The sequence below is a fragment of the Parafrankia sp. Ea1.12 genome (assembly GCF_900465275.1).
Classification (GTDB): Bacteria; Actinomycetota; Actinomycetes; order Frankiales; family Frankiaceae; genus Parafrankia; species Parafrankia soli.
The window spans coordinates 1-44,449 of the sequence record NZ_UBIZ01000234.1 but is presented as its reverse complement, the minus strand read 5'-3'; the positions used below and the strand labels follow the sequence as shown (position 1 = coordinate 44,449).

General features: G+C 71.2%; 34 protein-coding genes. 12 read left to right on the top strand and 22 right to left on the bottom strand.

Annotated features, from left to right (window positions below; translation table 11 throughout):
• Positions 1-537, top strand: a 537-nt coding sequence (locus FMEAI12_RS09520) for a transposase (RefSeq protein ID WP_146776659.1), incomplete at its 5' end; no start/stop codon positions are given.
• 184 nt (positions 538-721) lie between these two features.
• On the opposite strand, the gene FMEAI12_RS09515 is transcribed toward FMEAI12_RS09520, so the two are convergent.
• From FMEAI12_RS09515 to FMEAI12_RS09480, 8 genes are all read right to left on the bottom strand, one after another.
• A complete protein-coding gene (locus FMEAI12_RS09515; RefSeq protein WP_112105734.1) occupies positions 722-1,993 on the bottom strand; it encodes an acyl-CoA dehydrogenase family protein in 1,272 nt (423 codons plus the stop codon).
• On the bottom strand, positions 1,990-3,129 hold the full coding sequence (locus tag FMEAI12_RS09510) for an acyl-CoA dehydrogenase family protein (protein WP_112105733.1): 1,140 nt from the start codon (positions 3,127-3,129) through the stop codon (positions 1,990-1,992). Before FMEAI12_RS09510 ends, FMEAI12_RS09515 begins: the two co-directional genes overlap by 4 nt.
• 101 nt (positions 3,130-3,230) lie before the next feature.
• The gene (locus tag FMEAI12_RS09505; protein WP_112105732.1) at positions 3,231-4,055 is read right to left on the bottom strand and encodes an SDR family oxidoreductase; all 825 of its coding nucleotides are present in this window, start codon (positions 4,053-4,055) and stop codon (positions 3,231-3,233) included.
• Between the two features lie 58 nt (positions 4,056-4,113).
• Positions 4,114-5,328, bottom strand: coding sequence for a CaiB/BaiF CoA-transferase family protein (locus FMEAI12_RS09500; RefSeq protein WP_112105731.1), 1,215 nt, complete (start codon positions 5,326-5,328; stop codon positions 4,114-4,116).
• Positions 5,325-6,626, bottom strand: coding sequence for an amidohydrolase family protein (locus tag FMEAI12_RS09495; RefSeq protein WP_112105730.1), 1,302 nt, complete (start codon positions 6,624-6,626; stop codon positions 5,325-5,327). Before FMEAI12_RS09495 ends, FMEAI12_RS09500 begins: the two co-directional genes overlap by 4 nt.
• Positions 6,627-6,688: 62 nt before the next feature.
• Positions 6,689-7,918 (bottom strand): cytochrome P450, encoded by a 1,230-nt coding sequence (locus FMEAI12_RS09490; protein ID WP_165938620.1) that lies wholly within the window; start codon positions 7,916-7,918, stop codon positions 6,689-6,691.
• A gap of 238 nt (positions 7,919-8,156) precedes the next feature.
• Complete coding sequence (locus FMEAI12_RS09485) at positions 8,157-9,599, bottom strand: aldehyde dehydrogenase family protein (RefSeq protein WP_200835237.1); 1,443 nt, start codon at positions 9,597-9,599, stop codon at positions 8,157-8,159.
• 479 nt (positions 9,600-10,078) lie between these two features.
• Positions 10,079-10,807 (bottom strand): TetR/AcrR family transcriptional regulator, encoded by a 729-nt coding sequence (locus tag FMEAI12_RS09480; RefSeq protein WP_112105727.1) that lies wholly within the window; start codon positions 10,805-10,807, stop codon positions 10,079-10,081.
• Positions 10,808-12,002: 1,195 nt separating this feature from the next.
• Between FMEAI12_RS09480 and FMEAI12_RS09475 the strand changes: the two genes are divergently transcribed.
• The 7 genes from FMEAI12_RS09475 (at position 12,003) to FMEAI12_RS09445 (ending at position 21,418) form a co-directional block, all read left to right on the top strand.
• The gene (locus FMEAI12_RS09475) at positions 12,003-13,355 is read left to right on the top strand and encodes an ABC transporter substrate-binding protein (RefSeq protein ID WP_112105726.1); all 1,353 of its coding nucleotides are present in this window, start codon (positions 12,003-12,005) and stop codon (positions 13,353-13,355) included.
• Positions 13,356-13,486: 131 nt separating this feature from the next.
• Positions 13,487-14,293: an ABC transporter ATP-binding protein gene (locus FMEAI12_RS09470; RefSeq protein WP_112105725.1), complete on the top strand. Its 807-nt coding sequence runs from the start codon at positions 13,487-13,489 to the stop codon at positions 14,291-14,293.
• Positions 14,294-14,327: 34 nt separating this feature from the next.
• Entirely contained in the window at positions 14,328-17,135 is a 2,808-nt protein-coding gene (locus tag FMEAI12_RS09465) for an ATP-binding cassette domain-containing protein (protein ID WP_112105724.1), read from the top strand.
• The gene (locus tag FMEAI12_RS09460) at positions 17,132-18,067 is read left to right on the top strand and encodes a zinc-binding dehydrogenase (RefSeq protein ID WP_112105723.1); all 936 of its coding nucleotides are present in this window, start codon (positions 17,132-17,134) and stop codon (positions 18,065-18,067) included. The genes FMEAI12_RS09465 and FMEAI12_RS09460 overlap by 4 nt, the downstream gene beginning before the upstream one ends.
• 73 nt (positions 18,068-18,140) lie before the next feature.
• Positions 18,141-18,692 (top strand): VOC family protein, encoded by a 552-nt coding sequence (locus FMEAI12_RS09455; protein WP_112105722.1) that lies wholly within the window; start codon positions 18,141-18,143, stop codon positions 18,690-18,692.
• 114 nt (positions 18,693-18,806) lie between these two features.
• Complete coding sequence (locus tag FMEAI12_RS09450) at positions 18,807-19,664, top strand: SDR family oxidoreductase (protein ID WP_255565673.1); 858 nt, start codon at positions 18,807-18,809, stop codon at positions 19,662-19,664.
• Positions 19,665-19,966: 302 nt separating this feature from the next.
• Positions 19,967-21,418 (top strand): DEAD/DEAH box helicase, encoded by a 1,452-nt coding sequence (locus FMEAI12_RS09445; RefSeq protein WP_112105720.1) that lies wholly within the window; start codon positions 19,967-19,969, stop codon positions 21,416-21,418.
• Positions 21,419-21,564: 146 nt separating this feature from the next.
• Here FMEAI12_RS09445 and FMEAI12_RS09440 read toward each other — a convergent pair whose 3' ends face one another.
• The 12 genes from FMEAI12_RS09440 to FMEAI12_RS09385 form a co-directional block, all read right to left on the bottom strand.
• Positions 21,565-22,758, bottom strand: coding sequence for an amidohydrolase family protein (locus FMEAI12_RS09440; protein ID WP_112105737.1), 1,194 nt, complete (start codon positions 22,756-22,758; stop codon positions 21,565-21,567).
• Between the two features lie 115 nt (positions 22,759-22,873).
• Positions 22,874-23,884 (bottom strand): 4-hydroxy-2-oxovalerate aldolase, encoded by a 1,011-nt coding sequence (dmpG, locus tag FMEAI12_RS09435; protein ID WP_112105719.1) that lies wholly within the window; start codon positions 23,882-23,884, stop codon positions 22,874-22,876.
• Entirely contained in the window at positions 23,881-24,807 is a 927-nt protein-coding gene (locus tag FMEAI12_RS09430) for an acetaldehyde dehydrogenase (acetylating) (RefSeq protein ID WP_200835236.1), read from the bottom strand. Before FMEAI12_RS09430 ends, dmpG begins: the two co-directional genes overlap by 4 nt.
• A 4-nt stretch (positions 24,808-24,811) precedes the next feature.
• A complete protein-coding gene (locus FMEAI12_RS09425; protein ID WP_235013853.1) occupies positions 24,812-25,597 on the bottom strand; it encodes a 2-keto-4-pentenoate hydratase in 786 nt (261 codons plus the stop codon).
• 94 nt (positions 25,598-25,691) lie between these two features.
• The gene (locus FMEAI12_RS09420; protein WP_112105717.1) at positions 25,692-26,627 is read right to left on the bottom strand and encodes a 3-carboxyethylcatechol 2,3-dioxygenase; all 936 of its coding nucleotides are present in this window, start codon (positions 26,625-26,627) and stop codon (positions 25,692-25,694) included.
• Positions 26,551-28,281, bottom strand: coding sequence for a bifunctional 3-(3-hydroxy-phenyl)propionate/3-hydroxycinnamic acid hydroxylase (locus tag FMEAI12_RS09415; protein ID WP_112105716.1), 1,731 nt, complete (start codon positions 28,279-28,281; stop codon positions 26,551-26,553). The genes FMEAI12_RS09420 and FMEAI12_RS09415 overlap by 77 nt, the downstream gene beginning before the upstream one ends.
• A 2-nt stretch (positions 28,282-28,283) precedes the next feature.
• Complete coding sequence (locus FMEAI12_RS09410) at positions 28,284-29,147, bottom strand: alpha/beta fold hydrolase (RefSeq protein ID WP_112105715.1); 864 nt, start codon at positions 29,145-29,147, stop codon at positions 28,284-28,286.
• An 827-nt stretch (positions 29,148-29,974) separates the two neighbouring features.
• Complete coding sequence (locus FMEAI12_RS09405) at positions 29,975-30,727, bottom strand: IclR family transcriptional regulator (RefSeq protein WP_112105714.1); 753 nt, start codon at positions 30,725-30,727, stop codon at positions 29,975-29,977.
• A 50-nt stretch (positions 30,728-30,777) separates the two neighbouring features.
• Positions 30,778-31,323: a nuclear transport factor 2 family protein gene (locus FMEAI12_RS09400; RefSeq protein ID WP_112105713.1), complete on the bottom strand. Its 546-nt coding sequence runs from the start codon at positions 31,321-31,323 to the stop codon at positions 30,778-30,780.
• Entirely contained in the window at positions 31,323-32,321 is a 999-nt protein-coding gene (locus FMEAI12_RS09395) for an alpha/beta hydrolase (RefSeq protein ID WP_112105712.1), read from the bottom strand. The genes FMEAI12_RS09400 and FMEAI12_RS09395 overlap by 1 nt, the downstream gene beginning before the upstream one ends.
• Complete coding sequence (locus FMEAI12_RS09390; RefSeq protein ID WP_112105711.1) at positions 32,321-34,114, bottom strand: NAD(P)/FAD-dependent oxidoreductase; 1,794 nt, start codon at positions 34,112-34,114, stop codon at positions 32,321-32,323. The genes FMEAI12_RS09395 and FMEAI12_RS09390 overlap by 1 nt, the downstream gene beginning before the upstream one ends.
• Before the next feature lie 45 nt (positions 34,115-34,159).
• Positions 34,160-35,824, bottom strand: a complete 1,665-nt coding sequence (locus FMEAI12_RS09385; protein ID WP_112105710.1) for an FAD-dependent oxidoreductase — start codon at positions 35,822-35,824, stop codon at positions 34,160-34,162.
• Positions 35,825-36,077: 253 nt separating this feature from the next.
• Here FMEAI12_RS09385 and FMEAI12_RS09380 point away from each other — a divergent pair, with 253 nt between their 5' ends.
• Positions 36,078-37,799 carry a class I adenylate-forming enzyme family protein gene (locus FMEAI12_RS09380; protein WP_112105709.1) on the top strand — a complete coding sequence of 574 codons (1,722 nt, stop codon included), beginning with the start codon at positions 36,078-36,080 and terminating at the stop codon, positions 37,797-37,799.
• 83 nt (positions 37,800-37,882) lie between these two features.
• Here the strand turns inward: FMEAI12_RS09380 and FMEAI12_RS09375 are convergent, their stop codons facing one another.
• Both FMEAI12_RS09375 and FMEAI12_RS39210 read right to left on the bottom strand, forming a co-directional pair.
• Positions 37,883-38,764, bottom strand: a complete 882-nt coding sequence (locus FMEAI12_RS09375; protein WP_112105708.1) for an LLM class F420-dependent oxidoreductase — start codon at positions 38,762-38,764, stop codon at positions 37,883-37,885.
• A 140-nt stretch (positions 38,765-38,904) separates the two neighbouring features.
• Positions 38,905-39,033, bottom strand: a complete 129-nt coding sequence (locus FMEAI12_RS39210) for a hypothetical protein (RefSeq protein ID WP_255565672.1) — start codon at positions 39,031-39,033, stop codon at positions 38,905-38,907.
• 317 nt (positions 39,034-39,350) lie between these two features.
• Here FMEAI12_RS39210 and FMEAI12_RS09370 point away from each other — a divergent pair, with 317 nt between their 5' ends.
• The 3 genes from FMEAI12_RS09370 (at position 39,351) to FMEAI12_RS09360 (ending at position 44,044) form a co-directional block, all read left to right on the top strand.
• Positions 39,351-40,034 (top strand): TetR/AcrR family transcriptional regulator, encoded by a 684-nt coding sequence (locus tag FMEAI12_RS09370; RefSeq protein WP_112105707.1) that lies wholly within the window; start codon positions 39,351-39,353, stop codon positions 40,032-40,034.
• Between the two features lie 216 nt (positions 40,035-40,250).
• Complete coding sequence (shc, locus tag FMEAI12_RS09365; RefSeq protein ID WP_235013851.1) at positions 40,251-42,284, top strand: squalene--hopene cyclase; 2,034 nt, start codon at positions 40,251-40,253, stop codon at positions 42,282-42,284.
• Positions 42,285-42,367: 83 nt separating this feature from the next.
• Positions 42,368-44,044, top strand: coding sequence for a GGDEF domain-containing protein (locus tag FMEAI12_RS09360; RefSeq protein WP_112105735.1), 1,677 nt, complete (start codon positions 42,368-42,370; stop codon positions 44,042-44,044).
• Positions 44,045-44,449: the final 405 nt, after the last annotated feature.

Below are 44,449 nucleotides of genomic sequence, written 5' to 3'. Positions count from 1 at the left end.
CCCCCACCCGCCGACGGGCCACCCGTGCCGCGGACGGCAGCGGACCTCGTCGACCTGCTCGACGCGATCCCCGGGATCGGCAGGGACTCCGCGCAGCTGATCCTCGCGGAGATCGGGACGGACATGAGCCCGTTCGCGGCCTCGGGGCACCTGGCGTCGTGGGCGAAGCTGACCTCGCGCACGATCCAGACCGGAGCATCCCTGCGGATGGGCCGGACCGGACGCGGTAACCGCTACGTGCGCCGCACGCTCGGCACGGCCGCGGTCTCCGCCGGGCGCACCAACACCTTCCTCGGGGTACGCCACCGGCGGTTACGCGCCCGCCGCGGCGGGCTGAAGGCCCTCGTCGCCACCAGCCGCTCCATCCTCGAGATCATCTGGCGGATGGTGCACGACCAGGTGCCGTTCCGGGAGCTCGGCGCCGACTACCACACCCCCCAGCAGGACCCAGAAAGGCGCAAGCGCGTGCTGGCCCGGCAGATGAAGAATCTCGGGGTCTCGCCCGAGGAGGCCGCCTCGATGCTCGCCGCGGCCTGACCCCCCGGCCCCCGCGGCCTGACGGCCGCGCACCAGGGCCGCGCGAGCCCGGGCACGCACCCGCGTACCGCTCGCCTACAGAAGGGCCGACTGACAGCCACACCCGAACCGCCGCCTTCCCACGCGCCAGCGGCCAAGTGCCCTGGTGGGCGCGAGCCTGCCCACGTTACGTTGAGTTTTCCAGTCAGGCGCGGTTCGATGCGCTCCGTGGTACGTCTCGGAAGGGTCGGTCACGGTCGGGTGTGCGCTCGCGGGGCATGCCAAGCACCCGCTCACTGATCACGTTACGGGCCATCTCCGTGGTGCCGCCGCCGATGCAGGACGTCTGCCGCATCAGGAAGTCATCGCCGCAGTTCGCAGCCGCGCCGTCGTCCGCCGTCCAGGCCGCCCCCGCGGGGCCCGCGATCTCGAACGCGATGGTGGCCTTCCGCGCGGAGGAGACACCCGCGAACAGGCGGGTGATCGCGGCGGACTGTTCGGATATCCGGCCCGCGGCGACACCGCGGCCGATCCGGCGCCGGAGTGTCTGGCCGACGAGCTCGAGCATGTGGGCCTCGCCGAGGAGGTCCCGGACGCAGCGATCGTCGAATCGTCCGGTGTCCCGGGCGACGTTGACGATGGAGGCGGCACCGACCTCGCCGGGCGAGGTTCCCACCGGGATGCTGACGAACGGCGAGTTGAAGAGCATCCGCTCGTGGAACATCCAGCGGGTGCCCACCGTCCAGCCGCCGTCGACGTCACCGATGCGGTCGCTGTCGGGGACCCGGACGTCGGTCAGGAACTCCTGGCAGAACTCGGTCGAGCCGTTCAGCATCTCGATGCGGTGCACCTCGATGCCCGGCTGGTGGATCGGCAGGATGAACACGGTCAGGCCGCGGTGCTTCGGGACGTCCCAGTTCGTCCGGGCCAGACACAGGCCCCAGTCGGCGGTCGAGGCGCCGGTCGTCCAGACCTTCGAGCCGTTCAGGATCCAGTCGTCGCCGTCGCGGACGGCGCTGGTGAGGGCGGCCGCGACGTCCGACCCGCCGCTGGGCTCGGACAGCAGCTGCATCCAGATCTCCTCGCCTTTGAGAATGGCGGGGATGTGCCGGCGCTTCTGCTCCTCGGTGCCGAAGTCCAGCAGCACGGCACCGCAGGGCGAGAACGTCGGCGCCTGCAGCCGCGCCGGGTATTCGTAACCCACGATCTCGGCGTTGAACGCGCGCTGATGGTCCGTCGTCAGGCCCTGCCCGCCATACTCCCGGGGGAAGCCGATCCCGGCGAGGCCGGCGTCGAAGATCATGCGCTGGAGCTCACGCTCCCGGGCGAGCGCGGCGAGTTCCTCCTCCTCGGTCTGGACCGGTAGCGCGAGGGTGGGCGCGAGTGTCTCGTGCGGCTCCAGCGGGCGGAGGTTCGCGCGGATCCAGGTGCGGGCACGCAGCCGGAAACTCTCGACGTCCTCGATGGCGTCGGTCATACCCGCTCCTTCCGGTTCTCGAGCACGGTGCTGATGCGTTGGCGATGGTCGGCCGGCGTGCCGTACAGGGCCCGGTTCACGGTGACCCGGCGCAGGTAGAGATGCAGGTCGTGCTCGAAGGTCACGCCGATCCCACCGTGGATCTGCACGCAGTCCTGGACCAGCTCGGAACCGTAGTCACCGATGAACGCCTTGGCGGCGCTGACCAGCTCCTTCGCGTCGGCCGACCGGTCGTCGACTGCCGCCGCGGCGGCGTCGTTGACGGCGTGGCAGGCTTCCAGCCACGTCTTCTGGTCCGCGAACCGGTGCTTGAGCTCCTGGTAGGAGGCCAGCGGGCGCCCGAACGAGTAACGGTCGAACGCCCATTGCAGCGTCATGTCGAAGGCGGTCTGCAGGGCGCCCACCGCCTCGGCGTTGCCTATCACCACGGCGAGCTGGAGCTGGTACTCGAGGAGCTCGTCGGCGTCGCCCGGCTCTCCCACGAGGGCCTCGACCGGGAGCCGGACGCCGTCGAACGTCACCGCCGCGAAACGGCGGGTCAGGTCCGCCGTGCGCATCGGCTCGATCGACACCCCGGCGGTGTCGGTCGGGACGAGGATCTGCGTGAGCCCACCCTCGGCCCGGGCCGTGACCAGGATGTGGTGCGCCTGGCCCGCCGCCTCGACGGGACGCTGGACGCCGTCGAGGACGACCTCGCCGTCGGCGATCCGGCAGCGCGGGCCCGCGGGGCCGCGGCCGTCGGTGTCGACGGCCGGGCCGAAGCACCACGCCGCGACCGATGTGCCGGCCAGCAGCGACTCGAGGACGGGACGGTGCGCCTCGCCACCGAAGGTGCTCAGCGTCCCGGCGACCACGTTGGTCGGGACCAGCGGTCCCGGCGCGGCGTGCACGCCGAACTCATGGGCGATCGTGGTGAGGTCCACCAGCCCCCCGCCGCTGACCGAGCCTCCGCCGTGTTCCTCGCTGACCAGCAGCGACGTCCACCCGAGCTCGGCGCCCTCGCGCCAGTAGTCGGGCTCGAAGCCGGCGGGGTGGTTCCGGAGACTCCGGACCTCGCTGATCGGCACCCGACTGGTCAGGAATCTCGCGGTGGTATCCCGAAAGATCTCCTGGTCGGAGCTCAGTTCCAACAGCATGTCGGGTTTTCCTCCAGGTCGCTGGCGGCACCGGCGGGGCCGGGTCGGCCGCAGGCCGGTCCGTACGGACCGGCCGAACCCACCGATCCGGCCGGCAGGTCCTACCGGCCGAAGAAGAAGCGCACGTTCTCCGCCGCGGCCGGGTAGCTCCCCGTGATGCCGGAGCTGCAGTAGCCCGCGTCGGTGATGACGGTGATCCCGCTGACGGCCGCGGCGGCGTCGCTGCAGAGGAACAGCAGCGGGTAGGCCTGCTCCAGCGGCGTCGCCGCCTCGATGCCGACCTCGGCCCGGTAGTCGGCGCCGAAGCCGAGCCACATCTCCTTGTTGGCCTGGGCCAGGGGCGTGTCGGTCGGGCCGGGGCAGATGGCGTTGACGCGGATGCCCTGCTTCTGCAGCGCGAACGACTCCCGAGCCACGTAGGCGCAGACCGCCTGCTTGCTCCACATGTAGTCGGCCTTGCCATGCTCGTGGACCCACAGCGTCGCCGCGTCGAAGTCGGTGATGTCGAGGAACTCCTTGAGCAGCGGGAGGTTGCCCTCCCAGCCGAGGCCGGCCGCCGACGAGATGAAGCCGATGGCCGAACCCCGGGGCAGCAGGCCCCCGGCCAGCAGTCGGTCGATCAGATACCGGTGGCCGATGAAGTTGATCCGCTCGATGCCGGGCGTGCCGTCGGCGACACCGGCGGCGGAGAACAGCGCGTGCACCGGCCCGCCGCACTGCTCGACGGCCGCGTCGATCGACGCCGCGTCCGCGAGATTGACGTGGATGGCCTTGGCGCCGGGCAGCGTGACCTCGGCGTAGTCCATGACCACGACCTCGGCGCCGGCGCTCTGCGCCAACTCGGCGGCGGCCGCACCCATGCCGGTCGCCCCGCCGACGACGAGGACCCGCTTCCCGTCGTACCGGAAGGCGTCGAACAAGGTCATGTCACTTTCTCCTACCTGTCGAGTCGGATGGTTGGTGTGCGGACGGCCCGGGTGGTCGCTACGCGACGACGCCGCGGACCTTGAGGTCCACGACCGTGTCCCAGTCGAGTCCGAGCTCCGCGAGGATCTCGTCACCGTGCTCGTTGAACTGCGGCGCCCGGCGGGTGGCCGGCGGCCGCTCGTCGAACTGCACCGGCGCGGCGGCCAGCTGGAACGGCACGCCGGCCGCCGTCTCGAGGTCCTGGATGTAGCCGTTCGCGACGGACTGGGGGTCGACCGCGACCTCCTGCGTGTCCTGCACGACCGCCCACTGGCCGACGAAGTCGGCCAGCCGCGACCGCCACTCCTCGAGCGTGCGCTCCGCGAAGGCCTCGCGCAGCAGGGCGATCGCCTCGGTGCTGTTGTCCCGCAGCGCCGTGTGGTCGGCGAACCGGGGGTCGACCGCCAGCTCCGGGCGCCCGATCACCTCGCACATCGGCGGCCAGTACCGGCCCGCCTGCAGGCAGGAGAACGCCAGCCAGCGCCCGTCCTTGGTGAGGTAGTTGCCGACGAGCGGGTTGGCCATCGCGTTCAGCGGCAGCGGCTCCCACGGCATGTTCAGCACCAGCGAGAGCCCGAGCGCCTGGCCCATGGCCCACAGGCCGGTGCCGAGCAGGGACACGTCCACGATGCTGGCGACACCGGTCCGCTCCCGGTGGAACAGAGCGCCCATGATGCCGCCGGCGATCGTCATCGCGCCGATCGAGTCCCCGAAGCCCGGGGCCGGCGGGCTCGGCACGTGCCCGTACTCCGGACGGGTCAGGCCCGACGCGATCCCGGCGCGGGCCCAGAACGCGAGCGAGTCGTAGGACCCCCGGTCGGCGTCGGGGCCACGCTCGCCCTGGCCGGTGCCGCGCACGTAGATGATGCGCGGGTTGTGCTCGCGGATCGACTCGACGTCGATCCGCAGCTTCGCCCGCACCTTCGGCAGCTTGTTGGTGAGGAACACGTCGGACGTCGCGGCCAGCCGGTAGAGCAGATCGCGACCCTCGGCGGAGGTCAGGTCGAGGCCCAGGCTGCGCTTCCCGCGGTTGGAGTGCTCCAGCAGCACGTGGACGTCCGCCGGCACGGCAGCCACCCCGGCCGAGGCGAGCCCGCGCATGGCGTCGCCGCGCTCGACATGCTCGATCTTGATGACCTCCGCGCCCCAGTCGGCCAGCAGGGCCGAGGCCGCCGGCACGAAGGTGTGCTCGGCGACCTCGAGGATGCGGACACCCTCCATGACACCGGTCATCGAGCCCCGCCCACGTCCTGGAGCCCGTCGGCCTCCACCCGGCCCACTCCGGCGGCCTCGTTGCGCCGGCGCCATTCCGCGCGCGACATCCGCGTCACGTCCACGTCGGCCGCCTGCGCGCGCAGCGCCCCCACCGTCGCCTGCTCCTTCGGGACGTGACTGAAAGGATCCCAGTTGAAGAAGCGGGCGCTGTTCTCCCAGGTGATCTGGTGAATCTCGGCATCCGGGACGCCGGCGGTCTGCAGCTCGTTCCACACGAACTCCGGCGACTCCGGCCAGGTCGTGTCGGTGTGCGGGTAGTCGCACTCCCAGGCGATCACGTCGACGCCGATGTCGTGCCGCATCTTGAGGCCGGCGGGGTCGGTGATGAAACAGGCCAGGAAATGCTCGCGGAAGACCTCGGAGGGAAGCTTCCCGCCGAAGTCACCGTCGATCCACGTCTGGTTCTGGAAATGCCGGTCGATACGGTCGAGATAGAACGGGATCCAGCCGATGCCACCCTCGGAGAGAGCGACCCGCAGCTTCGGGAACCGGCGCAGCGTGGGACCGAACAGCAGGTCCTGCGCGGTGAGCATCGTCAGCTGCGACGGTATCACGATGGAATGGTCGACTGGTGCCTCGGGAGCCAGCTTCACGATGTCCCAGGCGCCGCCGATGTGCAGGCAGAGCACCATGTCCTCGTCGACGATCGCCTTCAGCATCGGATCCCAGTAGCCCGACAGGAAGCTCGGCCAGCCCTGCCCGTGCGGCGCCTCCAGGAAACTGATCGCGCGGCACCCCTTCCGAGCGATTCTCCGGACCTCCGCGACCGCCAGGTCGACGTCCCACATGGGGACGATTCCCAGCGGGATGAACCGGCCGGGGTAGGTGGCGCACCACTCGTCGATGTGCCAGTCGTTGTACGCCTGGAGCATGATGTAGGAAATCTGCTTGTCGGCGGCCTCACTGAAGGTCCGGGCGTTGAAGCCGGCCATCGTCGGGAAGCACATCGAGGCCAGCACGCCGTTCACGTTCATGTCACGGACGCGCTCGTGGACGTCGAAGCAGCCCGGCCGCATCTCGGACATCGAGCCGGGATGGAATCCCCACTCCTCCCGGGGCCAGCCGACGGTCGCCGCCATGCCGAACGGCGTCGCGGTCGCCTGGCCCTGGAACACCCAGAGATCCGCGCCTTCCGAACCGCGCACGACCTTCGGCGCCTGGTCCAGCCACTTCGCCGGAACATGCCGCTTGTACATGTCCGGGGGCTCGATCGAATGATCGTCAATGCTGATCAGGATCATGTCCGACTGCTGCATTTTTCCCTCTCCCCTGCTGCGGCGGCGAAACGGTACGAGGACTCTGACGCCGAAACGGTCGGTCAGCCGATGCGGACGGGCATCTTCTCCCAGCCCCGCACGGTCGAGGTGCGAGCCTGGACCGCGTTGTCCCAGTCGACCTCCCAGTCGGGAAAGCGCTGGAGCACCTCGTCCAGCGCCACCCGGCCCTCGAGGCGGGCCAGTGCGGCACCGAGGCAGTGGTGGATGCCGTAGCCGAAGCCGAGATGGCGACCCACGGAGCGGTGAATGTCGAAACGGTCAGGATCGGGGAAACGGCGCTCGTCCCGGTTGGCGGAGCCGTTCAGAAGAAGAACGACACTGCCCGCGGGTATCGTCCGGCCGTGCAGTTCCACCTCGCGCTCGATGTACCGTGCCTGTACCGGGGAGGGCGCTTCGTACCGCAGCACCTCCTCCACCGCGTTGGGAATCAGCGATCGATCCGCGGCGAGTTCGCGGCGCTGGTCCGCGTGTTCACCGAGGAGCTTCCCGACCCAACCGACGAGCCGTGCCGTCGTCTCGTTCCCGGCACCGGCCAGCAGGTTGATGTAGGCGATCACCTCATCGCGGGTCAGCGTGCGGACGGTCCCGGTCTCGTCCTCGAACTCCGCATTCATGAGTTCCGTCATGAGATCGTCCGAAGGATGTTCCGCCCGCCATTCGATGTAGTCGACGAACGCGCCGTCGATGCCGATGTCCGGTGGCCTCGGATTATCCGGGTCCTCGATACGAAGATTGTCGTCGAAGAGGCTTCTGATCGCCTCCTGGTCCTCCTCCGGAATACCCAGGAGATAGCCGATCGTGCGCATCGCCATGTGCGTACCGAGGTCTCCGATGAAATCGAAGCCAGCGGTGCCGACAAACGGGTCGAGGGAACGCCCGCAGAATTCACGGACCTTCGACTCGAGGGCGTTCATCTTCTTCGGCGTGAACACACGGGCCATGACACCGCGGTGGGCGTGGTGCACGGGAGGATCCTCGAAGAGGATGTTCCCGGGTGGTATGGGGACGTTCGCCTTGATGATCTCCAGGAGGGTGCCCCGCCCGGACAGGAAGGTACCCCATTCGCTCAGGGCGCGCTCGACGTCCTCGAAGCGGCTCAGCGCGTAGAAGTCGTGCTTCTCGTTGTAGTAGAGCGGCGCCTCGTCGCGCATCCGCCGCCACACCGGGTAGGGGTCGGCGTCGATCTGGAAGTCGTAAGGGTCATAGTAGACGTCACCTAAATGGCTGGCGAGTGACACGGTTACCCCTTCACTGGGACGTACGGCTTTCATGAATGCCTCGCGCCTCGACGTCATCCGCGGGGGTCGTCGTCACGGTGTCCGTCCGGGCACGCCGCCGGCGGCGGACCGTGCGGTTCCGGCCCTGCCGAGCGTGCCGGTGGGCCGCAGGTCGCGTACCGAAGCGGGAAAGGAGAGTGCGGCGGTTACCGTCGCCGCCGGTGGGTGCCGGTGGTGCCGGCGTCATGACTCCACCAGCAGCACCGGCACCTGCGGGATCCGCGGGCCGCGACTAGGCCTTCGGCCAGGCGAGGGACTTGGTCTCCAGGTACTGCTCGAATCCCAGCGTGCCGTTCTGCCGGCCGATCCCGCTGTGCTTGTAGCCCCCGAAGGGCAGGTCGGCGCCGTAGGGCGTGCCGCCGTTGACGCACATTCCCCCGGTGCGCACCCGGCGGGCCACAGCGAGTGACCGTTCCAGGGATCCGGAGAAGACACCGCCGCTGAGTCCGTACACACTCTCGTTGGCGATCCGGACGGCATCGTCGTCATCGTCGAACGGGATCACCACGAGAACCGGCCCGAAGATCTCTTCCCGGGCGATCGTCATCGAGTTGTCCACATCGGTGAACAAGGTGGGCTCGACGTACCAGCCGGTGGGCAGGTGCTCGGGCCGACCGCCACCGAGCGCGAGCGTGGCGCCCTCCGCCACCCCCTTCTCGATGTAGCCGAGCACGCGAGCCCGCTGCTTGGCCGAGATCAGCGGGCCCATCATCACGTCCGGGCGCTGCGGATCGCCGTAGGGCACTGCCGCGAAGGCGGCCTTCAGCACCTCGACGCCCTCGGCATAGCGCGACCGCGGCAACAGCATCCGGGTCTGGACGGCGCAGCCCTGACCGGCGTGGTAACACACCCCCAGGCCGGCCATGAGCGCGCTCGGGAGATCCGCGTCGTCGAGGACGATCGTCGCGGACTTGCCGCCGAGCTCGAGGAACACCCGCTTCATCGTCGCGGCGCCCTTCGCCATGATGCGCTGCCCGACGGTGGTCGATCCGGTGAAGGAGATGAGGTCGACCTGCGGAGAGAGCGTCAGCTCCTCCCCCACCAGGTGGTCCGAGGAGGTGACGACATTGACCACGCCGGGCGGGATGTCCGTACGCTCGGCCACCAGCCGACCGATGCGGGTGGCGTTCCACGGGGTGTCCGGAGCGGGCTTGAGCACCACCGTGTTCCCGGTGGCGAGGATCTGGCCGAGCTTGTTGAGCGCCACCTCGAAGGGGAAGTTCCACGGCACGATGGCGCCGACCACACCGGCCGGCTCCTTCCGGACCCGCCGCCGGTTGAGCACGCCCATCGCCATGCCGTCCGGGAGATCCGACTCCCAGGGGAACTCGTCGATCAGCTTCGCCGGGTAACGAAGCGCGCTCTCCAAAGGATCATCAAGCTGTGGACCGCCGGTCACCATCCGTGGGCAGCCGACTTCGAGGATGAGCTCCTCGCGCAGCTCCTCCCGCTCGCTTTCCAGCGCGTCCTGCAGCTGTTCGAGGCAACGCTTGCGGAAGGCATGGTTCGTCGACCAGTCGGTGGTGTCGAACGCGCGGCGGGCGGCCGCGATCGCCCGCCGCATCTCCGCCGGGGAGGCGTCCGCCACCTGCCCTAATAACTGTTCGGTCGCGGGGTTGATGTTGTCGAATCGCTTGCCCGAGTCGGCTTCGACGAGCTCGCCGTCCACAAGCATCCTGGACTCGGACCTGACATCGGTCACCGCGGTCACGGTGATCTCCTCTCGCCCGCAGGCAGAAGTACGCCCTGGTGTAGCGGAAGTACGCCGGTAAGTGGTGGTGGGTGGTAGGCGTGACGGTGGAGTCCGCATCCCGCGCCCCGCCTCTCCCACACTCTTCACAACAGGAGCTGGACGACGTTCTGTCCGCCACCGGGAGCAGCGCTCACGCCTGGTCAGACCGCCACGTCAGGTTCTCGGCGACGCCGCCCGAGGAGATACCTGTGCGGGCGTGACGTCGCGGGTGGGTTGTGGTCCGTATCCGCCCGGGGACGCGAGGCGGGTGCCGTCTGGTGGTGCGGGAGAGCGGGTGATCTGGTCTCGACACCGAGTCGCGTGCGGTGTCGACATCGGATCGCGGGAACGGTCCCCCGCTGGTGTCGTTGGTTGGAGTCCGCTGATCAGCCGGGACGCCGGTCGCGCCGGGACAGGGCGTACTAGCCGCTGTCGTCGCGCCGGCGGCGCTTCTTGGGGTCACGAAGTTGCAGCGCATTGATGAAGATCTTGGTGATCTGGTCGACGGCGACATCGAAGTCGTATCTGGAGCCGTCCTGCATGAGTGACTGTTCGGCGAACCGCAGTGTCATCGTGGCGAGTGCGTCGGTCGCGATGACCGGGTCCAGGGTCGCGTCCGCCAGGCCGCGCCGCTGGAGCTGCGTGATCGAGGCGGCCATCTCCTCGCAGTGCCGCTGGTAGAGCTCGGTCCAGAGGGCGCTGATCGGCTCGTTGTACCGCGCCACCTGCTCGATGACGTTCATGATCCGCGCTTCTTTGCGGTGTGCCTCGAAACGGATCCGGATCGCCTTCGTGAGGCGCTCCCGCGGTGTGGCGGTGGAAGAAGGATCAAGGATGACGTCCATCCCCGAATTGAGAGCATGATCTATGGCGGTGACCACCTCCCGGAGGATGTCCTCCTTCGAGTCGAAGTAGTGGTAGAAGGCGCTGTGGGTCAGGCCGGCACGCTCGCCGATGTCGGAGACCCGCGCGTCATGGAAGCCCTTCTCCTCAAAGACGGTCTTCGCGGCCTCCACCAGTCGGGCCCTTGTCTCGGCCCCGCGGCGTGAGCGCGGCAGGTCGTCGTCCCAGCGCTGTGTCCTGAGCTGACTGTCGGCGCCGGAGCTCCAGACCGGTTCCGCCGCCGGCTTCGGCTGGGGAACTGCTGTCATCGGTACTCCTCCAGGGCCATCGGGTTGGTGCACTGCGAGTGCCAGGTCCGGCGACGTAGTCGAACCCCACGCCCGCATCCGCCTCGGGCCAGGGTGTGCGGGCGGGCTTCGGTCGGCGCCCGCCGGCACCCGCTCACCTTCGGCATCTCCATCACCGCTCACCTGTTCACGGGGTCCCGGTCTGCCGCCGCTGCGCGCGGTCGTCGGGCCGGTGCCCCTCGCCGGCCTGCCGACGAGCCCGTTGCACCAAAACTGACATGATCCTGAAAAAAAATCGACGATCATGTCTGGAAAGTTGACGATAATGTAGACGCTCTCCGGGCGGACAGCAAGCACCTTCCGAACGGTCGCAGGCGGTCGACCGATGGCAACCAGCCCGCCTACCAGGCGTGGAACAGCAAGCCTTGCCGACGGACGGGCCGCGGGCGGGACGGACGGACCGGGCCACGGGGCCGCCGATCGATCAACCCCGCACCGGCACGCGGTCGCACACGTCGCACGCGAACACAGGCCACCGGACCCGCCCTCCCCGGACGGGGACCGCGGCCCCGGACGCGGACCCGCGACAGGCGGGCAGCCGACTCGTCCACACCGGCCTGCGCCAGGTCCCGCGCAGCGAGCCCTCCGGTACCCCCTCCTCGCCTGGGGACGGGAATGCGCGGAATAACCAACCGAAAGCGGCATTTCCGGGAGAAACCGGCAAGGCGGGCGACAGGCGGAGACCGGCCGCACACACCTGCGCAAGGCGACCGATCGGCCGCCCAGAGTCACAACCACCGGCCTCTTGACTTCCGGATCGGAAAATGTAAGCCTTCCCACACGTTCCGGCCGAACCGACAGGCAGTCGCGCCGGCGCGGTCCAGTAATTGTTCGCCTGCCGGCTGACGCCGGCAGGTGGAACTGCCGCGTACTGGACCGCAGCCGACCTGTCGCGGCCACTTCAGCCACCACACACCGTCGGCGGCCGTATTCACGGTCGCCCCACGGGACGCTTCGCCGCAGTGCGTTCTATTTGGCGTCCCCGGGATTCCAACCGACCGGCGGGCAGTATCAGCCGCTCGTTCAACTTCACTTCCGCAGGCGCGGTCCGGCGCGCCGCGGATTTCGGCTGCGCCGAAGAGGCCGTCGTCGCGGAAAGCGCCGCGACGGCCGGGCCGCCCGCGCAGCGACTACCCAGAGGAAGGTCGTCCAAGAAATGAATCCGAGGAAAGGCCTCTTACCTGTGCTGGCGGCGGCGCTCGCCCTGGTGGCCGCCTGCGGGAGCGGCGGGGACGGCGGCGACACCAGCGCGACGGCACCAGGCACGGACACCGGGACGACGGCGACACTCTCGCGCTCCTCCGCGACACAGCCGGCCACCTGGAAGACCCTCCCGGTCTCGGGCACCCTGTCCTGCTCCGGCCCCTCGCCCGACCCGACCCGGGGGATCACCCCCACCAGCATCAAGGTCGGCGGGCTCGGCACCCTCAGCGGCGGTGGCACCTCCACCTACCAGGAGACGGACCTCGGCGCCCAGGCCCGGTTCGCCCGGGAGAACGCCGCGGGCGGCGTGTTCGGCCGCACGATCGACTACAGCGGCATGCTCGACGACGCGCAGAACGCCCAGCAGAACGCCGACGCCGGGAAGAAGCTGGCCGAGAACGAGAAGGTCTTCGCCGCGGCGCCGGTGATGACCACGATGGCGGGCTACGTCGACGCGCTGTGCGAGAACGTGGTGCCGGCGTTCGGCTGGTCGATCAACAGCGGGTTCTGCGGCCGGGCGAACACCTTCGGCTTCACCGGCTGCCTGCTGCCGGACAAGTACAACTCGATCCAGGTCGGCCCGTACGTCGAACTGCTGTCCAAGAGCTCGGACAAGAGCGTCGTCATGCTCGGTGTCGACAACGCCTCGGCCAAGCAGGGCGTCGCCGACACCAAGGACGCCCTGGAACGGGCCGGGCTGGACGTCGTCATGACCAACACCACCCTGCAGTACGGGCAGCCGCCCTCGGACCCGTCGAGCCTGGTCCGGCAGATCATGACCGCCAACCACGGCAAGCCTCCGGCGCTCGTCTACCACGTCACCGACTTCGTGAACGTGACCGCGCTGGCCCAGACGCTGACCGCCGCCGGCTACCAGGGCATCCAGACCAGCTCGGTGGGCTACGACCCGCGGCTGACCGGCCTGGAGGCGCTGAACAAGACCTACACGGCCGTCCAGTGGCTGCCGTTCGAGGAGACCGGCAACCCGACGGTGCGCCAGATGACCGACGACATCAACAAGTACGGCAAGGGCGCCAAGCTGTCGCTGACCTCGGCGATGGGGTGGATCTCCGCCGACATGCTGATCTCCGGTCTCAAGGCGACCGGCAAGGATCTCACCGTCGACAAGTTCCTGAGCACAATGAACAGCCCGGACTATCACTACGGTGACGGCATCTTCAGTGGTCAGACGACGTGGCCGGAGAACCATTTCTACGGCGCGCCCTGCAGTGCCTCCACTCAGTTGAAGGACGGCCACTACTCGCTCGCCGTCCCGCTCGTCTGCAACAACCCCTACACCAACTAGACCGGCACCCGTGCGAAGCGGGCGGAGGGCGGAACCACATCCCTCCGCCCGCGGAGGGAGTCCCAGTCCGCACGGGGGCCGGTCTGTCCCCCGCTTCCTGGACCGTAACGGGCCCGCAGGGGCGGAAAGGAGTGGGTGTGGTTGCGACCAGCACCGACAGCAGCGTCGCCGGGGTGACCACGGAACCGGCACTGGAGGTCCGCCACGTCACCAAGCGCTACGGCGGTCTTACCGCCATCAGTGATGTGTCCCTGCGGGTGGACCCCGGCGAGGTCTGTGGCTTCATCGGCCCGAACGGCGCCGGCAAGACCACCCTGTTCGACATCATCTCGGGCCTGACGCCGCCCACGTCGGGCGCCGTGTTCCTCGACGGAGTGGACGTCACCCGGCAGCTCCCGGAACGTCGCGCGCGTTCCGGCGTGCGTCGTACCTTCCAACGCGCGCAGCTGTACAGCCGCCTCTCGGTGGAGGACAACGTCCTGACCGCCATGGAATGGCACGGCGGTGGGGGCGGGTTGCTCGCCGACCTGTTCGCCGCGCCCGGGCGGCGGCGGCGCGAGGCCGAGCGGCGGGAGCACGCGCTGTCGGTGCTCGCCGCCTGCGGGCTGGCCGACCTGCGGCACAAGCCCGCCGGTGCGCTGCCGATCGGCCAGGCCCGGCTGGTGGAGCTGGCGCGGGCGATCGCCGACCGGCCCCGGCTGCTGCTGCTCGACGAGCCGACGTCGGGGCTGTCCGCGCACGAGACGGAACTCTTCGGCGAGCAGATCCAGCGCCTGCGGACGACCGGCGTGGCGGTCGTCCTCGTCGAGCACGACGTCGGCTTCGTCATGGGCCAGTCGGACCGGGTCGTGGTGCTGAACCTCGGCTCCGTCCTGGCCGAGGGCACACCGGACGAGATTCAGGCCCACCCCGCCGTCCGAGCGGCCTACCTGGGCTGACCGCCAGACCGGATCTCCATCGAAGGGCCACACAATGGAGGAGTTCCTCAATCTCATCGTCGGCGGCGCCGTCGCCGGCGGTCTCTACGCCATCCTGGCGGCCGGCGTGGTCTTGACCTATCAGACGTCGGGCATCTTCAACTTCGCGCACGGTGCGGTCGCCTTCGCCACCGCCTATCTGTTCGTACAACTCAATGTCACCGCCGGCGTGCCGGTCGTCCCCGCGGCGATCATTTCCATTCTTGTCTTCGCGCCGCTGCTGGGCCTGTTACTGGACAGGCTGGTCTACCGGCGGCTCGCACACGCCCCGGTGGCCGTGAAGATCGTGGTACCGATCGGGCTGCTGATCGCGGTGCCCGGGCTCTGCCTGTTCATCTCCAGCCGGCTGAACCTGTGGTTCCACCTGGACATCGCCGGCATCGAGGATCTGTTCCTGATCCCCGGCCTGGGGCCGACCCCGAAGAAGACGTGGACGCTCGGCGGGGTGCTGCTGGACAGCAACCAGATCGCCGTCTTCGGCGCCGCGGTGCTCACGGCCGTCGGTCTGTGGGTCCTGCTGCAGCGCACCCGGCTCGGGCTCCAGATGCGGGCCGTGGTGGACCGGCGGAGCCTGGCCGCCCTGCGCGGCATCGATCCCGACCGGACCTCCGCCGTGTCGTGGATGCTGGGCAGCTTCCTCGCCGGGCTCGCCGGTGTGCTGGTCGCCCCGATCTTCACGCTCAACACCCCGGTGTTCACCACGGTCGTGCTGATCTCGACGCCGGCCGTCGTGTTCGCCCGGTTCCGTTCGATGCCCCTCGCGCTCGCCGGCGGCCTGCTGATCGGCGTCCTGCAGAACCTCATCGTCGGCTACGCGGACTTCGCCCAGAACATCTCCGGGTTCAGCACGTCGGTGCCGTTCATCCTGCTGCTCGGGCTGCTGTTCGTGTTCGCCGTGGACCGCAGCCGGCGGGCCGGCGCGCACGCCGACGACGACCCGCCGCCGCCGTCCTACGGGACGGAGTCGAAGCGGCGCAAGGTCATCGCGTGGACGGTGTGGAGCGTCGCCGTCCTCGTCTTCGCGCTGTTCGTGGCGGACGAGTACTGGCAGTCACTCATCATCCGCGGACTGGCGCTGTCGCTGGTGCTGCTCTCCTTCACGGTCGTGACCGGAGTCGGCGGGATGGTCAGCCTCGCGCAGGCCGCGTTCGTGACCGCCGCCGGCATCACGGCCGGCTGGGCGGTCAGCCACCACTGGCCGTTCGCGGTCGCGCTGCTCCTCGGCACCGCGGTCGCCACCGCGATGGGCGTGCTGGTGTCGCTGCCCGCCCGTCGGCTCGGCGGGCTGCCCCTGGCGCTGGCGACCCTGGCCCTGGCGTACCTCTGCCAGAACCTGTTCTTCCAGCTCAGCGGCGTGAGCCGGAACGACTTCGGCGGCTGGGTGCTCCGCCCGCCCACCCTCGGACCGGTGGACCTCGCCGACCCCCGCTCAATGATCATTTTCCTGGCGGTCGTGCTGGGCCTCGCTCTTCTCCTGGTCAGCAACCTGATCCGGTCGAGCTCCGGCCGGGCGATGGCCGCGCTGCGCTCCACGGAGCCGGGCGCGGTGACCATCGGCATCTCGGCGGGCCGCACGAAGACCGCGGTGTTCGCCCTGTCCGCGGCCATCGCCGGCTTCGGCGGGGTGCTGCTCGCGAGTTCGTCCGGGCGCATCACCCACCTCGACTATCCGGTCGAGACGGGCCTGTTCTGGCTCGCCACGGTCGTGCTGTTCGGGGTGCGCCGCCCGGCCGCGGCCGTGATCGCCGGGCTGAGCGCCGCCGTCAGCCCCGAGATCCTCAGCCACGTCGCGGAGACGTCCTACCTGCCGCAGGTGCTCTCCGGCCTGGCCGCGATCAACCTGGCGCAGAACTCCGACGGCATCCTCGCGCTCACCGCGCAGCAGCGGTTCGAGCGTCGCCGCAGGCGGGAGCAGCGGGCGCTGCGCCGGGAGGCCGCCGCCACGGCGGCGACCCCGGTCAGCACCACCCCGAACAGCGTGACCCCGGTCAGCGCGCCGGACACCGAGGCCTCGGACGGTGCCTCGACCGTGCTCGAGCTGCGTGACGTGCACGCCGCCTACGGCGCCGTGGAGGTGCTGCACGGGGTCAGCCTGACGCTGCGGGCGGGCGAGGTGCTCGCCCTCATCGGGGCCAACGGGGCCGGCAAGTCGACGATCTGCGCGGTGGTCACCGGCGGCGTCCCGGTGACGCAGGGCACCGTGCGGCTCGGCGGCCAGGACGTCACCGGGCTGCCACCGCACCGCAGAGTCCGGCACGGCGCCTTCCTCATCCCCGAGGGCCGCGGCATCTTCCCCGCCCTGACCGTGGACGAGAACCTCTCCCTGTGGCTCCCGTCGGCCGATGACCGGGACGCCGCCTACCGCCGTTTCGCGGTGCTCGGCCGACGCCGCGGCCAGCTCGCCGGATCCCTGTCCGGCGGCGAGCAGCAGATGCTGGCCCTGGCGCCGGCGCTGGTGAAGCCCCCCGCCGTCCTGATCGTGGACGAGCCCTCGCTCGGCCTGGCCCCCCTCGTCGTCGCCGAGGTCTACGCCGCCCTGGAGGAACTGCGGGCCACCGGGACCGCGATCCTGCTGGTCGAGGAGAAGGCCCACGACGTGGTCGCGCTCGCCGACACCATCGCCTTCATGGCCGTCGGCCGGGTGGCCTGGGCGCAGCGGACCGCCGATGTCGACGCGGACCTGCTGGTGCAGTCCTACCTCGGGATCAGTGACACGCCGGCCGGGCACTCCGGGTCACCGGCAGCCCTGGCCGGCAGCACGACCGGCCCCGCCGTCCCGCAACCCGCGAAGGAGCGTCCATGAAAGCCGTACGTGCAGCCGAAGGCGGCGTGCAGCTCGTCGACCTCGACGAGCCGCCCGGCACCGGCGAGGTCCTGCAGGTCCGCTCGGCGAGCATCTGCAGCTCCGACCTGATCTACATCAGCCAGGGCAGCCGCCACATCCTCGGCCACGAGCTGGCGGGCGTGCGCGCGGACGGCAGCGCCTACATCGTCGAGGCGCTCTTCGGCTGCATGGAATGCGAGCAGTGCCTGAACGGCAACTACAACCGCTGTCCCACCCACGGCGAGCGGGCGCTCGGCTTCAGTGCCGACGGCGGCATGGCCGAGCAGTTCCGCGTGCCCATGGCCCGATTAGTCCCGCTGCCGGCCGGCCTCGACGTGCGCGACGCCTCCATCGTCGAGCCGGCGTCGGTGTCCTGGCACGGCGTCCGGATCTCCGGCGCCGCCCCCGGAGCCCGGGTCGCCGTCGTCGGCGCGGGCGCGCTGGGCCTGCTCGCCGTCGCCGCCGCCCGCCGGCAGGGCATCACCGACATCGCCATCGAGGCGCGCTATCCGCACCAGATCGAGGCCGCCGAGCGCCTCGGCGCCAGCGGCCCGCCCAAGGGCGAGTACGACGTCATCATCGAGGCGGCGGGAAGCCCGGCCAGCCTCGCCCGCGCGGTGGAGCTGCTGGCGCCCGGCGGCACCGTCGTCGCCATCGGGGTCTACATGGGCACCATCGAGGTCGACTGGCTCAGTGTCTTCCTCCGCGAGGGCCGCCTGTTGTCCTCCCTCGGCTACTGCCGCCACGGCGGCGGCCGCGAGATGGATGACGCCGCGGCCATGCTCGCCGAGGACCCCGAGATCGCGCGCACCCTCATCACCCACCGCTTCCCGCTCGAGGAGGCCGAGGAGGCGTTCCGGGTGGCGAGCGACCGGAAGTCGGGCGCCATCCGGGTCGTGCTGGAGCCATGAGACGGCACGCCCGGTCCCCCCGGCGCGCCGGGAACGGCCCGTCCCGCACGTCCGTCTACGCAGAGGAGCACCGATGACCCCGACCTCGGAGGTGGCCGCCCGGCCGGCCGTCCTGCCCGGCGCCGCCCGCCAGATCGGCTACATCGTCCGCGACATCGATCAGGCCGTGCGCAGCTGGCTGGAGCTGGGAGTAGGCCCCTGGTACGTCCTGCGCGGACAGACGCAGACCGGCCTCTACCGGGGCCGGTCCTGCTCGGCCCCGCTGTCCATCGCCTTCAGCAACACCGGTGACCTGCAGGTCGAACTGATCTGCCAGGAGGACGACACCCCGAGCATCTACACCGAGTTCCTGCACGCGGGGCACGAGGGGTTCCACCAGCTGGCCTGGTGGACCGACGACTTCGACGCCACCATGCGGTCCGTGGCGGCCGCCGGGTGGCCCGTCGTGTGGTCCGGTGACGGCGACGGCGCGGCTCGCTACGCCTACGTCGAGCCGCCGGCCGGGCCCGCGACCATCGTCGAGATCATGGAGGTCACGGCCGCCACGGACGGCATCGCCACGCTGGTCCGCCAGGCCGCGCAGGACTGGGACGGCAGCGATCCGATCCGCACGCTCAGCGTGTAGGCCGCCCGCCGACGTGCGCGGGCCCGGTCCGGGAGCACCCGGCCGGCGCCCCGCCGTCGGCGGTCCTCGCACCACGCTTCGAGCGGTCACCTCGCACAAGGGAGTGGAGAAGCCTTGACCAGGAATGGCACCCGGGCCGCCGGGACGGTGGGCATCGTGACCGGTGCCGGTCGCGGCATGGGCCTGGCCTGCGCGCAGCGCCTCGACGGCACGGTCGACGCGTTGCTGCTCGTCGACCGGGACGAGTCGGTGACGGCGCTGGCGAAGCGGTGGCCGGCGAGCACGACCACCGTCGAGGCGTTCGTCCTCGACGTCACCGACCGGGAGGGACTGGACCGGCTCGCGGCACGGGCCGGCGAGCTCGGCACGCTGCGCGCCGTCGCGCACGCCGCGGGCATCTCACCGACCATGGCCGACTGGCGCCGCATCTTCGCCGTCGACCTCGTCGGGACGGCGCTGCTCGCGGCGGCCCTGCGCCCGCTCACCACCGCCGGGACGGCGCTGGTGTGCTTCGCCTCCATGGCGCCGTACCTGCAGATCAGCGAGGCCGACCCGGCCGCCGACGCCGTGCTGGACGACCCGCTCGACGAGAACTTCCTCGACCGCCTGCACGAGGCCCTCGGGCCCGTCGTCGAGGACCCCGGCATGGCCTACTCGTGGGCCAAGCGCGGGGTGCAGCGCTTCGCCCGCCAGGAGGCGGTGCGGGTCGGTCCGCTCGGCGGGCGCGTCTGCTCCCTCTCCCCGGGGATCATCGACACTCCGCAGGGCCGGCAGGAGGCCGAGACCCACACGATCATGCAGACCCTGGTGGACCAGACTCCGCTCGGCCGCATCGGGCAGGCGCAGGACGTCGCCGACGTCGTCGCCTTCCTGCTGTCCGACAGCGCCCGCTTCGTGACCGGCGTCGACATCCTCGTGGACGGCGGCATCTGCGCCGCGCTGAGCGGGTCGACGGCCGCCGCCACCCAGTAGGGCTTTGTTGGGTGCGACGCACCCTGGGTGGGGCCCACCGCTGGCGCGGCCACCAGCGACGGCCCGTTGCCCGCCGACGACCTCACCGCACTGGTGAGCACCGATGCGGCGCACGGACCGGCTATGCTGGCTCCATCAGCTCGTCGAGCTCCTGCCGCGAGTTGTCCGCGCGTCGTAGCACCCGCTTCTCAGCATCGGGCCTCCGCTCCGCGCGTAACCGGCCGAGATCCTCGGATCCCCGGTTGTCGGCGGGACACCCGCACAGATAGAGATTCTTCTTGTCTTCGTTCACCGATCTTGGCGTGCCTGCGCGCCTGACCGATGTTCTCACCCGTCTCACCATCGAGACCCCCACCCCCATCCAGCGGGCGACGCTGCCGGACGCGCTCGCCGGACGTGACGTCCTCGGCCGCGGCCGCACGGGGTCCGGCAAGACGCTCGCGTTCCTCCTGCCCGTGGTCGCGCGGCTGTCCGGCGGGCCCCGGGCCCGGGCCGGGGCTCCGCGCGCGCTGGTTCTGGCGCCCACCCGCGAGCTCGCCGCGCAGATCGACACGGCGCTGCGACCGCTGGCCGCCGCGGCCGGCCTCACCTCGTGCACCGTGTTCGGCGGCGTCGGTCAGGAACCGCAGGTGGCCGCGATCCGGCGGGGTGTCGACATCGTCGTGGCCTGCCCCGGCCGGCTGGAGGATCTCCTCGCGCAGGGGCGCTGCTCGCTGGCCCAGGTGAAGATCGTCGTGTTGGACGAGGCCGACCACATGGCCGATCTGGGGTTCCTGCCCGCGGTGCGCCGGCTGATCGGCCAGACCGCGGCCGGTGGGCAGCGCATGCTGTTCTCGGCGACCCTGGACAAGGCCATCGACACCCTGGTGCGCCAGTACCTCAGCAGGCCCGCGGTACACGAGGCCGACTCCGCCCAGTCCCCGGTGGGCACGATGGCGCACCATCTGCTGCACGTCGAGCGGGACAGCCGGCTTCCCGTGCTCGTCGACCTGTCCAGCGCCCCGGGCCGCGCGGTCGTGTTCACCCGCACGAAGCACGGCGCCAAGGCTCTGGCCCGCCAGCTCAACCGCGCCGGCGTGCGCGCGGTCGAGCTGCACGGCAACCTCAGCCAGAACGCCCGTACCCGCAACCTCGACGACTTCCACACCGGCCGGGCCTCGGCGCTGGTCGCCACGGACATCGCCGCCCGCGGCATCCATGTCGACAACGTGGCACTCGTGATCCACGCCGATCCACCGGCCGACCACAAGGCATACCTGCACCGTTCCGGGCGCACCGCGCGTGCCGGCAACAGTGGCACCGTCATCACCCTGGCGACCACGGAGCAGATCCGTGAGGTCACGCAACTGGCCCGCGCCGCCGGCATCAGGCCGACGACCACCCGGGTCGCCTCCGCCGCTCACCCGATACTCGCCACGCTCGCCCCCGGCGCCCGGTCGCTCAGCAGCCCCGTGGTCGCGGCACAGGCGGAGACCAGGAGCACTCCAGCCCAGCGCCGGCCGGTCGGTGAAGACCGCGGCACCGAGCCGACGCCTCGAACGGGCAGACGGCGTGGACGCCGCCCCGCCGGCAACCACGGCGGCCGCGCCGCCGACCACGGCCGCCGCGCCGGGCGGTCCACGGCGTCCCGATCGCCCGCGGTCACGGCTCGTACCAGCTCACCCGAGCACGAGGCCGGCCCGTCACCCGCGAAGCGGTCCAGCTCGCGACCGACCCACAGCGCCGCGGCGTTCAGCGCACGCCGCGCCCGCTGACCGGACCCGGTCACACCCACACGCCCTGAGCCCGGGTCCGCTCGGGCGGCGTCCTCGCAGGGCGGCGCTCCCACCCCGGTGGGCGCGCCGCCCTGCGAGGTGTCCCGGGGACGGGTCCGTGATCCGTCCCCGGGGAGCCGGTCCGGCTAGGCCGGGACCGAGATGTTCATCAGCCGGGCGAGGTTGCCGCCCATGATCTTGCGGGTGGTCGCCTCGGGCAGGTGCTTGAGCTCGTCGAGGTAGGTCAGCGGGCTCGCAAGCCCCTCGGGATGCGGGTAGTCGGAGCCGAACAGCACCCGGTCCTCCCCGATGAGCTCGGCGAGCGCGCCCAGGTCCTCCTCCCAGAACGGGCTGATGTTGATGTTCCGCTTGATGACCTCGATCGGGTCCTCCGCGAAGTCCTGCGGCAGCTTCTTGTAGAGGTCCCTGATGGACAGCAGCAGCGGTGCGACCCAGCTGCTGCCGTTCTCGACCACGGCGATCTTCAGCCGGGGGAACCGGGACAGCGCGCCGTGGCAGACCAGCGCCGCCACCGCGTCCTCCACCGGGCGCCAGGCCTGCAGCATCCGGAACGCGCTGGGCTTGAACGGCAGCATCTCGGAGCTGGTGCCCGTCCAGTCGCTGTAGTACCGGTCGTAGCCGCTGTCCGACGAGTGCAGCGTGACCAGGATGTCGGCCTCCTGCACCCGCTCCCAGAACGGGTCGAACTCCGGCAGCCCGAACGAGCGCGCGCCGCGCAGGCCGGGCACCGGCGCCGGGCGGATGAGGATCACCCGGGCACCCCGCTCCAGCACCCACTCCAGTTCCTCGATCGCCTTCTCCACGATCGGCAGGGAGATCACCGGGGTGGTGAAGATGCGGTCGAGGCCCTCGTAGTTGAACTGCCAGGTCTCGTACAGCCACTCGTTGAGCGAGTGGATGACGGCATGGACCAGGTCCGGGTCGTCCCGCATCCGCTCCTCGATGAGGCTGGCCAGCGTCGGGAACATCAGGGTGCGGTCCAGGCCCTGCTCGTCCATGAGTTTCAGCCGGGCGGCCGGCTCCCGCCAGGCGTCGATGCAGCGCACCGGCGCGCCGAAGATCTCCCGGTAGGACTTGCCCTCGGGGTTGCCGTGCCGGTAGTAGTCCTCCTGCGCGCCCGGGCGGGCGACCACGTCGAAGGTCGGGTTCGGGATGTAGTCGCTGATCTGCCCCCGGACCACGATCTTCGTCCGGCCGTGGACGTCGACGTAGTCGACGGCGCCCTTGTAGCGGGCCGGGAGAAACTTCGTCAGCGCGTCCTTGGTCTCGTACAGGTGGTTGTCGGCGTCGAACACCGGGATGTCGTTGGTGGGCACCATGGCCTCCTCGGGCACACGAAAAGCAGCATGTGGGGGCACGACACAGGGGATAAGGAAGAGCGGAGGCGGCGCGGCGACGAACCCGCCCTGCGGGCATCCGCCCGTTGTCGCGGGCTTACTTGGGCTGTATCGCCAGGGCGATGTCGACGAGCATGTCCTCCTGGCCGCCGACCAGCTTTCGCCGGCCCGCCTCGATCAGGATGCTGCGGGCGTCCACGCCGTAGGTCTCGGCGGCTATCTCGGCGTGCCGGAGGAAACTGGAGTACACGCCCGCGAAGCCGAGCGTGAGCGTCTCGCGGTCGACCCGGACCGGACGGTCCTGCAACGGCCGGACCAGGTCCTCGGCCGCGTCCTCCAGCGCGAGCAGGTCGCAGTCGAGATCCCAGCCCAGCAGCAGCGCGACCGCGACGAACGGCTCGATCGGGCAGTTGCCGGCGCCGGCTCCCTGGCCGGCGAGCGACGCGTCGACGCGGTAGGCGCCCTCCTCGACCGCGGCGAACGAGTTGGCGACCGACAGCGAGAGGTTCTCGTGCGCGTGGATGCCGATCTGGGTGTCCGGGCTGAGGACGTCGCGGTAGGCACGGACCCGCTCGCGCACGCGGTCGGTGGTCAGCCGGCCGCCCGAGTCGGTGACGTAGACACAGTGCGCCCCGTACGACTCCATCAGCTTGGCCTGGGCGGCCAGCTCGGCCGGCTCGGCCATGTGGCTCATCATCAGGAAGCCGGAGACGTCCATGCCGAGCTCGCGCGCCGCGGCGATGTGCTGGGCGGCGACGTCCGCCTCGGTGCAGTGCGTCGCGACGCGGACCGAGCCGACCCCCATCGCGTGCGCGCGGCGCAGCTCGGCGATCGTGCCCACGCCCGGCAGCAGCAGCGTGGTGATGGTCGCCTGCGAGGCGTTGGTGACCGCCGCCTCGATCCACTCCCAGTTCGTGTGGCTGCCGGGGCCGTACGTCAGACTGGAGCCGGCCAGCCCGTCACCGTGGGTGACCTCGATCGCCCGGACGCCCGCCTTGTCGAGAGCGGCCACGATGGCGCCGACCCGCTCCGGGTCGACCCGGTGCCGGATGGCGTGCATGCCGTCCCGCAGGGTGACGTCCTGCAGATAGATGTTCGGCCCGCTCATGCCGTCACCTCGGATCCGGCGATGCGCTCGGCGACCCGTACGGCCGCCGACGTCATGATGTCCAGGTTGCCGGCGTAGGCCGGCAGGTAGTGGGCGGCGCCCTCCACCTCGAGGAACACGCTCACCTTCCAGCGGACGTCGACCGTGTCGTCCGGCAGGAGAATGCGCATCTCGGCCGGGTCCACGGGAGTGAACTGCACGTCCTGCTTCAGGCGGTAGCCGGGCACATAGGCGGCGACGTCCGCGATCATCCGGTGGATCGATTCGGTGACCGCCTCCCGGTCGACGTCGCCGACCAGGCAGAGCACGGTGTCCCGCATGATGAGCGGCGGCTCGGCCGGATTCAGGATGATGATGGCCTTGCCGCGCCGCGCGCCGCCCACCGACTCCAGCGCGTGCGCCGTCGTCTCGGTGAACTCGTCGATGTTGGCGCGGGTGCCGGGCCCGGCCGATTTCGACGCCACCGTGGCGACGATCTCCGCGTAGGCCACCGGGGTGACCCGGGAGACCGCCGCGACGATCGGGACGGTGGCCTGCCCGCCGCAGGTCGTCATGTTGACGTTGGGGGCGCTCAGGTGCTCGTCGAGGTTGACCGCCGGCACGACGAACGGCCCGAGGGCCGCCGGGGTGAGGTCGATCAGCCGCCGGCCGTAGGGGGCCAGCGCCGCCGCGTTCGCCCGGTGCGCGTTCGCGCTCGTCGCGTCGAGCACGATGCCGGCCTGTTCGAACTCGGGCATCGCCAGGAGACCGGCCACCCCGTCGGACGTCGTGGCGACGCCCAGCCGCCTGGCGCGGGCGAGGCCGTCGGACTCCGGGTCGATCCCCACCATGGCCGCCACGCTCAGCGACTCGGACCTTCGCTTGATCTTGATCAGGAGGTCGGTACCGATGTTCCCCGACCCGATGATCGCCACCTGCTGCACGGTTTCAGCCTTCCTTCTCGAACGTCGCCGTCACCGGGCCCAGGGGGCCGACCTCGGCTTGGATCACGTCGCCGGGCTCGATGGGGGCCAGCGGACCGAGCGCCCCGGAAAGGACGATGTCGCCGCCCCGGAGCGGATCCCCGAAGTCCAGTGCCGTGCGCGCGAGCCACGCCAGCGCGCTGAGCGGGTCGCCGAGGCACGCCCGCCCCGTCCCGGTGCTGGCCGTCACGCCGTTGCGCAGCATCCGCATCGACACGTCGGCCGGAGTGAACTCGTCCAGGGTGAGATGCCGGTCGCCCAGCACGAAGACGCCGCTGGAGGCGTTGTCCGCCACCGTGTCGGTGATGCGGATCCGCCAGTCCGCGACCCGGCTGTCGACGACCTCGATCGCCGCGACCGCGCTGCCGACCGCCGCCCGGACGGCGGCGGGCTGCGGGTCGACGATGTCCGCGGCGAGGATGAAGGCGATCTCGGCCTCGGCCCGGGGCTGCAGCAGCCGACCGAACGGCACCGTGGCGCCCGAGGCGTAGTTCATGTCGTCGAAGAGCACGCCGAAGTCGGGCCGGTCCACGCCGACCTGGCGTTGGACGGCCGGCGAGGTGAGACCGATCTTGCGGCCGACGACCCGCGCGCCGCGGGCCACCCGCAGCGCGGTGAGCGCCGACTGCACCGCGTAGGCGGCGTCGATGTCGCTCGGGCCGATCAGGTCGGCGACCGGCGCGCACGGAACGTGCTCGACGGCCGCCCGGTCGAGCCGTGCGACGGCGGCCTCGATCGCGTCGCGTCCCACTCCGCCGGTCACAGACCTGCCTGTCACATCTCTGCCCGTCACACGGCACCTCGGAATCGTCGGGGCGAGCACCGCCCGCGGGTGGACGCCGGCCTCATCGCGGGACGGCCGTCCGCACGGCGAAGCCGGCGATCAGCTCGGGCGCGGGCCGGTAGTAGCTGGTCCGCACCCGGTACGGCCCCGTTGCGGCGAGCGCCGCGAACGCGGCGACCCACGTGCGTATCTCGTGCGCGGAATTGCCGCCCTCCCGGGTGATCCCGTCGTTGGTCCACCCGTCCAGCTCGGCCAGCCGGCCCTGGTCGAGGACGTCGAGCACCCGCCGGTCCCACTCGGGGTTGAGCGGTCGCAGGTCGGCCGTACCGCGGGCGAAGCTCGCCGCCGCCTCGATCACCGCGCTCTGCCGGGCCTGCCGCTCACCGGCGGTCGGCGGCCGTCCGTGCACGATGCGTTCGAGCACCTCCGGCGGGCTGGCCAGGTTCGGGACGGGCGGGTCGTGCGAGAGTCCGCCCGACCCCAGCACGAGCACCCGCCGGTCGAGGCCGGCCAGGTAGCGGCCGATCGCGGCCCCCAGCAGCCGGGCCCGCCGCAGCGGCGCCAGCGGGACCGCCACGGAGTTGACGAAGACCGGGACCACCGGACGGGCCGCGATGTCGCCGAAGAGTGCCGCCAGCGGCTGCACCGTGCCGTGGTCGACGTCCATGCCGGTCGAGACGGCCACGTCGACGTCGGCCGCCCAGGCCGCCTCCGCGAGGCCGTAGGCGAGCTCGGCGGGGACGTCGAGCTCGCCGCTCTGCGTCCCGTAGTCGCCGACACCGCGCGCCGCGGTGCCGACGCAGAACGGCGGCATGAGCCGGTAGAAGAAGCCGTTGTAGTGGTCCGGGGCGAACAGGACGACCAGGTCCGGGTCGTACTCGCGCACCACGTCCCGGGCGGCGGCGAGCGCCGTGCCGACGTCAGCCAGGAGAGACGGCGGCGGGCCGGGCAGGCCGAGCAGCGGGCTGTGTGACATGCAGCAGAGGGCGAGCGCCATCCTCGGCTCCCGGGGTGAGGGACAGCGCGCCGGTGAGCGACGCGGCCAGTTCGGATGTCAGCTGAGCGACGCAGGCGCCGGACACACACCGGTCGGGCCGCAGGAAGAGCACGGACTCCTCGTGCGCGTCGAACCAGGACTTGAGCGCGCCGGTCCGGTCCCCGACCACCACGACGTCCGGGTGGTCCTGGTCCGCCCAGTGCAGCTGGGTGACCGGCCGCAACGCGACGAAGGTCGCGCCGAGCGCCTTCCACCTCGCGAACGTCTCGGGGCCGAGCAGCTCGTACGGGTCGTTGTTCCAGCACAGCACGGCGAACCAGGGCCCGAGCACGTCGTCGAGCCGGACGTTCTCGCGCTCGCGGGTGTCGACCCGCGGCTGGATGAACAGGGTCCCGACCGGCGAGTTCGCCCGGATCGGCTCCGTGTGCACGACCGCGCCCTCGACGTACCGCGGCATCGGTTTGAACCGCATCTCCACGACGTACTGCTTGAGCGCGGGCACGGCGGAGGCCGTCCGGGCGATCCAGTCCCGCACGGTGGCGACCCGCCGGTTGGTCGGGGAGATGATGCGCCCGACGGTCGTCGACAGGTCGATCATCGCCTGGGCGTGCCGGCGGCGCTCGACGTCGTAGGTGTCGAGCAGGGCGTCGCCGGCGAGGCCGTTCGCCACCGCGGCGAGCTTCCAGCCGAGGTTGGCCGCGTCCCGGATGCCGCTGTTGTAGCCCTGGCCCTGCCAGACCGGCATCAGGTGGGCGGCGTCGCCGGCGATCAGGACCCGCCCGGCGCGGAAGGAACCGGCGATCCGCGAGTGGTGCGTGTACACCCGGCGCCGGATGATGTTGACGCGGTCCGGGCGCGGGACGAACCGGGCGAGCATCGTGGCGATGAACTCCGGGTCCTCCGCCGCCTCGTCGGCCTCGTCCGCGTGCAGCATGAACTCGAACCGGCGGATGCCGTGCGCGATGGACACCGACACGTAGGGGCGCGCCGGGTCCGCGCCGACGTCCACGTTGGGCCGGCCGAGCGGGTCGGGGCGGATGTCGACCACGAGCCAGCGCGTCGGCGACGTCGTGCCCTCGAACGACACCCCCATGAGCTGCCGGGTGGCGCTGCGCCCGCCGTCGCAGCCGACGACGTGGCCGGCCGTGACGGTCGAGGGGCCGGCGGGCCCGGACAGCCCCACCGTCACCCCGTCGGCGGTCTGCTCCAGCGACTCCATCCGGTGGCCCCAGCGGACCTCGACGTGCTCGTACCGCCGCAGGCCCGCCAGCAGCTCGGCGTCCGCCAGTGGCTGGACGAAGCCGTTGCGCTTCGGCCAGCCGAACGGCTGGCTGGTCGGCGCGATCTCGGCGAGCACGCGCTGCTTCGCGTCGACGAACCGCATCACCTGGTTGGGGTTCGTGTGCGGCAGGATCCGGTCGACCAGGCCCGTGCTCTGGAAGGTGCGCAGCGACTCGTCGTCCAGGCCGACCCCGCGCGGGTAGTCGATCAGCGTCTCCCGCTCCTCGACCACCAGGGTGCGCACGCCGTAGCCGCCGAGCAGGTTCGCGAGCGTCAGCCCCACCGGGCCGGCCCCGATCAGCACGACGGCCGGCGCGGCGGCGACGGCTCCGGGCCCGGCGGCTGGTCCGGTACCGGGGAGGTCCGCGGCCATGGTCAGCGCCCCAGCAGGAAGTCGAGGTGCAGACGGTTGAAGGTCTTCGCGTCCTCGTACTGGGGCCAGTGACCGCAGCCGGGCATCACCTCGAAGCGGGCGCCCGGGATCATCGAGGCGATCCGGCCGCCCTCCTCGACGTCTGCGGTCGGGTCGTCGCTCGTCCACAGCACCAGCGTGGGTGCGGTGATGGCGCCGTACTCGGCCGGGCCGAGCAGGTTACGCGCCCTGATCGCCGGATCCTGCAGCGCCATGATGTCGCTCATCGCCGCGGTGAAGCCGGGCTGCCGGTAGACGCGCTGTCGGCTCGCGACGAGATCGTCGTAGCCCCGGGTCTTGTCCGCCATCAGCCACTTGATCCGGGCCTGGACGGTCGGCCACGTCGGGTCCTCCACCGCCGCCATCGACAGCGTGCGGATGCGCGCCATGACGACCGGATCCGCCTGCGACCCGCCGGCGGTGTTCAGCACCAGCCGGTCGACCCGGTCCGGATGGTCGACGGCCGCGCGGGCCGCCACCCAGCCCCCGAGCGACTCGCCGCTGATGTGGGCGCGGTCCGCGCCGATGGTGTCGAGCACCGCCAGCAGGTGCTCCACGTAGTGCGCGATCTCCAACGGGTGCCCGGGCCGGCCGGTGTACCCGTGCCCGAGCATGTCGATCGCCCACGTCGAGAAATGCTGGGCGTGGGCCTCCAGGTTGCGGACGTAGGCCTCGGCGTGCCCGCCCGAGCCGTGTAACAGGACGAGCACCGGTCCACTCTCATCACCGGCGTGCAGGTATCTCGTCCGCACGCCCGCGACGTCCAGGTACCCCTGCGAGAACGGGACGCCCTGAAGATCACTCCAGATGCTTTCGTACTCCGACACGCGCCTGGCCCATCCCTCTCTCACGCCGCATCCCACTCACGCCGACCTGGCCCACGGATGCGCACTGACCTCACGCTGCGCACTGACTCGCTTTGCGCCCCGACTCGCGCTACACCCTGACTCGTGTGCGAACTATAGAACGTGAGTGTTCGACATATGCACAGTAGGATCGGTGTTCTGAGGTGTCAAGACCGAAGCGGCGGCCCGCGTGCACGCCCGTCCGGCCCGCGGCTGGCGGGCACGGCGCAGCGGCGCAGCCGCGCCCACCGCCACGAGGCAGTAGTGGGCGCGCCAAACATAGGAATCACGGGAAACGCGGGCAGGCGGAGAACGCGGTGCGCGGGAGAACACGACCGCCGGGCGCTGACGCCTGGCCTGGCCTGGCCTGGCCTGGACTTGGGCCCGTGGCCCGTGGCCCGTGGTGGCCGTGGTGTCGAGCGGGTGGCGTGCGTGCAGGCGTGCTGGGGTCCGGGGCGCAGGCCGGGACCGATCGGCATTCACGTCGGCTGGGCCTTATGCGCGGTGTCGAGCAACCGTGGCGATTGAGTGAGAGCCCGGACTCACTGAGCCGCCACACATCGCTGGGCGGCGGGATTCAGGCTGCATAGATCTTGTTCCCACAGCCTTGGCGCCGTGGTTCCGTGCCCGCCCCGCACCCGCCGGCCGTCGCCCGGCCTCGTGCCGCGCCCGCCCGCCCGGCCTCGTGCCGTGTTCGAGCGCCACGCACGACGTCCGTCCGCGAGCACTCCGTCAGGTCACAATCGGTATCCGGACGACGACGAAAGCCGGACGACGACATCGTCACGGCAAGATCGACCGGACATCGGCTAGCCGGCCTGGCCGAGCCCGGGCACCCGGGCGCCCGACAACCGGTCACCGCCGTCGAAGAGCTGGCCGATCTCGCCGGCGGCCTGCACCATCACCGGGCCCGCGCCGGCCGCCACCTCGGAGCGGAAGGTGACCAGGTGGAGGCACATGAGCGGGCTGGAGGGCCGGGTCGGGATGAGCGCCGCGACGCCGTGCGCCCCGGCCTCTATCTCACCGCTGCTGACCGCGAAGCCGAGCTCGCGCGCGAGCTTCACCCCGGCCGGCTCGCCGGGCTGCGGCGGAAGCGCCGAGGCGAGCGCGTAGCCCGCTGACCCCCGGTCCAGCGGGGTCCGCATGCCGGCGCGGAACGACAGGTGATGAGTTGTGTTGGTGGGTTCGACCAGCGAGACCGCGACCGCTTCCTCACCCTCGGCGACGAAGAGCGCGATCGTGGAGCCGAGTCGCTCGGCCAGCCGCCGCATCGAGGGCAGGGCGAGCTCGCGCAGGCCCGGCAGGTAAGCGTCCGACAGCGACACGAGCCTCGCGCCCGGCCGGTAGACGCCGTTGTCGGCACGGGTGAGAAACCGGAAATCCACGAATGTCTGAAGCAGCCGGTAGGCGATCGACCGATGGATGGAAAGCCGTTCCGCGACTTCCTGGGTGGTCAGGCCCGTCCCGGATTCCGTGACGGCGATGAGGGCCCGCAGACCGCGCGCGAGCGTCTGGCTCCCAGGCTGCGCTTTGACGATCTCCGTCTGGTCGGCTCGGGCCATGGGCTGATGGTATCCGGCCCCGTCAGCGCCCGGCTGCGCGGCGCGGGCTCTCACCCCCGCACCAGGCGCATGATCGCCTGCGACTCGGGTGAGCCGTCAAGGACGCGGTTGCGGCGGTCCCGGATCCGCCAGCCGGCAGGTGTGCGCAGCAGCGTCCAGTGGTTGACCGCGGCCCGCCACAGAAACCACCGATCATCCTCCCTGAGGACCACGAAGGAATAGCCGACGGCCTCCGCCGTGTCACCGCTGACGGTGACGCGAGGCGGGGCGGTGAGGTGCGCGACGCCGGCGGCGACCAGCCCGGTGTGCGGCTCGGTCCGGTAGAGATCCGCCAGGCCCTGCGGCGCCTCGACCCGGACAGCGCTCCCGGCCGGGACGCCGAACTCGTAGCCGCCGCCGCTGATCCACAGGTCGGCCGCCTCTTCCGCCGACCCGCTGTCGACCAGAGGGCCGTAGCTGTTGAGCAGGCGGAGGATCTCCAGCTGGTCCTCGGCCGCCCGCAGCCGTGCCTCCAGCCGCCGGAGCCTGCTCTCCACCTCCGCCAGGCCAGCCACGTCCGCCAGGTTCGCCACGTCCGCCAGGTTCTTCCCGGCCATCAGGGCCGCTCGCCGGCTTCCTGGGATCCGTCCGCCGGCACGAACGCGGCGGCCAGCGCCGCGTAGACGTCCCGCAGGAACTGCGCGGTGCGCGGGGTGCGCGGCGGCGCACCGAACCCGCCGTGGATGACCCCGGGGTACACGTGCAGCTCGGTCGGCACGCCCGCGGCCGACAGGCGTGCCGCGTAGGCGACGTTCTCGTCCACGAACCCGTCGACGTCGCCGATCCCGAGGAAGGCCGGCGCGAGCCCGGTGAGGTCTTCCGCCCGCGCCGGCGCCGCGCTGGGCGGGACCTCGCCGCCCTCGAGCGACCCGAGATAGGCCGCCCAGCACAACCGGTTGGCCCGCAGATGCCACAGGCCCCAGTGGCCCGGGTCCTCGATCGCGCGGATCGAGGGGGTCAGCTCACGGTCGTCGAGCATCGGGTAGATCAGCAGCTGCAGCGCCGGCTGGGGGACGCCGAGGTCCCGCAGCCGCAGGCACAGTCCGGCGGCCAGACCGGCACCCGCGCTCGCCCCGCCCAGGACCAGTCGGGCCGGGTCGACCCCGAAGTCGGCCGGGTTCGCGCTGACCCGGCGCCAGACGGTCTCCGCGTCCTCCAGGCCCGCCGGGTAGGGGTGCTCCGGGGCCAGCCGCCAGTCGACCGAGGCGACGGTGCAGCCGAGCTCGATGACCATCCGGTCGAGGCGGTCGTCGTTCTCGTCCAGGTTCCCCATGATGTAGGCGCCGCCGTGCAGCCAGAGGAGGAAGGGCAGCGCCGCCCCGGCGGGGGCGTCGGCGGGGCGGTACCAGCGCACCCGGACGTCGGGACGGCCGTCCATGCCCGGGATGACCTGGTCGCGACGCCGGACCCGCGGATCCTCGGGGGCGGGCGGCGGGCCGACCGCCGCGTACGAGCGCCGGATCGTCGCGATGCTCGTCAGGTCCCAGCGCGCCAGCCGGTCGAGCAGCGCCACGGTCCCGGGTTCGACCCGTTTGTGCACGTCGATGGCGGCCATCAGTCGCCGTCGGCCCGGTCCGGGTTCATCGGCTCGACACCGACCTCGATCGCCTTGATCAGCAGTGCCGTGAACCGGGTGTAGAAGCGGGCCATCCGGATGAACCCGGTGCCGAACCACAGCCCGGGCTGGGCGGAACGACGCCACGTGTTCGCGTACTCGCCGTCCGCGGCCCGGCCGTACGCCTTGTCGATCCGGTCCGCCGCCGAGCCCAGCGTGGGCTTGATGTGGCCCCAGAACTGGTGGTAGCCGGTGGCGAAGACGATCAGGTCGACGTCGAGGGTCGAGCCGTCGGTGAAGACCACCGTCCGGTCCCTGACCTCGGCCACCTCGACGCCCTGTTTGAGGTGCACCAGGCCGTCCGCGATCAGTTCGGACGCGCCGATGTTGATCTGGTAGGCGTCCTTGCCGGACATGTGGGCGCCGATGATGCCGGTGCCGTCCGGGCCCCACTCGAGCTTGAAGCCCCGCGCGGTGAGACCGTCGAGCAGATCCTGGTCGGCCGCCGCGGCGAGCTTCACCAGCTTCTTGTTGAGTTCGTCCACCCGCTCGTTGGGCAACGAGTAGGTCATCTGGTCCGCGAAGTCCGGGGTGTAGGGCATGTCCTCGGTGAACAGCGTCGACCAGTACCGGTGGTAGGACTCGTAGCTCACCACGTAGGTCGCGCTGCGCTGCAGCAGCGTGACGTCCGCGCCGTGCTCGTACAGGTCGTGCGCGATCTCGTGGCCGCTCACGCCGGCCCCGATCACCAGCGCCTTCTTCCCCGCGAAGTCGGCGCCGTACTGGAACTCGTCCGAGTGCGCCGTCATGCCGGGGAAGGTCTCGATCCCCTTGATCGCGGGGATCTTCGGGGATCCGAACAGGCCGCCCGCCACGACGAAGTGCCGCGGGTGCAGTTCCCGGACCGAGCCGTCCCCGCGCCGGACCCGGATCGTCCACCGCTGGGCGTCCTCGTCGAAGTGCCCGTCGAGGAACGTGGTGGACGTCCACACGTTGAGGTCGAGCAGGTTCGCGTACGACTCCAGCCAGTCGGCGAACTTGTCCTTCGGGGTGTGCGCCGGCCAGGACGGCGGCAGCGACAGGTAGGGCAGATGGTCCCCGAAGACGGTGCTGTGCAGGGCCAGCGACGCGTAGCGCTTGCGCCAGGTGTCCCCGACCCGGGCCTCGCGGTCGATGACGAGCGTCGGCACGTCGAGCGCGCCGAGCCGGGCCGCGATGGCCAGCCCGTTGTGCCCCGCGCCGAGCACGAGCACCGCGGGCTCGCTGTCCTCGAAGGCGATCTCCTTCTCGCGGTCGCTCGACCACCGGGTGCGGTCGGGCACGATCCCGTAGACCTTGCCGTCCCGGCGATGGTGACGCACCCGTTCCGGATGGGCCTGCAGTCCTATCACCTGGGTCTGCAGGATCGACACCACGAAGTGCCCCGCGCTCGGTACGAGCAGCACATAGCCACGGTCGATCCGGTCCGTGGTGGTGAAGTCGAAGAACGCGTTGATGGCGCCGTCGGTGACGACCGGCGGCTGCTCCCTGCTGGGCCGGAAGTCGGCGGCGTTCCAGGCCTTCGCCAGCTCGGTGAGCCGGGCGGCGGTCTCCTCCCGCCCGACCGTGTGGTGGAAGTCCCAGGGGAAGGCCATGAAGTCACGCCAGGTCGCCTCCGGGAGGAAGAGCGCGGCGAGGTCGGACGTGGATCCGCTCCGCAGGGCCGCCGCGAAGTCTGCGAGCCATCCGGCGAAGATGTCCTCGGCGTCCCGCGCGGTGATCGTCTCAGCCGGATTCTCTAAGGTCTCAGTCATTGTCTCGCTCTTCGCCCCAATTCCCGGTGATCTACTGGCTTCGGGTCAGCTTCCGGATCGTTCGCTCAGGACCGGCGACCGGGCGCCGGACGCCGGGTCACGCGCCGCCGCGCGCCCGGTGTAGAGACCCCACACCCCGGCGACGGCCAGTGTCGCCCCGGCACCGCCGTACACCATGCCGGACGGGCTCGCCATCACGTTCCCCGCGGCGTAGAGCCCGCGGATCACGTCGCCGTCGACGTCCAGGACCCGGCCCTCCCGGTCCGTCCGGGGGCCGCCCTTGGTGCCGAGCGCCGACGACCCGACCTCGACGCCGTAGAACGGCGCGGTCTCGACCGGGCCCAGCGTGGAGAGGACCGATTCGGGATCGAGCACCCGGCCGCCGGGGAACCGGTCGTAGGCGTTGTCGCCGCGGCCGAAGTCGGGGTCGGTGCCGGCGCGGGCATGCTCGTTGAACCGCTGCACGGTCGCCGCGACCTCGGCCGCGGGGAGGCCAAGCCGGCCCGCCAGCTCGCCGAGGGTGTCGGCGCGCACCAGCCAGTCCGGCACCGCGCCGCCGGGCGCCCCGCCGAACACACCGAACCGGTCGACGGTCGACTGGTCGAAGATCATGAAGCTGGGCAGGTTCGGGTACTCGAACTTCGACGCGTCAAGCTGGTGGTAGGCGCCGCCGAAGGCGTTGTAGTTCGCCGCCTCGTTCGCGAACCGGCGACCATGGCGGTTGACCATGATCGAACCGGGCAGCGCGCGTTCCCGCGAGGTCAGCAGCCCGTTCCGGGCGCCGTCGCGACGGCGCCCGGGAAGGCTGACGACCGGGGCCCACCAGGCCTCCCGCATGTTGCCGAGCTGGGCGCCGACCCGCATCGCCATCCGCAGCCCGTCGCCGGTGTTGGACGGCGCGCCGATGGCACGGGTCAGCGGTCCGCGCAGGAAGTCGCGAACGAGATCGGGGTCGTACTCGAATCCGCCGGTGGCGAGCACGACCGCGCCCGTGCGCACCGACCGGACGCCGTCGGGGGTCCCGATCTCGATCCCGGTGACGGCACCACCCTCGGTGATCAACCGCAGGCCGCGCGACCGGGTGGCGACGTGCACCCCACGCCGTAGGCAGGCCTGGAGCAGACCGCCGACCAGTGCCCGGCCGAGGCCCTCCGCGCGGTTCTTCTCCCGCTCGGCGAGCACGTCCGGCTCCAGCGCGCCGGTGCCCCCGCCCAGGGGCATCTCGCGGATGAGCAGCCGGCAGGTGTCGCCCGCGATGCGGTCCTCCCATTCCTCGAACCCGAGAAAGGAGAAGAGCCCGACCTCGATCGACCGTCCCCCGTCGGGCCGGCCGCCGGGGCGTTCCGGGTGATAGTCGGGATAGCCCTCGACCAGTTGGAAACGGAGATCCGTCTGCTGCTCGACGAAGTCGACCAGCTCCGGACCGCCGTCGACGAGCGCCTCGGCCAGCTCCGGGAGAATCATCCCGTTCGACAGACTCGCCAGGTACGCCAGGCCGTCCGCGCGGGAATCCTTGATGCCGGCCGCCCGGGCCGGCTGGTTGACGGGGACCCAGATCGTCCCGCCGGACAGCGCGGTCGTGCCGCCGAGCAGCTCCGCCTTCTCGAACACGGCGACGCGGGCGCCCTCCACGGCCGCGGCGAGCGCCGCGGTCAGCCCCGCCGCGCCTGACCCCAGAACCACCACGTCGTACGTCTCATGCTCGTGCATCGCATGCCCCCGTCACTGGGAGAGGTTCGGAACCGCCCGGCTGGCCGGCACCGGGACCGCGTCGGCACGGCGCCCGCGGGCCGCGGCGCCCGCCTGGGCCGCTCTGCCGCTCGACTGTGGATCACCTGTCGCCGTAGAGCGCCCGCCACCGTGCATTATGTGCGACATAGTGTTCAATAGGTGCTCAAGCTAATAAGCTCCCGGAGGGGTGTCAAGCCCGACCGAACCCTGCGCAGACCCGAGGGGCTGATCAATGCCGACCGATTCCGCGAGCGAGGACGTCCTCTCGACCGCCCGGCCATGGCTCGCCGCGTACCCACCGCGGATCGACCCGTCGCCGCGCCTCGCCCACTCCTCGATCGTCGACGCGTGGCGGGACCGGGTGGCCGGTAATCCCGGCCGGACGGCGGTGCGGTACTTCGACGGCTCCCTCAGCGCGGCCGAACTCGACGCCCACGCCGACGCCCTCGCCGCCGAGCTGCAGGAACGGGACGTCCGGCCGGGCGACCGCGTGGGCGTCTACCTGCAGAACGTGCCGTACTACCCGATCAGCCTGCTGGCGATCTGGAAGGCCGGCGGCATCGCGGTGCCACTCAACCCGATGTACCGCGGACGCGAACTGCGGCGCCTGATCGACGACTCCGGCACCACGGGGATCATCCTGGCCCGCGGGACCGACGCCCAGACCCGCGAGACGCTCGCGGGCAGCACCGTCCGCTGGCTGTTATCCGCCTCCGCTCGCGACTTCCAGACGGCGGACGACCCGCGGGTGTTCGGCACCGGCGGCGATCCCGCGCCGTCACCCGACGGCGATCTGGCGGCGATCCTGACGCGACGGCGGGGGCAGCACCCCGAGCCGGTCGAGACCACCCTGGACGACACCGCCTTCCTCACCTACACCTCCGGCACCACGGGCCCACCCAAGGGCGCGCTGAACACACACCGGAACTTCCTGAACTCGGTGCTGAACTACGGCCGCTGGCTCCTTCTCGGGCCCGGCGACGTGGTGTTCGCGATCGCCCCCCTCTTCCACATCACCGGGCTTTCCCTGAACGCGGGCATCGCCCTGCTGAACGACACGACACTGAGCATGAGCGGCCGCTTCGAGCCCTCGGTCGTGCTCGAGGCCTTCCGTGACCACGGTGTGACGACCACCATCGGTTCGATCACGGCGTTCAACGCCTTTTTCCGGGTGGACGGCGCGGGCCCCGAGCATTTCGCCACGGTGCAGCGGCTCTATTCCGGCGGCGCGCCCATCCCGCCGTCGACGGTGGAGGCCTTCCGGTCGAGGTTCGGGCCCTACCTGCACAACATCTGGGGCATGACCGAGACGACCGGCGGGGGCATCGCCGTGCCCCCCGGCGCGGCGGCACCCGTGCACGGCCCGAGCGGCACCCTGTCGATCGGCGTGCCGATGCAGAACGTCGACGTGTGGATCACCGACGAGAGCGGCGCGCCACGGCCGCCGGGCGTCGAGGGCGAGCTGGTCATCTCCGCGCCGCAGGTCATCCCCGGCTACTGGCGCAACCCCGAGGCGTCGGCGCACGCGCTGGCGGGCGGGCGGCTGCGCACCGGGGATGTCGCCGTCCTCGACGCCGCCGGCTGGGTCTATCTCGTCGACCGGGTCAAGGACCAGATCAACACGTCGGGCTTCAAGGTCTGGCCGCGCGAGGTCGAGGACGTCCTGTACGAGCACCCCGACGTCTTCGAGGCCGCCGTGGTCGGCCTGCCGGACGCCTACCGCGGCGAGACCGTGGCGGCCTACGTGTCGCTGCGCGACGGCGCGGCCACCACTCCCGAGGAGCTGACCGCCTTCGCCCGGGAGCGGCTCGCCGCGTACAAGTACCCGCGCCGGATCTCGATTCTTCCGGAGCTGCCGAAGACCGCCACCGGCAAGATCCAGCGGGCGGTGCTGCGTGAGCAGGCCCCCGCGGGACAGGTGGCCCCGGCCGCGCCGCGGGCGGAACCCGGCTGACGAGCGGCCCTGGCCCGCTCCCGCACCGACGCGGGAGCGGGGGCGGCCCTGGCCCGCTTCCCGCGGGAGCGGGCCAGGGCCGCTCAGCGCAGGGCGACCTCGGCCTTCTTCATGATCTCCGCGATGTAGTCGATGTGGCGGTCGACGCCGGTGAGCCCGCGCCCCATCGTGAACAGCGAGGCGTGTGTGGCGCCTGCCGCCCGCAGCCGCAGCAGCCCGTCCGTGATCTCCTGATCGGTGTAGGGCTGGCCGGGTGCGTGCAGGACGAACTGCGCGCCGAAGCCGTCGAGCGGCCGGCCCGCGATCGCCAGCAGTTCCCGCAGGCGGGCCCAGCCGTCCATCGCCGGCTGATCGAGGCCGTAGCCGAAGACGAAGCCGTCGGCCAGGGCCACGGCCCGGCGGAACGCCGCCTCGGCGAACCCGCCGCACCAGATCGGAATCCGGCGGGTCGGCCTCGGGACGATGTTGGCGCGGTCGATCTGGTCGAACTCGCCCTCGAAGCTGATCAGCTCCTCGCTCCACAGCCGGCGGAGGTAGGAGATCTGCTCGGTCAGTCGCCGGCCCCGGCTGGCGAAGTCCACGCCCATCGCGTGGAACTCGACCCGGTTGTACCCGGCCCCCACGCCGAGCCGCAGCCGCCCCCCGGACATGAGGTCGATGTCGGCCGTCTGCCGGGCGACGAGGACGGTCTGGCGCAGCGGAAGGATGAGCACGCCGCTGACGAACTCGATGCGCTCGGTCAGGCCGGCGAGGTAGGCGAAGGCCGTGAGGGGATCGTGGAACGGGCTGCGTTCCCCGTACCGACCCCGGATCGGTGGGTCACGCCGCTCGTGCGAGGCGCCGATGAGGTGGTCGTACAGGACCAGATGGTCGTAGCCGAGCTCCTCGGCCGCCCGGGCGAACCGGGCGAGCGACGACGGATCGCCCTCGAGCTCGATCTGCGGATAGACGACCCCGAGCCTCATCGCACCCCGCCCGTCTCTCTCCCCGTCACGCTGAGGACGTCGGTCAGGCTATCAGCAGCAGTTCTTTTTCTACAACCATCAGTTCAAATAACGCACGCGAGCGGCGGAGGGGTCCCGTCGGAACAGGCGCCGCCCGCACGTCAGCTCTCCGCTCCGAGGACAAGCGGCAGGTCCGGGTCCGCCGCCCACTCCAGCATCGAGCCGTCGTACACGGCGGCGTCCGGCCCGCCGACCGCCGCCAGGGCCAGCGCGTTCCAGGCGGCACCCACCCCGCCGCCGCAGTAGAAGAGGGACGGTCGGCCGACCCGAGATAGGCCTCCCTGCCGCGACTGTCGACCACCAGGACGGCCGGGTCACCGATGGCGGCGAGCACCGCGCCCCGGTCGGCGCACGCCCTCCCAGCCGACCAGGCGCCATCGACACCGTGGATCGGGGGGCGGGGCCCACCCCAGCACTCTCCCGCAAACGGGCATACGACCCATGCGGGTCAAAAATCTGTCAGAGTCTGCCATTTGCCGGTGTTGCGCGTATGCTTGCCGAAGACACCAGGGTCACGGAAGCGCTACGCGACAGGAGGTAACCGGGCGTGGCTGACCAGCGCACGGAGGGCCTGCGTGAGCGGAAGAAGCGTCGCACCCGCCAGTCGATCATCGACGCCGCACACGAGCTGTTCCACCTGAAGGGCTACGAGGCGGCCACCGTGGAGGAGATCGCCGACCAGGCCGAGGTGTCCGTGCGCACCGTGTTCCGCTACTTCACGAGCAAGGAGGCGATCGCCCTCGCACCGCTGGACGAGATGGGCGATCTCACCGTGGCCGCACTGCGCCGCCGGCCCGCCGACGAGCCGCCTCTGACGGCGCTGCGCAACGCGGCCTTCGACGCGTGGACGCTGATGTCGCCGGACGGCGACTCGCTCCGTCACTACGCCGATCATCTGCTTCTCCTCGACGGCTCCTCACCCCTGGCGGGAGCGGTCCTGAGCCGTCTCGTCGCCATCGGCGACCGACTCGCCGTGGAGCTCGCGGAGGAGACCGAGCCCAGCCCGGCCGAACACGCCACCACTGAACACGCCACCCCTGAAGGCACCACTGCCGGGAACGGCCCGCCCGACCCCGGTCTGGGCGCCCAGCTGACCGCCGTCACGTTTCTCGGGGCCATCCAGGTGGCGACCCGCGCGTGGTGCAGCTCGGGCAGCACAGACCTCGGCGATCTCCTCATGACGGTCGACCTCTGCCTCGGTCGACTGGGCGTCCAGCCCCCCACCGGCTGACCCACCCGCACCGCAGGAACAGCACAACCGGAAAGCAAGGTCTGTCGCGGCACCCTGAACAATGTGAGCGCGCCAGCGTGAATGAGCGCCCCTACTCGGGCGGCGCGGTTCGGAGAGCCCCTCCGGCGCGCCCGTTCGGCGCCCAGGTCGGCCATGTTCCAGGGATCCGCCCGACCTCCTGTCACGTTGGTGATGAACGATATGCGAGGACCGGATATGAACGTTTCCGATACCGTCAGTGTCACCCGGGAAAGCATTCCCACGCAGACCAGCGCCGGCGACGCCACCGCACGCGACCGCACCGCGGCTGCCGGCAGCGGGCTCACCCACGCGCTACGCCTCGCCACCGACCACCTGCTCGCGCTGCAGGACGGCACGGGCTGGTGGAAGTTCGATCTCGAGACGAACACGAGCATGGACGCCGAGGACCTCCTGCTGCGCGAGTACCTCGGTATCCGCACGGCCGAGGTGACGGCGGCCTCGGCCCGGTTCATCCGCTCCCGGCAGAGCGACGACGGATCGTGGCCGCAGTACTTCGGCGGCCCGGGCGAGCTGTCCACCACCGTCGAGTCGTACATCGCCCTGCGCCTCGCCGGCGACGACGCCTCCGCACCGCACATGCTCAGCGCCGCGACCTGGGTCCGCGACCACGGCGGAGTTCCCGCGACCAGGGTGTTCACCCGGATCTGGCTGGCGCTGTTCGGTTGGTGGCGCTGGGAGGACCTGCCGGTGCTGCCCCCGGAGATCATGCTCCTCCCCCGCCGCGCACCGCTGAACATCTACTCCTTCGGGTCCTGGGCGCGCCAGACCCTGGTGTCGCTGACGGTCGTCTCCGCCCTCCGCCCGGTGCGGCCGGCGCCGTTCGACCTCGACGAGCTGTACCCGGACGGACCCGCCTCCGCCGGGTCCTCCGCCGGGCCCGGCGGAGGCGGGTCCGGCGCCGGAGCCTCCGGCGTGCTCGAGAGAATCAGCACGCGGTTCACCGCGAAAGAAATCTTCCTGGGTATCGACCGACTGCTGCACGTCTATCACCGGCGCCCCGTTCGATCCATGCGCAACCATGCGCTGCGGGCCGCGGAGCGGTGGATAATCGCCCGCCAGGAGGCGGACGGATGCTTCGGCGGAATTCAGCCACCCGCGGTCTATTCGATAATCGCGCTGCGGCTGCTCGGGTACGAGCTCGACCATCCGGTACTGAAGGCCGCGCTGCGGGCCCTCGACGACTACACCGTCACCCTCGCCGACGGCTCCCGCATGGTCGAGGCGTCGCAGTCGCCGGTCTGGGACACCGCGCTGGCGGTGAACGCCCTCGCGGACGCGGGTGCCACGGCCGCGATCGCGCCCGACCACCCGGCGCTGGTCCGCGCCGCCGACTGGCTGCTCGGCCAGGAGGTCCGGCACCGGCGTGGCGACTGGGCGGTCAACCATCCCGACGTCCCGGCGAGCGGCTGGGCGTTCGAGTTCGAGAACGACACCTACCCCGACACCGACGACACGGCGGAGGTTCTGCTCGCGCTGCGCCGGGTGCGCCACCCGGCGCGCGACGAGCTGGACGCCGCCGAGCGCCGGGCGGTGGCCTGGCTGTTCGGGCTGCAGTCCAGCGACGGCGGATGGGGCGCGTACGACGCGGACAACACCAGCACCATCCCGTACCAGATCCCGTTCGCCGACTTCGGAGCCCTCACCGATCCGCCCTCCGCGGACGTCACCGCGCATGTCGTCGAGCTGCTCGCCGAGGCCGGCCTCGGCGGCGACGACCGCACGCGGCGCGGGGTGGACTGGCTGCTGGACCACCAGGAGGCCGACGGGTCGTGGTTCGGCAGGTGGGGCGTCAACTACGTCTACGGCACCGGCAGCGTGATGCCCGCGCTGCGCGCCGCGGGGGTGGAGCCGTCCCATCCGGCCATGCGGGCGGGAGCGGACTGGCTGCTCACCCACCAGAACGCCGACGGCGGCTGGGGGGAGGACCTGCGCTCCTACACCGATCCCGAGTGGTCGGGCCGTGGTGAGTCCACCGCGTCCCAGACGGCGTGGGCGATGCTGGCCCTGCTGACGGTGGGCGACCAGCCCGAGGTGAGCGGGGCCCTCGCGAGGGGTGCCCGGTGGCTGGCCGATCACCAGCGGCCGGACGGCTCCTGGGACGAGGACCAGTTCACCGGTACCGGGTTCCCCGGCGACTTCTACATCAACTACCACGGCTACCGGCTGCTGTGGCCGATCATGGCCCTCGGCCGCTACCTCCGCGGGTAGGGCAGCCGACCCAGCCAGGCGCCAACATCGTAACTATCCGAATCGGTTCGACATCGATACGCTTCCCCCGAGGGATGTGGACGATGTCCGAACTCCGTGGCGTCACGGACGCCACACACGATTTGCGGCGTTCGACCGTTTCGGGCCGTACGCCGCAGTTGTTGTGGTGCGCGGCCGTCGCCGCCGTGGTACTTTTCGCGCTGGAGGTCGCCCTCGCGGTGCTGTTGGGCCCGCGGCCGGGCGTCGTCGCCACGATGTCGCTCAACGCCGCCGCCCAGGTGGCCGCCGCGGCGGCCTGCTTCTGGACCGCTCGGCGCACCTGCCCCGGTGACCGGCGCTGGCGGCGGCTCATCGGCGTCATGGCGGGCAGCTCGGCGCTCGCCAGCGTCGCGACGGCGACAGCCGTGCTGGGTGGTGAATCTCCCCGGGTATCCTCGGGGTGGTACGCCGTCCTGCTCGTTTTCCACGGTGTGGCCCTGGCCGGGCTGCTGTCGCTGCCCACCGACCCGGTGGACGGCCGGGCGGGGATGCAGGGCCGCGGCTCGTCCCGCTGGTACGTGATCACCATGCTGGACTGTGTACTGATCGTCGGTTCGATCGTCCTGCTGGAATGGGGGACGGTGCTCGCCGCGGTCGTCCGGACAGGTGCGCCCGACCTCAGAGAGTTCCTGCTCTCCCTGGTCCACTCGGTCTCCGTACTGATCCTGGTCACGGCGGTGGTGCTGATCGCGAGCTTCCGCCGGCCGCGCTCCCCGGCGACGTTGGCGCTGCTCGGCACGGGCCTGCTCGCCTACGGTCTCACCAGCAACGTCTTCGTCTACCGCGTCGCGCAGCACCAGCTCGACATGCCGCCGTTGAGCGTGGTCACATTCGGCCTCGCCTTCCTGCTGGTCTTCCTTGCCGCGCTGCTGCCGTTCCCGGCTCGCGCACCGCCGGACGGCCCGGCGCCGGCCGGCCCGCAGGCGACGTGGGCGTACGCGGTGCTGCCCTACGCGGTGCTCGGTGCGGCGGGCCTGCTGGTGGTCGGCAAGCTGTCGATCGGTACGCAGGTCGACCGGTTCGAGACGTGCGGCATCGCCGGGCTGCTGCTGGTCGCGCTGGTCCGCCAGATGGTCACGCTGGTCGAGAACGCCCGGCTACTCGCCGGAATCCGGGACCAGGAACGGGAGCTGCACCACCAGGCCTTCCACGACCCGCTGACCGGCCTGGCGAACCGGGCCCTGTTCACCCGCCGACTACAGCGAGCACTCACGCGCAACCCCGACGACCCCGACGACCCCGACGACGCCGGTGACGCCGGTGACGCCGGTGACGGCACGTCGCTGTCCGTGCTGTTTCTGGACCTTGACGAGTTCAAGCACGTCAACGACACCTTCGGGCATGCCGCCGGGGACGAGCTCCTCCGGATCAGCGCGGAGCGGCTGCGGGCGGGAACGCGGACCGTGGACACCGTCGCCCGGCTCGGCGGCGACGAGTTCGCCGTCATCCTCGACGGCGACGGACTCCGCAGTCCCCGCCGTGTCGGGGAACGGCTCGCGGCAGCGATACAGGCACCGTGTCTGCTGGCGGGACGGCCTTACACCCCGCGAGCCAGCCTCGGACTGGTCACCCTCGACTCGCCCGCCCGCCCGGCCGACCCCGACGTCCTGCTCCACCAGGCCGATCTTGCGATGTACGCGGCCAAACGCGAACGGACCGGCAGGCTGAAGGTCTACCGGCCGGACATGAGCCCTCCGATCGCCACGCCGCCGCCCGGCTGACCGGGCGGCGGCGTCCCCTTCGACGTGTGGAACGACCCGCTTCCCTGGACCACGAACGCGAGTTCCGTCATCCGCCGGCCCGAGTCGACCTCCGACGCCCGGAGTCGTGCCGGGTGGCGGCCACGGCTCGGAGAAGATGGGGATTGATCCGTCGGAGGTCTGCTCGATCCGGCCGTCTTTGAGGACTTCGGAGGCTACGTGGTCAGGTACATGCGGGAGGCGGCCGAGACCGCCGAATCGAGCGACTGTCCGGCGGTTCAGTGACGACACGTGACGCCGACCCGAGCGCGATCCGGCTGCTCGCCTCGGGTCGGCGGCGCTACGGCAACCTCAAGGACGAGGCGGCCAGCTTCATCCGGGAGGCGATCGTCTCTCGTGCGCTGCCGCCGCGCAGCAAGATCGATC

What these genes read in the sequence shown, in the direction of transcription:
- shc (WP_235013851.1), top strand. Translation starts at nt 40,251, where the DNA reads ATGAACGTTTCCGATACCGTCAGTGTCACCCGGGAAAGCATTCCCACG.
- FMEAI12_RS09360 (WP_112105735.1), top strand. Translation starts at nt 42,368, where the DNA reads ATGTCCGAACTCCGTGGCGTCACGGACGCCACACACGATTTGCGGCGT.
- FMEAI12_RS09390 (WP_112105711.1), bottom strand. Translation starts at nt 34,114, where the DNA reads ATGACTGAGACCTTAGAGAATCCGGCTGAGACGATCACCGCGCGGGAC.
- FMEAI12_RS09460 (WP_112105723.1), top strand. Translation starts at nt 17,132, where the DNA reads ATGAAAGCCGTACGTGCAGCCGAAGGCGGCGTGCAGCTCGTCGACCTC.
- FMEAI12_RS09455 (WP_112105722.1), top strand. Translation starts at nt 18,141, where the DNA reads ATGACCCCGACCTCGGAGGTGGCCGCCCGGCCGGCCGTCCTGCCCGGC.
- dmpG (WP_112105719.1), bottom strand. Translation starts at nt 23,884, where the DNA reads ATGAGCGGGCCGAACATCTATCTGCAGGACGTCACCCTGCGGGACGGC.
- FMEAI12_RS09380 (WP_112105709.1), top strand. Translation starts at nt 36,078, where the DNA reads ATGCCGACCGATTCCGCGAGCGAGGACGTCCTCTCGACCGCCCGGCCA.
- FMEAI12_RS09485 (WP_200835237.1), bottom strand. Translation starts at nt 9,599, where the DNA reads ATGCTTGTGGACGGCGAGCTCGTCGAAGCCGACTCGGGCAAGCGATTC.
- FMEAI12_RS09465 (WP_112105724.1), top strand. Translation starts at nt 14,328, where the DNA reads ATGGAGGAGTTCCTCAATCTCATCGTCGGCGGCGCCGTCGCCGGCGGT.
- FMEAI12_RS09395 (WP_112105712.1), bottom strand. Translation starts at nt 32,321, where the DNA reads ATGGCCGCCATCGACGTGCACAAACGGGTCGAACCCGGGACCGTGGCG.
- FMEAI12_RS09400 (WP_112105713.1), bottom strand. Translation starts at nt 31,323, where the DNA reads ATGGCCGGGAAGAACCTGGCGGACGTGGCGAACCTGGCGGACGTGGCT.
- FMEAI12_RS09500 (WP_112105731.1), bottom strand. Translation starts at nt 5,328, where the DNA reads ATGACCGGTGTCATGGAGGGTGTCCGCATCCTCGAGGTCGCCGAGCAC.
- FMEAI12_RS09385 (WP_112105710.1), bottom strand. Translation starts at nt 35,824, where the DNA reads ATGCACGAGCATGAGACGTACGACGTGGTGGTTCTGGGGTCAGGCGCG.
- FMEAI12_RS09505 (WP_112105732.1), bottom strand. Translation starts at nt 4,055, where the DNA reads ATGACCTTGTTCGACGCCTTCCGGTACGACGGGAAGCGGGTCCTCGTC.
- FMEAI12_RS09475 (WP_112105726.1), top strand. Translation starts at nt 12,003, where the DNA reads ATGAATCCGAGGAAAGGCCTCTTACCTGTGCTGGCGGCGGCGCTCGCC.
- FMEAI12_RS09490 (WP_165938620.1), bottom strand. Translation starts at nt 7,918, where the DNA reads ATGAAAGCCGTACGTCCCAGTGAAGGGGTAACCGTGTCACTCGCCAGC.
- FMEAI12_RS09440 (WP_112105737.1), bottom strand. Translation starts at nt 22,758, where the DNA reads ATGGTGCCCACCAACGACATCCCGGTGTTCGACGCCGACAACCACCTG.
- FMEAI12_RS09495 (WP_112105730.1), bottom strand. Translation starts at nt 6,626, where the DNA reads ATGCAGCAGTCGGACATGATCCTGATCAGCATTGACGATCATTCGATC.
- FMEAI12_RS09375 (WP_112105708.1), bottom strand. Translation starts at nt 38,764, where the DNA reads ATGAGGCTCGGGGTCGTCTATCCGCAGATCGAGCTCGAGGGCGATCCG.
- FMEAI12_RS09420 (WP_112105717.1), bottom strand. Translation starts at nt 26,627, where the DNA reads ATGGCGCTCGCCCTCTGCTGCATGTCACACAGCCCGCTGCTCGGCCTG.
- FMEAI12_RS09415 (WP_112105716.1), bottom strand. Translation starts at nt 28,281, where the DNA reads ATGGCCGCGGACCTCCCCGGTACCGGACCAGCCGCCGGGCCCGGAGCC.
- FMEAI12_RS09510 (WP_112105733.1), bottom strand. Translation starts at nt 3,129, where the DNA reads ATGCTGTTGGAACTGAGCTCCGACCAGGAGATCTTTCGGGATACCACC.
- FMEAI12_RS09480 (WP_112105727.1), bottom strand. Translation starts at nt 10,807, where the DNA reads ATGACAGCAGTTCCCCAGCCGAAGCCGGCGGCGGAACCGGTCTGGAGC.
- FMEAI12_RS09515 (WP_112105734.1), bottom strand. Translation starts at nt 1,993, where the DNA reads ATGACCGACGCCATCGAGGACGTCGAGAGTTTCCGGCTGCGTGCCCGC.
- FMEAI12_RS09405 (WP_112105714.1), bottom strand. Translation starts at nt 30,727, where the DNA reads ATGGCCCGAGCCGACCAGACGGAGATCGTCAAAGCGCAGCCTGGGAGC.